Source organism: Thalassotalea sp. Y01 (assembly GCF_012932945.1).
Taxonomy (GTDB): domain Bacteria; phylum Pseudomonadota; class Gammaproteobacteria; order Enterobacterales; family Alteromonadaceae; genus Thalassotalea_A.
The window spans coordinates 314425-369157 of record NZ_JABBXG010000005.1 but is presented as its reverse complement, the minus strand read 5'-3'; the positions used below and the strand labels follow the sequence as shown (position 1 = coordinate 369157).

The window sequence follows — 54733 nt, the reverse complement described above, 5'->3', positions numbered from 1 at the left end:
CCCAGCGCCACGCTAATTCGAATCTAGTCACACCCACCATTCTCATTCAACTAAGAATGAGAATACTTCAATCAGCCTTGAGCTGATTTTTTTGTGCCTTATTTTTGGAATACTAAGACGTTTTAAATTAGCTAGACAGCCAAAGAAAAAACACTACCTACTCTCGATCACTCCAGCGCCACGCTAGTTCGAATCTAGTCACACCCACCATTCTCATTAAACTAAGAATGATAATACATCAATCAGCCTTGAGCTGATTTTTTTGTGCGTATTCTTGGGTGGCTCGAACAACATTCCCCCCTAATAAAGCCATCGATTAATATCTCAGCAATCCAAACATATTTTTAATTCGTACTCGTTAATACTGTTCTGTTTTCGTCTGCTATTACCTTTTTAAACCGCAAAAAAGCGTCTAAAGTGAAAGTAGAGGAACAAAAAAAAGAAGCCCGTATGAGTGATAAACTTCCCACTGTTGTAGTTGGTGCCGGTGTTATAGGCATTGCCATAGCCCGCGAGTTGGCCATGGCAGGCAAACAGGTAATTATTTTAGAGCAAACGGAAAGTTTTGGCACTCAAGTATCCAGTCGCAATTCAGGTGTAATTCACGCCGGGCTTTATTATTCGACCAACAGTCTAAAAGCACAACTATGCGTTAGAGGTAAGCAGTTATTATATGACTACTGCCAACAACGCCACATCCAGCATAAACGTATTGGCAAATTAGTGGTTGCCACGAATCAACAAGACATGGTTAAACTCGATAGATTAACCAGTCAAGGTATGGTCAATGGCGTGAGCGATCTAAACATCATTCGCTCTGAGCAGATCAAAGAGCTCGAACCTAACATCAGCGCCATCGCCGCTTTGCATTCTCCGTCGACCGGCATTATCGATGTGCATGATTTATTGGTTAATTTGTTGTCTGATGTTGAACGTCACGATGGCATTATTGCCTACCATAGTCGAGTCGATAGCGTAGAAAAAACCAAGCAAGGTTTTCTCATGCACATTTCAGTGAAAGATGAGTTATCTGATACCTATGAGGATTACCCATTAGAATGCCAACAACTGGTCAATGCGGCAGGTCTAGGGGCGCAATCGTTAGCTCGAACAATAACCGACTTCCCACAAGCCTTGATCCCCAATCAATTTTTAGCCAAAGGTAACTATTTTGCCTTAGAAGGTAAATCTCCTTTCAATCACCTTATCTATCCACTGCCTAACAGCGCAGGTTTAGGCGCTCACTCATTAGTCGACTTTCAAGGACGAGTACGGTTTGGACCTGATGTTGAATGGGTAGACCATATAAACTACGACGTCAGTGAAGAAAGGAAAGCGATGTTTATCGACCAGATTCAGCGCTACTATCCAGCCCTTGACCCCAGTAAATTACACTCTGACTTTGCTGGTATTCGTCCGAAAATTGTTGGCCCCGATACCGGCACCACCGATTTTATGATCCAATCCAAGACTGAGCATGGCTTTGCTGGACTGGTTAATTTATTTGGCATAGAAAGCCCTGGGCTCACCTCATCTTTAGCCATCGCTGAATATTGTAAAAATCTATTATTATCAGCTAATTAAATGCATTTGTTAGTTAGCAAAGTTAGCAAACTCGTTCTATTATTAATTTATTCAACAAGCGTTGTAATCTAAAGCCGTGTTTACATCAAAATTAAATACTCAATTGTCGAACAAAAATAATCGATAACAAGGGAGTCAAACATGACCTTTAACTACTCGTTATTGGCTGCGTCGCTGTTTTTATGTCTATCACAAAGTGTGCAGGCCGCTAACAAAGATGAAAACGCCAAGTCGTTCTCTCCTCCTGCCAATTCAGATATGCCACGCAATGTGTACTGGGGTGATTCCCATTTGCATACGGGTTTATCGCTCGATGCCGGTTTATTCGGTAATACCGTGGGATTAGACGAAGCATACCGCTTAGCCAAAGGCGAGGAAATTACCTCATCTACAGGCTTACCGGTAAAACTCGCGCGACCTTTAGATTGGTTGATTGTTACTGACCACACCGATTTGATGGGTATTGCCACCGATATAAAATCCGGTACCGATAACATCCTTGCGGATCCAAAGGGCAAAGAGTGGCACGAAGGCTTTAAAAAAGGTGGCCGCGAAGCAGGTAAAGCGGCGTTCGATTTGATCACTAACTTTGCTCAAATGACCTTACCTGAACAAATCCTTGAAGATTACAGCCCTGGCTCTGAAGTATTTGATGGTGTATGGAAAGATATCGTTGAAGCCGCCGACAGACACAACGAACCGGGTCTATTCACAGCGTTTATAGGTTTTGAGTGGACATCAGTGCCTAAAGGTTTCAATTTGCACCGCAATGTCATTATTAGAGACAATGCCGACAAAGCATTGCAAGTGGTTCCTGCGGTGACGCAAAAACCCAAAGGTAGCACCGACCCTAAATCATTATACAAGTGGCTCGAAGACTACCAAAACACCACAGGCGGTAAAGCATTCGCTTTCGCCCACAACGGTAACCTATCAAATGGTTGGATGTTTCCAACAGAGAAAACCTATCATGGCGGCGAAGTTGATATGGAATACGTCAGCGCTCGAGCTAAATGGGAACCACATTATGAAATAACCCAAATTAAAGGTGACGGTGAGACTCACCCTTATTTGTCACCAGATGACGAATTTGCTGATTATGAAACCTGGGATGTCGGTAATTTAGATATTACTGAGTTGAAAAAACCAGAAATGTTAAAAGGCGAATATGGCAGAGAAGCCTTAAAACAAGGCTTGTTGTTAGAGAAAAAATTTGGTGTTAATCCATACAAGTTTGGTATTGGTGGTGCAACGGACAGCCACACATCATTAGCAACCGCTGACGAAGATAACTTTTTCAGCAAATCGGTTAGCGTAGAGCCAAGCAAAGAGCGTATTAACCACCCATTTATTGAATCAAAATTAGGTGCCATTGAAGGCTACATGATTACCGCTTCAGGTTATACCGGAGTATGGGCATCAGATAACACCCGAGAAGCCATATACGATGCCATTGAGCGAAAAGAAACCTACGCTACAACCGGTCCTCGTATGACAGTAAGATTTTTCGGTGGTTGGCAATATGCACAAGACGATGCCTATGCCAGTAATGTTGCTGAAATAGGCTATGCCAAAGGTGTGCCTATGGGCGGCGATTTACTCGGTGCTGCTGGTAAAGCACCAAACTTCATCATCTCCGCATTAAAAGATCCGATGAGCGGCAACCTTGACCGTATACAGGTCATTAAAGGTTGGGTAGACAAAGACGGTAAAGCACATGAACGCATCTTTGATGTTGCCGTATCAGATGGTCGCAAGATTGACAGCAATGGTCGTTGTAAAACGCCGGTAGGTAATACCGTTGATGCCGACACCGCGACTTACAGCAACAGCATTGGTGATACCCAATTGGCAACAGTGTGGACAGATCCTGATTTTGATGCCTCAGAATCGGCGTTTTATTATGTCCGTGTTCTGGAAATCCCAACACCGCGTTGGGTGCTATATGACAAAGTTCGCCTGGGCGCTGAAATCCCTGATGAGTCAGAAGTATTTACCCAAGAGCGTGCGTACACATCACCTATTTGGTATTCACCAAAATAATAACAAAATAACACCATGACCAGCTTAAAATCTGGTCATGGTGATACGTGGTAGCTATATGTTAAAAAGAATAATTCGCGATCCCCTGCTCCATTTCCTCCTTCTTTCAGCAACAATACTGCTGGTTTATCAGTGGCGTAATCAGCAACAAAACGATGACTACATGATTGTGGTAAGCGAAGGCCGTGTCCAACAACTTAAAAATGACATTGTTGATCGCAAGCAACGCCAACCTGTCGCACAAGAACTCGATATCGCCATTCAAAGCTATGCGCTGAACGAAATATACCTTAAAGAAGCGCGAGAACTTGGTTTGAATAAAGGCGATAGAGTCATTGACCGTCGATTAAGACAAAAGATGGAGTACTTGCTCGAAGAAATGGCGTTAGTGCAATCACCGTCAGAGCAAGAATTAAAAGCATATTATCAGGAGCATAGTGACCGATATCTCGCAGAAGAAACCTACAGTTTTAGCCAAGTCTATATCTCCATAGATCGCAGCGAGCAAGAGCTTAATAACGCATTAAAACAACAGCAACAACGAATTGCCCAAGGACTGTTGCCGCAAGGTGATGCAAGTATGCTAACCAAGCAATTTGAACAACGCTCTAGTGCTCAAATACAACGCCAATTTGGTGCACAATTTAGCGATAAGCTAAAACAGCTGCCACTCAACACGTGGAGTCAGGCGATAGATTCTGGCTACGGTAAGCATTTTGTTATGGTTCGTGAACACACACCGGCGGCGCCGCGCGACTATGAAACAGTAAAAGAAACTGTCTTGTACGATTGGCAATATGATATGGCACAAAGCTTCAAACAAGCCTACGAAAGTGAATTGCTCGAGCGATATCAAATCAATATTGAGAAACCACAGGGCGATTCATAATGCTGCGTTATCTAATAGCAAGTTTGTGTTTATTGGCAAGCTTTGTCAGTGTTGCTGATGATTTTCGCCCTGCATCATTGACCATACAAGCCATTGACCAATCTCAATATGAAGTACTTTGGAAAGTGCCTATTAAAAATAACAAGGCGCCAGCGTTTGCGATAATCTTCGATGATCAAACAATACAAAAGTCACCGATTCGTACTCGCAGTCTCGGCTCTGCGTACATCCAGTCTTGGAAAATTAGCAGAGCGCATGGCATTGGCGGATTAACCCTAACCATTGAAGGATTAAAAGGCTCTAGCTACGAGGCTATCTTGCGCATCATCACCCCTGACGGTAACTTATTGTCGACGGTATTGAACACCGAAAATGATCAGTATGCCGTGCCGACAACCTTGACCATGGCCAAATTCGATGTGTTTAGCAATTACACCATACTTGGCTTTGAACACATATTAATTGGTTTGGATCATTTGCTGTTTGTATTAGCTCTGATTTTGTTGGTTGTAGGTTGGAAGAAACTTATTTGGACCATTACCTTCTTCACTCTAGCTCACAGTATTACCCTCGCCTCGGTGACTCTTAATTGGTTTACCTTACCTGGTCCGCCAGTTGAGGCGATCATCGCCCTGTCTATCGTCTTTCTTGCCAGAGAATTAATTTATGTTTATCGCGGCAATGACAGCATTACCGCGCGCTACCCATGGATCGTTGCATTCACCTTTGGTTTATTACACGGCATGGGCTTTGCGGGTGCTCTGGGGGATATCGGTTTACCACAAAATGAAGTCTTACTGGCGCTATTGTCCTTTAATATTGGCGTAGAGCTTGGTCAATTGACCTTCGTATGTGCGATGCTGGTGGTCATTACGGCAGCTAAAAAATGGTTGTCGTTATTGCCCAAATGGAGTCAGCAAGTACCTGCGTATGGCATTGGTACTCTGGCGAGTTTTTGGTTAATTGAACGGTTAATGCTATTTTAACCCGGGCTTAATTAGATTGGACACAAAAAAAAGGCCAGCCCAAAGGCCGGCACTCAAAGTTTACTCTCCCCTAAGAGTTCTTTGCTAATTGCCAATAAATGGCAATTACAGCTTGTGGCAACGATATAGTTAATAGAGCTGTGCACAGGCTTACACTGGTTTAGCTAAAGCAGTGCGCTGTGTATCGTGTTCAGTGTTCTATATGTTGGGATTTACGATCTATAACCGACAACTGACATACCTAACTCAACTCTAACAATGCAGGGCGTTTTCAATCATCCCCGAAATCAATACTGCTATCCATTTCTGCAGCTTTTAATAGATGCCGCGGTGTCAACAAGACGTTCAATTCAAATTATGCGGCGAATAGTAAGGATTTTGTTAAGTTTTCGCTAATGAATAACATACATATGCATTATGTAAAAAAGGCATAGGTTTGTAACAACAATGACTTAATCGAACATTGTTGCTCAATTGATAAGATATATTTGTGAAAAATTTGAATAAAGTTGTTAACTTAGGCGAAAATAATTGAATAAATTTGTCATTTTGGGCACTATACATATCCTAAATTTTTGAACATAGGTCTAATTATTCTGCGTAAGGGTTTACAAACATGATTGAGCTTGAGAATAAGCAATACAAACTTGGTCATTTTACCGTGGATTGCCAGTCTAATGCGATCTCCTACGACGGTGAAACCGTTGTCCTACCGGTCAAGGTATTTCAGTTACTTAAACTATTTATATCGGAGCCATCACATCAAGTTGATGTCGATAAAGCGATAGAACGCATATGGCAAGGGAATGTTGGTGTTGGTAAGCGAGGCTTTACCAATGCAATGTGGCATCTAAGAAAGTCTTTTTCTGATCTAGATAATGGCCAATTAGAAGTTTTTCGTACCATACGTAAAGTGGGTTACGTATTGCTTATAGAGCCAGAATCGGAAAGTGTAAAACATACTCCTGTACAAGCCGCACCAATACTAAAAGTCAATAATAATCAGGCGATTAATACTCCTAAATTTCTGTTGATAGGTATTTGCATTGCGCTATTACTACCGATTACATTGATCATTCACTACCTCACTAAAGGTGAATCAAAAACGCAACTATCGCAATTAGAAACACCGAAAGAAATCACCATCTTTCAAGGTATCGAAAATCACCCTGCGATAGACAGTAAAGGCGAAAAACTGGCATTTAGCTGGCGCCAATTTAATCGCCCAGGACAAATTTATATTAAAAATCTCGCCGATCGAGATACGCCTATCCGCTTGCTGTCGAACTCAAACAACGATCAGATAGCACCGGCATGGTCACCTGACAATGAGCGTATCGCGTTTATTGAGAAAACCGCGAATAACGGCTGTCAAATTGTCATTCAAGACTTAGCGTCGATGCGCCCCGACATCATCACAGATGACTGTGTTTATTCTGGCAATCGCAGTAACCTTGACTGGAGTAAAGACGGTCGTTATCTGCTATTTGGCAAAGTGATGGCTGAAGCACAAGCACTGTTTCGTTTCGATCTGCAAAGCAAACACATGCAACAAATGAGTTTCCCTGAAAACTCAGAAAAAGATGTACTTGCGCGTTTCGCAAAAAATAGTGACGAAATTGTGTTTATTCGACAAGGCTACCAGCAGGCACAAATCATTCATGTGGCCATGAATACGCCTGAGCGAATCGTTGTCGATAATAAAGATTCTATTATTGGCCTTACATGGGACGCAAAAGGCGAACGTATTTATACCAACATTCTTGAGAAAGGCAGTTATCACTTATATAAACTGAACGTCGATAGTCTAGAACATACGGTGTTAAAGCAAATACAGTCGCCTGCTAATTTGAGCTTTGATAGTAAGAATAACCGTCTGTTCTATGCCCAGTACAATACTAAGGAACACATCAGTCAGCGTACAATCAGCGATGGTCAAGAAATTAACCGTGTATCGTCGTCTTATCGAGATATGTACGGTTCATACTCGGTAGCCAGTTCCGACATCATTTTTATGTCAAATCGCGATAAGAACTGGGACGTTTGGCGAAGATCAGGTAATAAGTCAATGAACTTGACCAAAGGTCTCGGCACCACATTACAGCCTAAGATATCACCATCTGGTGACCGATTTATCGCGACGATAAAGCCAAAGCATGAAAGTATCTATTCGCTATATATAGGCGATGTTGAAGGTAAGACCCTCAACCCTATTGTGCTACCTGGTATGGAGCCAACAGCCCTTACCTGGGGACAGACAGATAATGACATTTATTTTGCCAATGTTACTGGTAATAGCCCAGGAATTTATCATTTGCAACTTAGTACAGGCACCTTAACCAAAGTCAGTGACCAACAAGTTAAGAGCCTGTTTTTTGAAAATCAATCCTTGTACGTCAGTAAAGAAACTGCTGTTGGTGTTTGGAAAATTGATCTAAAAAGCCAAACAGAAAGCCAAGTAAATGATACCTTGGCGCAAGCTGATTATGGCAGCTATTTCATCTTGGATGACAATTTGTATTATCTAAAGCGAGATAACGAATACGACTACGTGATAAGGCAAAATCAAGATGCGACGGAGTCGATTATTAATCGCTTCCCACGGGGCAGCGTGCGTAAATACTTTGGCTTATCGCCAGCAGATGAGCACAGTTACTTATTAACCTTAAATAATATTCCTGATGCGGATATTAATATGATCCAATTTAGCGGCTAACAATCTATAGCCGCTCAGTTATTTCCGGTCATTATATATAAGCTATTGATAACGCCCATAATGTAACATTTTGACGATAACGCTTGCTGCTTAATTGGAAATAGCCCTTTTTGCCGTCCATACTCTATACTCAAAATATTAAATCAAAATTAATAGGGTGAAATATGGACCTAAATCAAAAAGATCATGGCGTCATTGCGGTACTTCTAAAACGTTTTGAAACCGAGCGCTACCCTAAAATGCAAGCACTGCAAAAAAAAGTAGATGACGGTGGTGTGCTTGATGAGCGCGATCTCGAGTATTTAGAACAAATTCTTCACGACAGCCATCAAGTCATGGCTTTGGTCAAACGTCACCCTGAATACGGTGCTTTAGCGAAAAAAGTTTTGGAGTCTTATCAAGATATTATGACCAAGTCACAAGAAAACAATAAATAATAGACAACAGCGCTCACTGCGGTACAACGACATGCTAGGTTGGTGTTGCTTTCGAAAAAACAGGCACCGCCGGCGATAGTAATGTTGCAATCGGTGCTTAAATCGATAGTGTGACAACTGTGTATTTTTCGGTGCCAAGCTATGGTTAGAGCATCACCGCTAACCACAAGGAGTCAGAGAACCCGAGTAACCTCAAACTAATTAATCACTTCCTTATAGTTTTCTGTCTTTGTTAATTGTACTTGATAGCCTTTCTCTCGCACCACACAAATAGAACGTTATTTAACCATTTTAGTGATATCTCATTGCGTTGTGCGTTTTTCACAGCATGTGAGGCATGTCGAAATGCGATATGCGATATGCGATGCAAAATCGAAAATTGAAAATTGAAAATGCAGAAAAGTTCAGCAAAATAGTACAAGACAATATAGAAATTGGTAATAAGGTTCGTATAGCAACAATGGATGGTGATGTGGTTGAGATGTGGGTACGAGAATAAACCAGCAATTTATCTCTAATATTGACTCTTCGTATACAGCCAATTACAAAGAGGTAAACATCAAGCTGAGCGAAATTGCAAAAATCGATATAGTACAGTCATCCGCTGTCGACTTGCAGATAACAGGTCTAGATATGTTTTTACAAGCGTCTATCACCCCCCTTAATTACATTTTTACTCTTTCTTCTCATCATTTAATTACGCTAATTGATAGACATAAAAAAAACACCTGTGACATAGTCAACAGGTGCTTTTTAGTTTGCTTAACGATATATCATTATGATTATTTGCGTTTCGCTAGTTTGCGGCCTAAACCAAGCATACCTAGTAACAACATAACCATTGATGTACTACCACCATCACCAGGCTTTTCTTCAACATCAACTGAGAAGTTAACAGGTTGACTGTCTTTCTCACCATTTGATGCCACCATAGCAAATTCAAGGGTAGTCAACTCATCTACTTTAGGTGCTTCAAAACTCATGCCGTTATCTACAGTCGTGATTTGTGCTGTAGGACCTGAGATTTGCGTCCATCGGTAGCTGATTTGTGGGTTTTCAATAACCGCATCAACCATATTGGCTTGAACAGACACGATTTCGCCCTCTTCAATCAATGCAACAGTGCTAACCACTTCAGCCGTTGGACGACCAGCGATAAATACTGGACCTTCGGTTGTTTCAACAACGTCTAGTTGCTCTTGTGTTGCTGATGCAACCATTGAGTGAACAACCGGTGTTGCATCTTGCATACCGATAACTTCGCTAGCGTTTAATACAACGTTAAATACCGTTGTTGGTGCGCCAGCTGGGTGAACGTAGTCAAAGCTCATTTCATTGGCTTCAAATTTGTAAGCCAAATCTTTGGTTGACTGAGTTTGACCAACGCCATCGATAACCTGATCAACAACCAGTAAATCAATACCAACGTTGTCAGCTAAATCAACTGAGAAGTCATAGTGACGATCTTCACCGCTATTGTTTGCAGCTAAATGCATAGCGAAAGAGATAACATCACCAGATACTGATGCAGGCTTCACTTTAAGCTCATCTGCACCGCGACTCATGTTTACACGCACGGAACCAATGTTTCTTGGAACTTCAGCATCTGTACCTAACCAGAATACACCGTGGTATTTGTCGCCTTCATTCATCATTTGATCCCACTCAACACGCGCATCAAGTTCTTCACGAGGAGCCGCTTCTGAAGGTACATGAACTAGCATGTTGTCTTCATCATAAAGGATGTTGTTAACAGTTAGCTTAACGTTATCCATGATAGGTGCATCCGCACACTCCATGCCTTCGTCTGCTTCCTGGCCTTCTTCACACACCATTTGGTTTTCTTCTAATGGTGCAGGACCTTCTGCCCAGTTATGGATAAGAATCCAGTAGGTATCTTGGATAGGATCAAGAATATCGATTACTTCGTTTGAATCAGGACTCGCACTCATATAGCGAATCAAGCCCATTTCAATGGCTGATAACTTACCGTCAAGGTCGGCATCGATACCGATAAAGACATCCATATCCGGAGACGTCGTTTCATCAATACTAACCAATAAGCGCTTAGTACCAGCCTGAACGTTTAATGGAATGGTTTTGATGGTCGGGTTGTTTTCATCACGATAATCGAAAATCTCGTTGTTGGTCGCATCGCGCATCAATTCAAAATCGTATTGGTCCGCTTTAACGATACCTGATTTTTCAAGTTGTAGATCGTTAGTACCTGCTGTAATGATACCTTCAACTTTAACAGAGTCGTTAGTACGATGAACATCGATATCAATTTGCTCAGGAACAATACCAGCAATAAAGTTAACCGTTACCGGCATGGTCAATGTTGGCAGAGATGCATCAGATGGAGTTAATACAACGCGTGCGTTTACCCACTCATCTTTCAGGCCTTCACCCGCATTAGCCATGAACTTAACAACAGTCTCTTCACCTTCTACAGCGCTGAATGTCATCTTATCCGCTGACAATTCAAAACCTTCGTGATAGTACATGAAACTTACTGTGTAATCAGTCGTCGCGGTTGCTTTAAAGGTACGAGTCCAATCACAATCAATCAAACATTTGCCTTTTGACAAGCTTGGCATGTTCATTTGATGTGGTTCACCATGCCAGCCAGCAATTTCATCTTGCTGACCATACTCTTCGGCATATGGGTTAGCTGCTTCATAGCCTGCACGAGTTTCGTCCAAAACAAGACCGGCATTAATGGCAACGTCGACACGGGCACTACCAGCACCAGTGCGGTGGAAGTCAGCACGATTCATTTCGCCATCAAAGTCATCGTCTTCTTTAACGTCGGTGAATGCGGTCATCATCAGAGCCGATTGCGCTTCCGCCGGTGTCCAGTCTGGACGCGCCGCTTTCATAAGCAAGTACATACCAGCAATATGAGGCGATGACATAGAAGTACCGCTCATAAAGCGCCAGTCACCATCGATTTGCGCATACACAGGGTTTGCACGGCTGTGCATACGACGACCTAAACCGCCAGCAAGAATATCAACACCTGGAGCACCAATATCTGGTAATAGATAATCACCTGTGAAGTAATCAGGACCACGTGACGTAAAGCTTGCCGTGATATCAGCTTTGTCTTCATTAAGCTCTAGCTCAGAATCAGTGAAGCTCACACTGTGGCCTTCGCCAGTTTCTAACCAGGTTAATAGTACATCACCGTCTTCTTTAGTAAGGTGAATTGCAGGTAATACGTGCAAATCATTGACAACATTATCAAATTCATCGTCAGAATTGATAAAGATCATGCCAGCCGCACCTGCTCTTAATGCTTCCGCGCCTTTTGACAAGCGAGATAAAGGTTGACCATCGGCATCCACACCGCCGCGACGACAGACGACAACTTTACCTGCAACATTGCCTTCAGCCCAAGAAGATGGTAAGGCTCTGTCACCACATGCGCCAACCATACCGGCGGTCTCTGCGCGAGCTTCGTCTTCAACATTCCCGGCATATACCACTTCAAGAGCGCCATCAAGACCAACACCTGATGTTGCGCCTTTACCAAATAGCTCGCCTAAATCAGTGTCACCACCAGTGAAAGTGGCTACTTTTTCTTCAGTAAAGTCACGAGAATGAGTAAATGCTGCAACAGTGGTTACCCAAGGTGAGTTACCTGGAGAGCCTACGGTTTTCTCACCACGAGCACCTGAGTTACCTGCAGATACAGCGGTATGAATACCGGCTTCACGAGCCGACAAGAACGCTAATGAATCCGCAGAGTACCAAGGAGAACGGGCGCCACCACCAACAGAGTAGTTCAATACATCAACGTTATTGGCAATCGCGTGCTCGATTGATTCAACCGCAGCATGGTCCCAACAACCACCAACACCACACGTTTGATATGACATGATGTTAGCGTGTGGTGCAACACCACTGATGCTAGTAGTCATTTCAGAATTGTAGTACTTATGTTTCCAGGTTTGTTCCATGTGTGGATAAACCGTTGGGTATTGCACACCATGTACGACGTTACCGGCAATGGTTGAAGCAACATGGGTACCATGACCATGACCATCCTGACCAGTTAGATAACGCATATCAGATGTTGACCATGCGTGCGTAAAGCTGATGTTGTCATAGCCGATAACACCGACTACCTTATCGTTACACCAAAATGGTTGATCAACACAATCACCAAAGTACACGCCTTCGCCGTATGGGTTGGTGTGATCATAACCGTCACCGCCAATGTCAGCAAATGCCGGATGATGAGGTACACCATCAAACGCTGCGTCACCGCGCCAACTCCAGCCTTGTTTCAAGAAAGAAGCGATACCAGTATCCATAACACCGATAACTAAACCTTCACCTTTTGAGCCTTCGATTTCAGCGTTATCCCAAATCGTTGGCGCACCAACATGCTGTGGACCCACATCGGTCATCAGTTGCTTAAGCTCGTCTTTTTGTACCGCTAAAACGCCAGGCATTTTGCGCAGTGATAATACTTCGTGTTCTTCAAGTTCCATTAACATACCGTTAAGGGCTACTTGATAACGACCTAGCATATTAACGCTGCGATTTAATTTACCTTGTACATTAGCAAACACTTCATTTTGCTTTATTGACAAATAATTACGGTAAACAACAGACGCTGAGCTATTCAGATCAAGCTTACCACTAGCATTAGTGTTTACACCGTTAGATGCCGCTACGTTTGTTGCCTGAAAGCCTTTGATGCCACCTTGATAAAGTGCTACAGGCTCGTCTTCAAGTAACACGAAATAACGGGCTTTTTGATTTTGTACCGTTGCTTTTGCTTGCGCATTCACATCGGCAATATTGGCTTGCACGTTCGGAATATCATCCGGGTATTGCTGCGCGGCGATTGCGCCAAGCGTCATCATACCCAATGGCAAAGCCATTGCTATTTTGTTTAATTTAAACTTCACAATTTTTTCCTCATATGAGAGGCACGAGGCCTCTCATTTTCATTATTTATACACGCGGCGTGAGATAAGGCCGAACAGGGTTAACAGGGCAAACACAAAACTTGTGCTACCTGCAGATGAGTCGTCAGATTCTTCTGCGATTTCTTCCTGATTTTGCTCTTGTTTTTTATCAGAGCCCTGAGCACTTTGTGCAACTTCAACAGTTACCTGTGCTGTAGCTTCGTTAGCACCATCCGTCGCAACAATGGTTGCGTCGTAGTTGCCAGCGATTTCAGCAGAGCCTGAGATAACGCCAGAGGCAGAAATCGTTAAACCTTGAGGAAGATTATCTGAGTAGTAAGCAACACCGTCACCTTCTACATCTACAAAGGTACCGTTCAAGTCAACATTCACAGTGTCGCCAACGCGAGTGATGATGCTGTCTGTTAACTTCACTTGCATAGGGGCAACATCGTTAACGTTGTTAACGATAACGGTTACTTCTACTAGCTTAGAATCACGGTTTACATAGTCCGCTTGCAGTTTAAGAGTAAAAGATGTGTTATCTTCGTAGTTAATAGCATCAGCATTAGCAACAGAAATAGTACCGTCGATTGCTACACTAAAAGGTGTACCTGGGATGGCATTAACCAAGTAAATTTCACCATCCGCCGTTTCCGGTTGGAAGAAGTTACGGCTATTCATGTCAACTTTGCCAACAACGGCACCATTTTCAGCGTTTTCATAGACAATGAATGATTGGCCTTCAATAACGGTTGCGTCATAACCAAAGGTTGCGCCCGACATGTAGAACTGGTCGTTACCGGTTTCAAAAATCATTACACCTTCCGGACAATCTTCATGGGTCACCCAGATACCGGTTGAAACAACGTTCGGGTTACACTGTAAGCTTGCGCCAGCAGATACACGTACGGTTTCGCCAGGAGCGATTTCCTTACGGTTTGACCAACTTAGTGCTTCACCTTCGTCATCTAACGTAGCAATCTTACCTGTGGTAGCTAACAACGTAGATTTATTCTCGATACAGTAATCAGGATCCCAGCTTTTTGCTGCACAAGGCGTCCAGGTATCCCACCAATTTGGATAACCAGTTTCACCAGTGTGGTCGACAATTTCTTCGAAATATTGACCATTGATCATTGGGTTATAACGAATTACGTTGCCGCTAACTGGAGATTGAGCATCGCGGTCAGATGCAAATTGCCAGCCTAAATTGCCATCGAACGCATCAACAGACTGATAGTCGTGGTGATATAGATCTTCAACACAGATATGGCCTACCGCAGTATCGTCGCCTATAGATACATCTACCGGGAATTCGCTGTATTTCACGCGATAAAGAGGATCCCACCAACGGAATTCCAATGAATAATCAATGTATTTCAGTTTCGGTAAGCCACTATCAACAGTGATAATTTCAAAATATGCCAGTTTGTCAGCATCTGTCGCGCTTCGATCTAGGGCAAATGGGTCATCTGCGTATTGCTCTGTAATCGCCTCTGAATAGATACTAAAGTACGACAATACGTGTCCTGCTTTATCAAAGTGCTCTGCTACAGGCACATCGAACTTATCGAACATTTGCACTGCCATAGATAACATGGCATTTGATTCACAGCGATCATCCGCTGAAATCGTTGCACCCATGCGCTTATACAAATGACCTTGACCACCCGCTTTGCTTGGTTCTTTGACTGGAATAGTAACAATCGATGGTAAGGTATGAAGAACACGCGTTTGTGCGGTGTTGTTAGTAACATCAACCAATGAGCTTTCGATCCACTCACCAGAACTATTGCTCAACTCAACCATCTTACCGCCATCATATGGAAGGCGAGTTGTGATCCCAAAGTTGTCTTTTGATAGTTCAGCAGAGCTTTTTGGGAATACCTGCCAAGCCATGGCCAAATCGGCAGCGTTGTGCTTGGTGCTAGTGAAAGTTAAGTAACCGTTTACAGACGCTTTTGACCAGTTTTCAATGGTGAAGTCTTCTGTCGACATTAGCGGATCAGTTGCTAGCTTGCTCGCATCCAAGGTCATAGTAACCGGGAACGAAACTGAACGGTTACCAGGAACGTTAACCACTTCAGGGTATACAAAACTTACTGCAGCATTGTTTGTCTTTTCACCATTGACCATTTGGCTAATAGTGTAAGACTGAACTTTATGAGTTAAGTTTTTCAAGGTTACATAACGAGTTACGCTTGTTTTGGTTGCTGTTTCAACAAAACCGAACGCAAGACCAGGCTGATAGCTTGATGATTCAAACGCAACCGCGTTAGCAGTTACTGCATTTTCGCCATCAACCATACCGGTACCCATAAATGGTACTTCAGCCAGTTTGTGTGTGTGTACATCAAATTCTTCGATGTAGGCGGTGTTGCCAACAATTCCTTCGGCATTTGCGGTATTTGCTACCAAAGCTTTCGCTTCAATTGGGCTTAATTGTGGGTATTGCGCTAAAATGCGAGCGGCCGTACCGGCTGCATAACCAGCGGCATAACTTGAGTGTGGTGATACCATTAGGTTATCTGCACCAGAACCGGCTAGAGGACCTTCAATGTTTTCACCAGGGCCTACAACTTCTGGTTTTAACAGGTGACCACCACGAACTGGACCTGCAGGTGTAAAATCACTTAGTTGCATGGTTTCACCGTCAACAGATACGGTACCAACGGTTAGTGCTTCAGGAACAGCACCACGCCAAGCAAGATTAAAGTATTGGTCATAATAGGTTTGACCTGCACCAACAACCAATAATGAACCTGTCGCGCTTAATCGACGCACCAAGCCAATATCACGAGTTGGTTGAGAACCTTGAGTGTCACCTTCTACGTAGAATGCGTTGTTACCCCATGCGTTCATAACGATAACGTCTGGACGGTCGCTAATATCACCATCTTGGTTAGGATCGACAATAACGTCTAGTACAGGATAGAAATAGGCGTGTGACCAATCGTAAGTTTTGTACGACAAGATTTTTGCATCAGGTGCTTGTTCTAGAATTTGAGACGCGATCACGGTACCTGATGGTAGAGCACCACTTTCAACATTCGGATCACCAGCCATTTCTAGCGGGTTGTAGTCGATATAGTGGTAACCTTCTGCACCGAAGTCCAGACCACCGATAACGGTATCAGTTGGGAAACCATCCCAAGCATTGTGGCGGTTTGCCCAAGCTTGCTCATACGCTTCAACAGTACCTTCTCCACCTAATGCTGCGTGGGTGTAGTCAATACCGTTAGCGATAATAGCAACGGTAACGGCATCACCTGCATCTTTGACATTTAAGAAAGGAAAACGAGCAAACTCATCTTCAGCAGTGTAGTTTGGCTCTTCGTTTAACAGTTCAGCAAGAATAACACGAGAGTCTTCGCGAATAGTTTTTGCTGCTTCGTGCGTCATTTGCACATAAAGAGCATTCTCGGTTAAACGTGCTTTACGAGTAAGCACAGCATTAGCATCCAGGTTGCGGATAGCTGCCATAATATCTTGTTGTTGTTGTTCGATTACGGCAACGACCTCTGAGCGATCACTTCCTTGAGCGCTATAGGTACTGTCTAGTGCACTTTTTTCTGACAAAATGAAAAGATACACACCTGTTGTTTCGTGTGCTTTTGCAAAACTTGATTGTTGATCAGTTTGCGCTTGTGTTGAACCGTGCTGATAGGTAGATAGCTTATTATTTGTATCTTGTGCTTGCTCGGCGTGTGCAGTATTTGCTAGCGCCGCTCCTATCAACATAGCCAAAGTCGATGATTTAAAAATCATGCCACTCCCCTACTATGCTATTAAGCGTTTTTATAAATCCGATCTCTTGTCGATGTAATACCAACAAACATCGGGGTTGCATGATTAATAAATAAGCTAGGCTAAAGACACAACAGACAGCTCCTCAAATCAGTGTCAATTTAACCTCAAGTAAATATCAATTACATTTAATTACAAATAGTTACATCAATATTCAAGGGTGTAAAAAAACGCTCATCAGACCACAGTTGATACAAATAATTTACATAAAACATTCAACAATATGAGCTTAAAGATTCAAGAAATGTATATAAGAAGGGAGGTTGCCCCCAGACTGGATTCCAGATGACAACCGGGTGTTAAAAAATAACGGCTCACAGGAGCGTTATCCAGTATAAATAGCTACAGTGGTTTGTTGACTAATTGCTGTTGTTTTTGCTGTATTTGTGACGTTAGCGTAAACGTTAACAAGGTTAATAATAGTAACGACAGCATCGATGCCAGAGACAGATAAACTAGAGTATTTAATGGCAAAAACAACCCACCTGTCACTATCATTACATCATTAAACATTAGCGAGGTCATTAAAATACTGACGATTGGCTTGGCTAATTCCTGACCGCGTAATCGGCACAAATGACGCATTAACTTTGTCGCCAATAGCCAGAACCAAGTTTGCGCCACAACGCACAAAAACAAACCTAAATAGACATCGCTAAGCAGTAGCAGGCGTGATAATGCCCACAACCAAACCAAGGTAACCACACTCGAAAATTGCTTTTTTACATCCTGCTTTACCACAAGTCTTTGTAAGCAAAACACCAATATTAATGGCGCGCTAAAAGCAAATATTAACTCGTGCAATAAAACAGCGTCAAAACTCAGGTGTACTGGTGACAGCACAAAAGCAACCAGTAATGGTTTAAACATCAGCATGGCAATTAAGCACAACAAAATAAGCGTCACGGTGATCGAATAAGCTTTGCTTTTAAAAAATGACCATAACGTCATTGATTGTGAAAGTTGCGTTTTGTTCATATAAGCATGCTGGCCGTGTTTCGCGACCAATAACCGGTAACCATAAAAGATGCCGCTACTATACGGATCAGCAATGCAACGCCCTAATGACTTTATTGCAACAACACTATGCACTAAACGCATAAATCAATTTGCTAGGTATCTCCTAAAACAATTAAAGCTAAACCCCAATAAGCGACTGTTCGCTTGCTACTCGTTATTAGCTACGAGTTAATGGCTACTCGTTACTTGTTGCGAATTTACAGAAACAACTGCCTATATTGGCTAAGGGCACGACTAGCGTTCCCTTGCCATACATTGCTGAGCATCGTTACTTGCGCAGTGATACAAGCGCAACATTAAAAGCTATAGCGGGCACCTAAACTTAACGTATCTGCATCTTCTAGGTCACTGCCATCGTGATTTTTTGATTCATCAAGCTTGTACTCAGAGAAAACCACAAACTGATTACTCATATGATACGCAGCACCGGCGACGTAATAAGCTCGCTCGTAATCATTGTCGGCATCATCACTGCTCATACTGTTGTAGGCAGCCAAAAGCTCAACATCATTATCAAAACGATAAGAGGCCATCAATTCAATACCACTGGCTTCTTCAAGTAAGTCACCACGGTTATCAAATTCATGGTTTTCTGTCTCAACGGCGACCGCTGCTGCGTATAATCCGGTTTTGCCTAAAGTGCCATAGGTCACACTAACTGCCGATAAGGTGTCATCTAATTCACGCACTAAGGTATCGTCGATTGCACTAAACTCTACCGATGCTTGGTTGTAAGCCGCACCGACTTTTAATTGCCACGGCAATTGATAGGTCAGAGCCACACCATATGAATTGTCATAGGTGATTTCCGCATCATTTAATACGTCAAAAGGTGGCGGCAACTCTTCACTCAACACCGCAGTATCCTCGGTACCTTGAAACTGAGCGCTAAGACCTAAATTACCAAATTGATTATTGTATTGAATCGCTTGTTCTGCTCGTCCGGTACCAACATATCCACCATCACCTAGGGCGTAGGCACCTGCGGCGTCACCACCAAAGACATTAAGATTATCGGTCACACCGATAACTTGGTATACAGAACCCCATTGCTTACCGACGCTGACACTACCCCATTTATCATGGCGAGCACCAACGAAACCAAGACGATTAGACAAGGTATCTGAAGATTCTCCTTGCGCCAATCTGGCATCACCACCAAGAGTTAAATCAGAATCATTACTTACCAAGCGTACTGCCCACTCTGCGGTGGCAAAAGCAGTCCAACCGTGTTTTAACTGGTGAGTAAAATTAAGATTGATACGAGAGCCACCGTCAACAACCTCGTCTGTGCCATCGGCAAACACCATATTTGGCTCAAAGTAACCACCAATATTAAAGGTGTTTTTACCATCATCGTATACCTCTACTGCGGATGAGGATAACGGCACGGTCGCCAATGCTGTTAGTACCGAAGTTGTCGCAAGTTTTGTTTTCATCTTAATTGCCTAAATCTAAGTTGTTTTGTCATTCACTAATGTTTGGAGTGACGTTATAACAACCAACGGCAATCAAGAGAATAGTAAAAAACCCTTTAAAACAATCAATTACAACTCAAGAATAGGTATTACTGAAACGTTAAAAGCGTAAATGAAAACTTTCACACAAGTTAACCAAAAGGTGGCCATTTCACCGTGCCACCTGTATTTGAAACAGGATTAATCGCGCTACAGGCTATGTGTGGCGGCGAGAAAGGTATTTTCTAACAAGCAGGCAATGGTCATCGGACCAACACCGCCTGGAACCGGAGTAATAGCGCCAGCGACTTTCACTACTTCAGCAAAATCAACATCGCCCACCAGCGTATATTTATCCTGTTGTTCATCAAAAATGCGATTAATACCGACGTCGATAACGGTTGCGCCGGGCTTGATCCAATCACCTTTAACAAAGTTAGCAATGCCAACTGCAGCGATAACAATATCTGCACCACGTACCACTTGTGCGATGTTTTCGGTACGAGAATGAGCGATAGTAACAGTACAGTTTTGCTGTAATAACAGCATCGCGACAGGTTTACCAACAATATTCGAACGGCCTAAAACCACCGCATGTTTACCGCTTAAATTATCCCCTAAGGCTTTTTTTGCAAGAATGACACAACCTTGAGGCGTACACGGGACAAGCCCTCCAGGCAAACCACTGAACAATTTCCCTGAGTTTAACGCATGAAAACCATCGACGTCTTTGTGCGGCTCGATTGCTTCTAATATGGCATGTTCATCAATATGCTTGGGTAATGGCAACTGCACCAAAATACCGTGTACATTGTGATCGGCGTTTAGGCGAGCAATATGAGCAAGAATCTCTGTTTGGCTTACATTATCAGCGAGTTTAATTTCATTTGAAATCATACCGACTTGTTGTGTTTGGCGAATTTTATTTCGCACATACACCTGACTTGCGGGATTGTCGCCAACCAATATAACGGTTAAATTTGGGGTAATGCCATTGACGTCAACGAAGGCATCGACTTTAGCGCTTAATTGCTCGCGTATCTGTTGAGCCGCAAGTTTTCCATCTATTATGTTTGTCATAGGTTTTATTTTCGTTTTAGTTGTAAGTAGCGTTAAGTTATTGTTTATCTTTCGTTTTTTATTCTGCTGCGTAAATCTGATGCATTACTTTGATGTAATACGTCGAAGTATTAAGTTGATGCATTGAAATCTTTCATATTAGCGATCAATTTTATCACTGATTGACCTGTTTGAATGCAGGTTGATACGCATACTATTGATATATAGCACTGGTAAGACCGCGGCTTTTTGTCCACAATTGCGCACAACTTACAATATATTAAAAAGGCTCCAGCAGTTATCACTGTGGAGCCTTTTTATATCACGGTTTATTTAGGGCTACTTTTTTTGCCCAGCTTGAATCGCCGTGAGCGCTATGGTGTAAACAATATCGTCAACTAACGCCCCACGAGATAAATCATTTACCGGTTTATTCAAACCTTGTAGCATTGGACCAATACTGATCAAGTCAGCAGAACGTTGTACGGCTTTGTATGTTGTATTACCGGTGTTTAAGTCAGGGAAAATAAACACCGTCGCCTGCCCTGCCACTTTGGAGTCAGGGGCTTTTTTACGAGCCACATTTTCCATTACTGCTGCGTCATACTGTAAAGGACCATCAACCAATAAATCCGGTCGCTTTTGTTGTGCTATACGCGTCGCTTCAGCCACTTTTTCTACATCAGCACCAAAACCTGAACTGCCGGTTGAGTAACTGATCATTGCTACTCTAGGTTCAATACCAAATTGTTGCGCCGACTCAGCGGACTGAATGGCGATATCAGCCAATTGTTCGGCATTAGGATCTGGATTAATCGCACAATCACCATAAACAAACACCTGATCCGGTAACAGCATAAAAAATACCGAACTGACTAACGAGTTACCCGGAGCGGTTTTGATCAATTGCAGCGCCGGTCTGATGGTATTGGCGGTGGTATTGACTGCGCCAGATACCAAACCATCGACTTGCCCGAGTTGCAACATCATAGTCGCTAACATGGTATTGTCTTTCAACTCTTCTTTAGCCACGACTTCGGTCATGCCTTTATGCTTACGTAATTCCAGCAACGGATTGACATAGTTTTCTCGAATTAGTTTCGGCTCGGTAATGATCACCCCTGGCGGCAAGGTAATACCTTGTTGCTCTGCCAACATAATGATCTCGTCTTTTTTACCTAATAACTGACAACGAGCAATGCCGCGCTCGGCACAAATAGCCGCGGCTTTTATGGTGCGAACTTCGTTACCTTCAGGCAAGACGATAAGCTTATTGGCCGATTGAGCTAATGAGGTAAGCTTGTGACGAAACGCGGGCGGTGATAACAATTGTCCGGTGACTTTACTGCCAATATATTTTTCCAACCAGGTCTGGTTTAATCTGTCGGCGATAAACTGTTTCACTCTATCTTGGCGCTGAATGTCTTCTTCTGGGATCTCAGGGTTAAAGCCCATTAAGTTGCGTGAGGTTTCCCACGTATCCGATTCTACCGACAACACCGGCAGTCCGGTTTTAAATGCTTGTTGGCATAAATCAAGTACCGAATCATTTGGCAAATAGCCGTTGGTGAGCAGCAAGGCGCCCATCTTGGTACCATTGAGCGCCGATAAACAGGTAGCGATGATAATATCCGTCCTATCGCCCGGGGTGACGATTAATCGACCGGGCTCAAGATGGCTCATTAAATTTGCCACACTTCGCGCACAAAAGCTGATGCTGCGAATACGGCGATGCTCCATATCACCACGATTTAATATCGTTGCGTCTAAATACTTGCCAACCTCTTCGACTCGTGGCGCAACCAAGTCCATATCCCAAGGTAGCGCACCAATTAGCTTGATCTCTTTATCAGCAAATATTTTTAAATTTTCCCATTCACTGATGTCACTGTTTTGAGTGAACTCACCTTCTCTTGGCAGCAAACCAATCACATCTTTGTCAGGTGCATTAATTTTATTAATGATCATGCCTTTAATGCGAGAATTTTTCAGACCACCAAATGTTTTTGCACTGACCTCGACACGATCTTGAAATCGTTCTGGCGTGTCGTTATCTGGGGTTGCGACAAAGATAATATCAGCAGACAAAGCACTGGCAACCTCGGCATTAATCTTAGCCGCATAGGTATGCTTGGTGGTTTGGATCATGCCTTCTATTATCACGATATCTTTGTCGATGCTTTCAAAGTTACCAACAATCTCTTCCAACACCACATCGAGCTGATCATTACCGACCTTTTCTTCCACCGTACTGATTGGAATAGAGTTTTCAATAATGCTGTTAAATTCTGGCGGCGAGCTTATTGCACTTTGTAGGATGTTTCGTGATGGCTGACTAATGGGTTTAAAATAACCGACATCCACACCAAGTTGTTGTAATTTGTGGTATAAACCAAAGGCGGCGCTGGTAAGTCCGACCCCAAAGCCAATTGGTGTTAGCATAATTCGTCTAGGCATTACTGTCTCCTATTCCTGCGCTTGTTCAGCGATAACCTGCGCACTTTGCATCGCGATCACCAGCTCTTCATTAGTTGGTATTACCAAACATTTGACACTGTCATCGGTAGAAATAAGCCCTTGCTTGCCAAATCGCACGTCGCTATTTCGTTGCGGGTCGATGGTCAAACCTAACAAAGCTAATGAACGCACCACTCTTGAACGCACCAAGTTCGAATTTTCGCCGATACCACCGGTAAAGATCAAGGCATCAAAATGGCTTAATGCAGCCATAAACGAGGCAATCGACTTGGCAATGCGATAGCAAAAAATGTCCATGGTCAGATCCGCATGTTGGTCATTGTCGTTAACGATTGCTTCTTCAATGGTGCGACAGTCATTGGACATTTGCGAAATCCCCAATAAACCACTTTCTTTGTTCAACAAACTATTCACTTTATCTGGGGTGTAATTGAGCTGTTCAATTAAGTGAAACACAATACCGGGATCGATATCGCCGGATCGGGTGCCCATAACTACGCCTTCTAATGGCGTTAAGCCCATTGAGGTGTCAACGCTTTTGCCGTTTTCAATGGCACTAATGGAACAACCGTTGCCAAGATGAGCGGTAATAACACTGGTCTCATTTATAGGCTGTTGCAAAGCTTTTGCCGCTTGATTGGCGACAAAGAAATGACTGGTACCATGAAAGCCATAGCGTCTGATGCCATGTTGTTTGTATAAATGATATGGCAAACCATAAATAAAGGCTTTTTCTGGCATGGTTTGATGAAATGCGGTATCAAACACCGCCACTTGCGGCGTGTCTTCAAATGCTTGTTCTGCCGCTTCAACGCCAACTAAGTTAACCGGGTTATGCAAAGGCGCTAATTTACCGAGTTCGGCAATAGAGGCTTTTACTTCGTCGGTGATCATGGTTGGTTGCGAGTATGACTCACCACCGTGCACGACCCGATGCCCTACGGCACTGACCTTGTCTGCTAACCCGACCTGCTCTAACACACCGACAATAAAGTTAACCGCGATTTGATGGTCAAAAGGTTCTGATAACGCAGTTTGCTGTTTTTTGCCTTGATGAGAGATTTTGATAAACGCCTGCTCCGTCATTAATCGCTCAGCAACGCCAGAAACAAATTCTTCGCCGCTGTCGGGATCGATTAGTGAAAATTTCAGACTGGAACTGCCGCAATTTATTACCAGAACGGTTTGCTCAGACATAGATTACCTTACTAAGTGTTATGTTGATGCTTGAAGTATAGATAATAATATCGAGATTTTATTGATTTGGAATAATTTTAACAGGCAAATTTACAACTTTTTAACAACCGTCATATTTATTATAAGTGATTGTAAAATTTTGATTTTCTCATTTGTTAATTGCCTATAATCGAAATATGGACAAACAATAATTGATCGACTCTCACATATAGCGATATCCGCTGTTGGCCAAAAACAGCGCTGTAAAAACCCTTCTCCTAGTAAATTTGTTGCGTAGGCTTTGCCCATAACAATATGCAATCGTTGCCGAACGTCGAGTTGCTCGGCTTGTTGCGCAAACAACAAGGCACTATTACTGCCTTGTTGCAATAACCTGTGGTCACGATAATCTTGCCAGCGTTGTTCCTTTATACTTGCGTTACTTGTGTTGTTTATTGTCGACAAATCAAAGCCAAGCTTGGCATAAACATTAAAGATTTTGCGCCAATGGTTTGAGGTGTGTTTGCCGATATAATGGATATCACCGGATTGCAGCGGCACAATCCCCTCAGGCGCATCAAATGGGGCCAGCGGCGGTCTATTTTGACAATAAACCCGCATTGTTGCGTCGTCATCGCCAAAGCCTGTCAGTGTCTTTATGCTATTGTCCATGGTAATTCCATTAATAATGGGTTGGAATGTTGCCGTTATAAATCGCTTTGTTTGACTAAAGCAATGAGTTCGCTTTTGCTACCTATATTGAGCTTTTTATAGACTCGATATAGGTGATTCGACACCGTAGATGGTGACAATTGCAATGACTTTGCCGCTTGTTTAAAGGTTTGCCCTTGGACAATACAGGTCACCACCTGCTGCTCTCTTTCTGACAAACTGGCCAAGGGCCCTGTTGCCCTTATTTGCACCAAATAACGGTCATCAAATGGTGCCACCGACATCGATAAGCCTTCAATGTCGGCAAGATTTTGCGGCAAAAAAGGTAAGCGCCCGGCAGGCAAATTATCGGCAAATTGTGCCAGTAATGGCAAAAACTCACTCTGCACTTGGTGTAAGTAGCCCTTGTCGTCACAGATTGCAGAAAATCCAGGTTGATTTTTGTCATCCGGTAACGCCATAAACAAGGCGTGATTGGCGGCGGTAAGTAAATGATATAAGGCTATTTGCTGTATTTTCTTATCTTGCTCAGAGAACGGTCGTTGGCGATCAAAACGATACAAACTTAACAAGGTAAATAAGCCGCTTTGCTCATCTAAATGAATGCTCGATAAAATCCGCTCAATGCCGTGTTGACTAAAACATTTTTGATATATCTGCGACTGGTAAAACTCGCTATCGGGGCACAAATCACGCATATCAATTGGTTGCCCTAACTGCTGCAACAGCACGTCCGCTAACGGATTTATGTCAAGGTATTGCAGCAAATCATGAGATAACTGCTGAGCTACATTAAACAGTGTTTGATTGTGAAAGGTTAACGTTTTCTGATGCCCATTACTCCATATAGCACCATCAAAATCAATAACTTGCTGTAATCGGCCAAGCGCATATTGGCGGTATTCTGCCAAGTCTATCTTGCCAATATCGGTATAAATTTCACTGATAAAGCGTTGTAAAGCCATCTGCTGTTGTTCAGCATTTGCGTGAACGTTCGACATCACCATTAGGTATTTTTTACCATAGCGTTTTATTTTTTCTCCATTATGCTAAGCATACACACTCTGGTAAAGATTAATTTTTCTATGCGCAACAATGAAACATCCCAACAGGTTGAATCTTGCGACGTACTGATCGTCGGTGCTGGCATTGCTGGCTTAACCGCGGCGTTGGAATTATGTCAGCAAGGGAAACGTGTTGTCATACTAGAGCGACAGGGCCAAGAAATGGTCGGCGGCCTGGCACGTTGTGCATTTGGCGGCATGGCATTGGTTGGTACCGAAGAACAAAAACGTAACGGGATAGATGATAATGCCGATATTGCCTTACAAGACTGGTACAATTTTGCCGACTTTAATGATGACGATGATTACCCAAAACAGTGGGCGCAGCTCTATTGTCAACGCAGTTATCAAGATGTTTACCTACACGTAAAACAATTAGGTATTAAATTTTTACCTGCCGTTAATTGGGTTGAACGTGGCATGTACGGCGATGGTAACTCATTACCCCGCTATCATGTGATGTGGGGCACATCATTGGAACTGGTTAATAAAACCTTAGATGCGTTATCAGCATTTAAAGCACCGCAATTAACGATTAAATTTGAGCATTCTGTAGACCGTTTAACCACAAACGAGCTTGACCATATTAACGGTTGTATTGCCACGACAAATGAAGGCGTTGATGTCACCTTTGAAGCCTGCAACGTAATTATAGCCAGCGGCGGATTTACCGGCAATCTTGATATGGTAAAAGCACATTGGCCTGTGCATTGGCAAAAACCGACGCGATTGTTAAATGGCACCAGTCCGAGTTGTGATGGTAAAATGCACGATGAAGTCGCCCGTCATCACGGACGGTTAACCCATTTAGATAAAATGTGGAATTATGCTGCAGGCATTCCCCACCCTGAACCACTCTTTGAACAACATGGCTTGAGTTTGATACCGTGTAAATCCGCTTTATGGCTCGATGCCAATGGCGAGCGTATTGGCCCGCAACCATTAGTGACAGGCTTTGATACCCGAGATTTATGCAAACAAATGGCAAAACAACAACATGGTTACGCATGGCAGGTGTTAAATTGGAAAATAGCCAGTAAAGAGTTCGCCATTTCTGGCGCCGAGCACAACCAAATGATCCGCGATAAAAAGTTTGTTACCTTTATAAAAGAAACACTGCTTGGTAATCATCGTTTGGTTAAACAAATGCAACAGCAAAGCGATCATTTCATTGTCGCCGATACGGTCTCGGAGCTGGTCAGCAAAATGAATCAATTAGCCGATACAATTGACATGGATGAAACGATACTAAGTCAGACATTAACGGATTATGACGCCAACTTGGCTCGGCCAAGTGCGCAATTTAACGATGATCAAATCCGCCGTATTGAACACGCCAGAAAATGGAAAGCCGATCGATTACGAACCTGTAAACCTCATCCAATTCAGGACAGTAAACATGGCCCATTGATTGCGATAAAAGTCAGTCTGATCAGTCGCAAAAGCTTAGGTGGTATTCAAACCAATATCTACTCACAAGTCATTAGCAATGGCGGTGAACCTTTAGCTAACCTTTATGCAATCGGCGAAGCAGCCGGCTTTGGCGGTGGCGGTGCCAGTGGCAAACGCTCGTTAGAAGGCACCTTCTTATCCGGGTGTATTCTTACCGCAAAACAAGCGGCGAAACATATCTGCCAATCGAACATTAACGAATAACTAGAATAATATAGACGACGAGATCACTAAGATGAAGAAAACAGCAGCATGGCTAGCTCGATACGCACTGGAGCAAATTGGCGTAAAATACACGTTTGGCATCCCGGGAGTCCATAATACCGAACTTTATGATGAGTTAAACAACTCAGACAGCATACACCCGTATTTGGTTATGCATGAAGGCCATGGTGGCTTTATGGCAGACGCTATTTCTCGCACCACCGATAGTGTTGGCGCCATGGTCATTGTTCCCGCTGCTGGCGTCACCCACGCCGCCAGTGGCATTGCAGAAGCATATCTTGACGGTATTCCAATGTTGGTTATCTCTGGTGGTATCCGTAATGATTCTAAATTTAACTATCAATTACACCAACTTGATCAAATCAAACTGGTTGAAGGTTTCACCAAAGCAGCCTTTAAAGTAGAGACACATGATCAAGTCATCGATACCATATACAAAGCATACGAGGTTGCCACATCCGGCGAACCTGGTCCGGTATTTGTTGAGATCCCGGTCAATTTGCAACTTAATAAAGGTGACGTCAGTGAGTTTTCAGAGTATAAAGCGAAAGCCAATCCTGCCCTATCAGATCAAACCTTAGCGCAAGTATCCGCTGCGGCATCGTTATTAAAGAGCAGTAAATCACCGGCAATCTTTGCTGGCTGGGGCGCTGTGCATGCTAATGCAGAAATGACCCAATTGGCCGATATCATGCAAACGCCAGTAGCGACCACGTTACAAGGTATCAGCGCATTTGCCGCAAACCATCCACTGCATGCAGGTTTTTGTTTTGGCCCAGCAGCAGCACCTGCGGCGCAGCAAGCCATCAATGATGCGGATTGTGTTATTGCCATTGGCACTCGATTTGGTGAAATTGCCACTGGCAGTTTTGGTGGCAACATGCCAGTAAATTTGATTCATATTGATATCAATCCCGAGGTGTTCGATTGTAACTTTGCCACTAAGGTCGCTATTGAAGGTGATAGCAAACAAATATTGACCGCCTTAGTCGCCGAGTTAGCCGCTCACAAATCATCTGTTGATGGCGATAAAGTAAAAGCTACTATTGCTGCAAACAAGCAAGCTTATCGCCAAGCTTGGTATCAGCACGACAGTAAAGATAAAGTAAACCCTGCCCGCTATTTCGACGAACTGCGGGCGCAATTAGACGATGACGCGTTTATCGTCGTTGATGATGGCAACCATACGTTTTTAAGTGCTGAACTTATGCCAGTGCATAAACCATTTGGTTTCATCTCTCCGACAGATTTTAATTGTATGGGTTACGCGACGCCTGCTGCTATTGCGACAAAACTGGCGAATCCGCAACACGAAGTAGTAAGTGTGGTTGGTGATGGTGCCTTTATGATGACCTGTATGGAACTCGCCACCGCTGTAGAACACCAAATTGGCTGTATCATTGGCGTATTTAATGACGGTGAGTTGTCGCAAATTTCGCAAGCTCAGCAAATCCCTTATAACCGAAAAACGTGTACCGTATTGCCAAAAACGAAAATCCAAGGCATCGCCAGTGCCACAGGCGCAGCTTATGTGCGCATCGAAAATGACAGCGAGATCAGCAATGGTATCCGTCAAGCCCGAGAAATTGCCGCTAAAAAGAAACCTGTGATTTTAGACATCAATATCGATTACTCAAAAGCAACGGCATTTACTGAAGGCATTGTGAAAACCAATTTAAAACGTATGCCGTTGCCGACTAAAATGCGTATGATAGGACGGGCTATCTATCGAAAAATTACCGATTAGTTAAAACGTTCAATTGGTAAAATCTATGCAAGCGCAACCGCAAGGTTGCGTTTTTTTATGCTAATCGTTTATTTATTAACGCCCTTTGCAAGCCATCAAGTTCGCTGACTGTCAAGTACAGTATACTGTAGAGCCCGATAGTCTATTTAGATTGTAGGCTACCCAACCAACACTGTATAAATAAACAGTTAAAGTTCTTGACCCAGTTTTAAAAAACATATACTGTTTATTCATACAGTATAGATATAAACGACTGGAGACCAGCAAATGAATCAACAATTATTAAACAAAGACGCAATATTAAATGGCCATAACAATCGTTGGTTGACCATAACATCACCTGAAAATGCTCAGGCGATGACGCAAGACTTAGCATTGTTATGTCAACATAACCAACAACAAAAGCGTTGGATTTTATGTGTCGATAGTGATGATTTAGATATCCAGCCATTGGCTGAAAAAATTGATTGTTCAAAATTATTGCGCGTCAATGGTCAACACCAACCTCTCGCGTTTGAGAAAATCGCGACGACCTTATTGCGTGGTAACTGTTCTACAGTGATCATCTGGGACCAGACATTTAGCGAAAGTCAGTTGCAAATGCTGCAAAGTTGCGCAAAACACGGCAATACCGAGTGTATTATCGTAAATTCAGCAAAAAGCGTATTGCACTAACGGTTTTGTTTTTCTAACTTCGTTTTTCTTTACATGTTTTTTCTTGGTAGGTCTTTGCTTTGTCAGTCTTTTCTTTGAAGGTCTTTTCTTTGTGGATATTGATTACCGGTATTGAGTGCACACAACAAGTTTTAGGTGAGGTATTAGCCCCTCCAGTTCAGTAGTTCCATTAGCTAATACCTTGCCGCCCAATTCCCTTTAGCTTTAGCCAATACCAATAAGCCGACAAGGCAAATTTTATTATATTTTGTTATAGTAGCTTGATGACCATTCTATATAACTAAGTCCTGCGTCACTGATCATGCAAAACCATTTATGCCCATGCGGTTCACAACAAGAATTAGGCCAATGTTGCCAAGCCATTATTAACGGTGCTAAGCAAGCTAATACGGCTGAGCAGCTTATGCGCTCGCGTTTCACCGCCTACGCCCTAGGCGATTCTAAATACGTCGCTAATACCTATGCAGCTGCCAAACAAGCAGAAAATAGCGAAGCGGATATCAAAGCATGGATGGATGAGACAGTATGGTTATCATTAAACGTCGAACAAACCGATTACACGGACAACACCTACCACTATGTGCAATTTGTCGTGCGTTATTTACATGGTGAACAACTCTGTGAGATGCGCGAGAATTCACGTTTTTTGCAAGAAAATGGCAATTGGCGATATTTAGACGGTGATATTATCAACCATGATGTCGTCAAAACCATTGGACGCAATGAACCTTGCCCATGCCTAAGTGGCAAAAAATTTAAACGCTGTCACGGCAAATAAAACCAGTTAAGTCTTTTAGCTCGGGCAATAACTGTATCGCTAGAAAACGCTTTTACCTTTCATGTAATGCAAACAAACAAGCAAATAAAAACGGCGAGCCGTAGCTCTCCGTTAATCTTTACAAGAGAGCTATTATTGCGTTGGCCACTTAATACTGAATTTAGCCCCGCCCAGCTCACTGTCTGAGACACTGGCCTCGCCATTGTGCCAAAGCATGATCTTACTGACGATAGCCAAGCCTAAGCCAAAACCACCGGTGTCTTTACCACGACTTTCATCGAACCGTGAAAAGGCGTCAAAGATAATACTTTTAAACGAATCTTCGACTCCATCGCCGTCATCTTCTACATCGATACAACACTGACCTTGTTGTTCATACATTCGGATCAACACCTTACCATTACCATATTTTATGGCGTTTGCGAGTAAGTTACTCAGCGCACGATTAATAAAGTGAGGGTCACATTTAATCAATTGTTGATCTAGCTGCGCGTCAACATTTATGTTTGCACACGAATGAGAAAAGCTATGCACCTGATAATTTACCAATGCAGTGATATCGGTTTGTTCCATGGTCATGTTCGGTTGTTCACTTTCGAACGACGCGTAAACCAATAGCTCATTTACTAACGACTCAAGTTCGCAGATATCGGTATTGATTGAATCTGTATAACGTTCTCTGGTCTCGTCATCTTTTGCACCACGCAAAACCTGCAAGGCAAATTTGCTGCGTGCTAATGGTGTTCTTAACTCATGAGACACGGCATTGGTGAGCTCTTTGTGAGCCTCAATCAGATTATTAATGCGCGTAGCCATCATATTGAAGGTTTTCACCATAGGTTGAACCAGCGCAGAATCTGCTTTTTCAACTTTTGCGTCAAATTGACCATCACCAAATGCGGTAACGGTTGCGGCTAACCTATCGAGGTCGCGAGACACAGGCCAAATCCAGAAAAACACCACAAGCCCCAGTAAGACCATAATAGCGACTCGCACCATGGCTTCAGTTTTTGGACGGGTTGGCGATCGAACGGGCCCTAACACTAAGACTTGTTCCGATTCGGCCATAGGCAGGAATAAGGTCACATGATCATCGTCATAATAGACGGTGACATCTTCACCTTGTACATAACTCATGTCAGGAACGAGCGTTTCAACTTCCGTTTCAGAGACAATGACAATTGGCATCTCAAAGCGCCCATTTGCACTGTCAATAAAATCATTCCATAGAGTTTTATCTAATACTAACAATCGTTCATTGATTGCAAGCATTACCGTTTTATAGCCTGTATACGACTCAACATCCTGCTCAACACTACGGCTCCAGATATGATCTAGAGCATAGCTGAGCACACCAAAACAGGCGATGATTAAGAAATACAGGCTAAAAAATGAGCGACCAAGTTTCATTTTTTAACCTCTGGTGGGTACTAATTATTCCCACGCATCCGGTACGAAAAGATACCCTTGACCCCAAATTGTTTTGATTCTAAATGGTGTTTCATTTGAATCATGCAGCTTTTTGCGCAAACGAGAAATACGTACATCGACGCTACGGTCCATACCATCGTATTCACGTCCAACAACCGCTTTATAGATATAATCACGGTTTTGCACTTCACCAGCTCGTGTCGCCAGTAACCACAATAAATCAAACTCTTGGCTGGTTAATTCAATGTTTTCAGTGTCTAAGGTAACTTGTCTAGAATTACGATTAACATGCAACTTACCGCAGCTAATTTCAGCTTTCTCACTGCCACCTTTAGGCAGTTGACCACGACGTAAAAGCGCATTAACACGAGCAAGTAATACTCGAGGCTCTACCGGCTTAGCGACATAGTCATCAGCGCCAATTTCAAGACCCAACACCTGATCGAAATCAGTGCTTTTCGCCGTTAACATTAGGATAGGATTGCTATACGACGGGCGTAAATCGCGACATACCGTGAAGCCATCTTTGCCTGGCAACATAACATCCAAGACAATTAAATCTGGTGAAAAGTTTTCCACGGTCTTTGCTACCGTGTCACCACGGAATTCTTGTTTAACGTGAAAGCCTTCGCTAACCAGAAAATCTTTGATCAAATCTGATAGTTGACGATCATCTTCAACCAGTAGTATTTTTTTTAAACTTGGTTTATTTTCTGCCATTTAAATCGCTCCAAAAGGTTCAACGAATCTACGTATGTTTTGTAAACACTTGGTAGAAAAGTAATTATTTTTTCAATATGTTCGTAGTTATAACAAATAAATTTGCCAGTTGATAATGTTAATTAACAAACCACTTTACATTTTTGCAACATTAAAAAACCATTATAAACAGTGACTTAAAGCTAATTCCTAACAAATAACCAACATTTTTTGATAACAAATCAACACCACAGTTTACACCTTGGTTACAAACTTAAGGTAGAAACAGCAAATATCGATGCCCTGTTCAAAAATTCGCCCTTGGTTACATTTTAGTTAATTGATTTATAAAGACTAAATTTATTGCTAAAAAAATATCAAATAATTTTGGTGACACTCTAACGAGGCCTGACATTACCTGTTAAAATGCCTGCACGCATCACTAAATAAACATCATTATGAAAGTTATTTCCTTCAATATTAATGGCCTTAGGGCTCGTCTTCATCAATTGCAAGCGGTGATAGACAAACACCAACCAGATATTATTGGCTTGCAAGAAATCAAAGTTCATGACGAAGCATTTCCGCTAGAAGATGTCGAACGTATGGGTTATCACGTTTATTTTCACGGTCAAAAAGCGCACTACGGTGTCGCTATGTTATGTAAAAATCAACCGTTGAAAGTTCAAAAAGGCTTTCCTAGTGATAACGATGACATGCAAAAACGTATGATCATGGTAACGACCACCGACGAGCAAGGCCGTGAAGTTACCGTCCTTAATGGTTACTTCCCGCAAGGTGACAACATTAATCATGAAACGAAGTTTCCATACAAGCGTCAGTTTTATAAAGATTTAATGGGCTATTTAAACGAGTACCATCAACCAACTGACCATGTCATTGTTATGGGCGATATTAATATCTCACCGGTTGATCTGGATATTGGCATAGGTGAACCTAACCGTAAGCGTTGGTTGAAGACCGGTAAATGTAGTTTCCAACCTGAAGAACGCCAATGGCTGCAAACACTGCTCAATTGGGGTTTTACCGATACATTTCGCGCTTTGCACCCAGACCTAGGCGACAAATACAGTTGGTTTGATTATCGCTCGCGAGGCTTTGATGATAACCGCGGGCTGCGTATTGACGTTGTTCTAGCAACCCGTGAACTTGCGTCATTATGTGTTGAGTCAGATATTGATTATGAATTACGTGGCATAGAGAAGCCGTCAGACCATGCGCCTATTTGGTCGGTCTTTAGCGGTTAATGTTGTTCACTTAGATACGGATACAGATCATGATCCAGCAGGCAAAATACAGCTGCCCTATTTGCGGCGAACCGTTAGCAAGGGTAAATAACAGCTATCAATGCGCGCAAAAACACAGCTTCGACATAGCCAAAGAAGGTTACGTTAATTTGTTGCCGGTGCAATTTAAGCACTCTAAAAACCCAGGCGATAATAAAGACATGGTCAATGCTCGCCGAGCCTTTTTAGACGCGGGTTATTATCAGCCATTGCGCGACACCATTGTTAGCATGCAACAACAATATATGCCTAATGCATGCGTTGTTGATGCCGGCTGCGGTGAAGGCTATTACACCGCGGCTCATGCGGCAACGGACACCACAGTGTACGGCATTGATATTGCAAAAAATGCCGTACGTATCGCCTCTAAAAAATATCCGCAGTGTCATTTTAGTGTTGCATCTATCGCCCAGTTACCTTTTGAGGATGGCTCGGTAGAATGGTTGTATTCCATATATGCGCCGATAAAAGCGAATGAGTTCAAGCGCTTACTAAGTGACAAGGGTTACTTATTGACGGTTACGCCAGCCGCTCGCCACCTATGGCAACTTAAGCAATCGATTTATAGAGAAGCCAAGCTCCATGATGAAAGTAAAAGTCAGATTGAGGGCTTTACCCTAGTGGATGAACAACGTTTACGTTATGACATGACCTTTGATGACGGTCAAATGGCGCTTAAATTATTGGCTATGACACCATTTGCCTTTAAAAGCTCAGCGCAATTGACCGAGCAATTATCATTATCGACTAATTTTGTTTGCGAAGCGGACTTCTTGATACGCTTGTATCAAAAACAGTGACATTAAAAAGCCATCATCTAAACGTAAAAACGCATCTTTCGATGCGTTTTTTTGTGTTCATAGTGTTGTTTGTACAGCAATATAATTACATACGTTGGTTATAAGAGTAATTTAGCAAGGTTGCCAAGTCATGATAGGTTGGCTTGTTCGCGGTGAGTTCTAGGTCTTCCATTTCTTGCTTTAATTTTTCAACACCCTGTCGATACCAGTTAGCCAACGAAGGTGGCAATAACTCTTTCGCTTGTTTGGCCATGTAAACCACAGCTTGAAAAGGCATTGATGCAATGAAAATACCATAGAATAACGCTTGCTTAAGCTGCTCTACGCCAAAAAACATCAGCGGCAATATAAATGCCAGTGCAGCCAAAGGTGGTGCGTAACGCAACACGAACCGGCTCGCTAATACCGCTCGATATTGAGGAAAGTAATTGATCAATTCTGGACGTTTAGGCCAAGTATCAATGTATTTGACGCCAGTTTTATATATATCGTATAGGTGCTGTTGCATAGTCAGAAATTTGTCCGATGTCCAACAAGAGTTGCAGTGTTCTAGCTTATATAAAGCGCGGCTTTAAAAATAAACTTATCAGTTAAAAGATAACATACTTATCGCAACTACGCGTAACAATTTTAATGGCGTGATTGTTACAAAACATATCCTTTAAGCCGATCACCTTTTGCCCTATTGGTCAAAGATTGATCTTATTTTACAACTATTTGCTCGTAAACGGATCGTTTAACTGTCAACTTTTAAGCACTTGATCACTTTTGCATACAAACACTTTAAAAGATCAATTTAGGTTGTTTTTATACACAACCACCATAACCGGACGTTTTTTAACCTATTAAAATAAACTAATATTTACATATACTTACGGATGTTGTCAGAGCTTATATACACAATTACCCACACCTTTTGTGGATAATAACAGGTTTATCCAATGTTTAAAAAAACGTCTTAACAGATAGAAAAAGTCGTTTAATATCACGCTTATATATAGTTTGTACGGGTTTCTACGGCGATTTAGTCGCAGTGTAACAAAAGAAAAAGCAATACCATTAAAATGGCCCCTGCGTTATAGTATGGATCAATAGGTAATTTAGGTAGCTAAAAGGGATCCGTATGGCAAAACAAACGTTAGAGGTGTTAGCAAACACGTTTACCATTCATAGCTTTACCCCTGAAACCAAAATTCCAGAACAGGTATTCACCGCAGGCGTGTTTTTTATCGGCAAAACCCATGATGAATTGTCCATCGTTTTGCCAACCAGTTTTGAGCTGCAAAGCTTAGAAGCAGAGTCTGACTGGCGAGCCTTGGAAGTGTTGGGGCCGCTAGGGTTTTCATTGACGGGTATTTTATCCGATATTTCAGGTGTGTTGGCAAAACAAGAGATCAGTATTTTTGCCATATCGACATTTGATACCGACTATATTTTGGTGAAGAACCATACCCTGGCAAATGCCATTTCAGCCTTAAGGCGTGCCGAGTACCTAGTCATTAATAACGATACAGAATAAACTCAAACGTAAGATAGACTCTATGACAACTATATATGGTATCCATAACTGCGATACGGTCAAAAAAGCATTAACGTGGCTAGACAGCGCCAACATCGAATACACTTTTCACGATTTACGTAAAGATGGTCTTAATGCCGACCTATTGGCCGACTTTAGCGGCAAAAGCGATTGGTCTTCACTGATCAATAAACGTAGCACCACCTATCGTAACCTCGAGCAAGACGTCAAAGACAACTTGCAAGGCGATGTTGCCGCCAACACAGTGTTAGAACATGTTACCTTGCTAAAACGTCCGCTATTAATGCACAACGGTGAATTGCACCTAGGTTTTAAAGCTGCTCAGTATCAAGAGTTATTTGGTCATGAGTAATAAATCCGAAGTTATAGAGTTAACCGAGGAACTGGTATCGCGTCCATCGATAACACCAGTAGACGAAGGTTGCCAAGAGTTAATGAAACAGCGTTTAGCGGCACTTGGCTTCAATAATGAAACCATGGTGTTTGAAGATACCACCAACTTATGGTCGCGACGCGGTGATAGCGACCCGGTATTTTGTTTTGCCGGACACACCGATGTTGTTCCTGTTGGTAACCTAGATAAATGGCATACCGATCCATTTACGCCAGTTATTAAAGATGGTTGGCTGTACGGTCGAGGTGCTGCCGACATGAAAGGTTCATTGGCGGCGATGATTGTCGCTACTGAACGCTTTGTCAAAGATTATCCATACCATAATGGTTCGATTGCGTTTTTAATAACCTCTGATGAAGAGGGACCATTCATTAACGGTACGACACGTGTCATAGATACCCTAGAAGCACGCAATGAAAAAATAGATTGGTGTATTGTTGGGGAACCATCGAGTACCAATAAATGTGGTGACATCGTTAAAAACGGTCGTCGAGGCTCTATTACCGCGGATGTGCAAGTGCATGGCATACAGGGTCATGTCGCCTACCCTCATTTGGTGAAAAACCCAATCCATATGGTTGCGCCAGCGTTAGCTGAGTTAGCGCAATATCAATGGGATGAAGGCAATGACTATTTCCCACCAACGAGTTTGCAAATATCAAATTTAAATTCAGGTACCGGTGCGACCAATGTGGTACCAGGTGAATTGCATACCATTTTTAACTTGCGCTACAGTACCGAGATAAACGATCAAATCATTGTCGATAAAGTTGTCGATATTCTTGATAGCCATGAGCTCGACTATGATGTTCACTGGACGTTTAATGGCAGACCGTTTTTAACCGAACCGGGGGCATTACTTGATGCGGTTATCTCAGCGGTTAAAGAAAGTAACGGTGTCGATGCCACCCCATCAACATCAGGTGGCACATCAGATGGTCGCTTTATAGCACCAACAGGTGCACAAGTGGTTGAATTGGGACCGACTAACGCGACCATTCATAAAGTAAATGAATGCGTGAACTGTCAGGATCTCGATGACTTGGTTGAAATGTATTATCTGGTTATGAAAAAATTGTTAGTTGATAACGATTAAAGATAATGAATTGATTAAACACTATGGCAACGGCACACAAGATTACAACAGAACAAGTATATGGCCTCACCGATGAACACATTCATTGGCTAGACAATGGTGCCGGTATTCATAAGAACATGCTAGCTGCGTTTAATCATATGCAACGAGCCGCAAAAGCAGCAGGTTTTAATCTGCAGGTTGCCAGTGGCTTTCGCAACTTTACTCGTCAGTTACACTTGGTCAATGCCAAGTTGACTGGCAAGCGTGCAATCAAGAACAGAGAGAATAAGGTGATTGATTGCAGCGTATTGAGCGAACTTGAACACGTGCAAGCCACGATGTTGTTCTCAGCCTTGCCTGGTGGCAGTCGCCATCATTGGGGCACCGATATCGACGTCTATGATCCCGACTTACAAAACCAGCAAGCATTGCAGTTAGAACCTTGGGAATATCAAGATAACGGACCACAAGCACCACTTAACCGTTGGCTTGATGCCAACATGCAGCGCTTTGGTTTTTATCGCCCCTATCAAGACTATCGCAATGGTGTCGCCGAAGAACCTTGGCACTTATCTTATGCACCATTAGCTAAGATCTATATGCAAGCCTTTGATGTTAGTGATTGGCATCAACTTATCGCCGCCAGTGAGCTGCACAACAAACAAACAGTGCTTGATAACCTCGACTTGCTATGCCAACAATTTGTCGTCAATGTGTGCCCGCCTTCACATCCAGACTTGGAGACTTCCCATGCCTAACTGGCTTATTATTCTAATTTGTTTACTGGCGCTAGCAGCCATAATTGGCAACTTATCATTGCTGCGACGAAGTAATAGCCCAATTCGTCGCAAAAGCCTAAACGATCTTGAAGAAACGTTGCCGCGAGCCGGTGATAAGCGTGAGCAAGACATTAAACAAAGTAAAAATAGAAAACGCCATTAACGGCGGTTTTTTATTACCGTCAATTATCCCCCTTTCTCTCGAACAAGCTAAATTTGCTTAGTTAAATCAGCATTTTAGTTTACTCAAAACGGCAATGAATTTGCCTTATCAGGGTCCACTGTTACACTTTATTTATGCTTAGCAGACAACGCTGCTATGCAAATATTTCTACGCGAAGGCTTTGTGCGAACGCTTCGGTATAGATGTTTCGGTGTAAATGTTTCGGTGTAATAAACAGCTGGATTGGTAAAAGGTAATGGTTGAGCAACAACTGGCACGTGTTGATTTGAATTTATTGGTATCATTATCAGTATTGTTAAAATACCGCAACGTTTCCCGCGCGGCGGATGCCTTGTTTCTCTCACAATCGGCGATGAGTCGCACCTTGAATAGACTACGAGATTTGTTCGATGACCCATTATTTCATCGCACCGCCACCGGTATCCTGCCAACGGATAAAGCCCTACAACTGGAAGCCATGCTGCCGGATCTACTTGAACATTTAAATCAATTTGTGCAAAAGGATGAATTTACCCCCGCATTATGCGAATCCCACTTTAGTATTTCTTTACCCGCCATCATGGGCTACACCAATATATTGCCACTATATCAAACCATCATGGAGCAGGCACCTAACGTCAGTTTTTCAGAATTGCCGGCAGAAGAGAATCCATTACCCATGTTAGAGTCTGGTCAGTTGGACTTTGCTTTATCAATAAAACGAGATCTGCCAAGTAGCTTTCTTGGTACACCATTAGGAACCGTAGATGTGGTCATTATTGCTCGCAAGGGTCACCCATTAGCAAAGCAAAGCCATGTGACTCTCGAACAGTGTGCGAAATACCCGTTTGCCGAACTTATGGTCGGTAATGAAAATACTCGAGATTTTAGAGGACCGAGTGAAGAATTAATGCAAAGGTTTAACGTCAAACGCCGAGTGCAATTTCGTTCAACTCAAGCCAGTAACCTGATCAAAGTATTACAAAACTCAAATGCGGTCATGCCTTGTGTCAAAGGCCTATTACAAGATCCATTAGTACACAATATATGCACCCCTCTCTTTCAATTTGACTTACCCAAAGACGTAAGAATTCAATTTATGTTGATTGAACATCGCCGCAGCGAGAATAGTCTAGATCATCAATGGTTTCGTGAGCATCTATTAAAACGCATCAGCACCTTCATTAATTTCCATTAATACTCAAGCTGTTAACAAAGAAGGTCGCCTAACGTCAGTGCACGGCGTGTCTTTAACGCATTATGCACATAGCGCATACTACCTATACATTTAAATCATTAGCCATCATAAATAGCCATCACTATAGTAGCGCCATATATTTGATAGGTTTTGACAGGCCCGATTGATGAACATGAAGCTAATTATTGCAGCGACACTTGCTTTTGCAACGACCTCCGCCTTGGCTGGTACCAGTACCACAAAAACTAAAAAAGATGAATGGCAGTTTGAGTTTACCCCCTTCGTATGGGGTGCCAAAAATGAGGGTGAATCAGGATCTTATCGCCAGGGCCCCGCAGGTCAAGAGCGCGGCAAACAATCAGAAGTCGATATAGATTTTCAAACCTTAATCGATCATACCGATGCCGCATTTATGGGTAATTTTAACGCCCGTAAAGACAACTGGTTATTGTATTCAGAGCTGATTTACTTAGATGTCAATGACAAGCAATCTCTTGCCAATTATGGCGCTCAAGATGGTAATGTCCATATTGACATCGAAGGCTACGTATTTGATATGGGGGTTGGCTATAAAGTCTATGAATCGAGTGACACCGAGTTATATAGCTACATCGGGGCTCGCGGTATGGAAGTCGACACTAATATCCAAATTGAAACCGCCAATGGCGCTAATCAAGCGCAAATAGGCAGTGACTGGGTTGACCCTTTAGTGGGTATCCACGTAATACATAAACTAAATAACACCTTCGCTGTGCAAGGCCGTTTGGAAACCGGTGGGTTTGGCGTCGGCTCGGATGAATCTTATCTGGTTAGTGCGGTTTTGGATCATAAGCTCAGCGAAAATTGGTCATTAAAGTACTTTTATCGCTATATGGAAGTCGATTACAAAGACCAAGGTTTTATCTATAACATGGAAATAAGCGGTCCAGGTATGGGGATATCCTATCGCTTCTAATAGCTTTTCAGCGTTTAGTATTTCTCAGCACAAGTGCAATCATCTCGACAGTGGCATGTGCTTTCGCCCTTCCCTGCATTTATTTACGCCTCTAGCCTAATTCGACACTAACTCGCTAGAGGTCAGATCTATTAGCATCGAATGGCGCTTTCTCTCGCAAGCAGATGCAAGCTGATGATTTTATCGCTATAATAGCCGCCTTTTTATTTACCCTAATTTGTCGAATTTATTGATGTCTGATTACTCATTACGTTTCGGTGGTATTGAACGCTTATACGGTGTACAAGCTGCGAGCGATATTAAAGATGCACATTTTTGTGTTATTGGCATTGGCGGCGTTGGCTCTTGGGCGGCAGAAGCATTGGCACGCAATGGTGTTGGCAACATCACCTTAATTGATTTGGATGATATTTGCATCACCAATACCAACCGTCAAATCCACGCATTGGCAGACACAATTGGCGAAAGCAAAGTTGATGTCATGGCACGACGCCTGCGTCAAATAAACCCCGACTGTCAGGTCAATGAAGTCGACGATTTTGTCACCGAAGACAATTTAGCCGAGTTATTGCAGCAAAGTTTTGACTATGTCATTGATGCCATTGACTCGGTAAAAGTCAAAACCGCCATTATTCAACATTGCAAGCGTAATAAGATTCCGATTATCACCATAGGTGGTGCCGGTGGGCAAACCGATCCCAGCAAAATAGCGATTTGCGATTTAAGCAAAACCTATCAAGATCCGTTATTGGCCAAGGTAAAGAATCAGTTACGTCGCCAATTTAACTACCCGCGCGAAGGCAAGCGTAAATTCGCTATAGATGCGGTATTTTCATCAGAGCAACTAAAGTACCCAGCGCAAGATGGCAGCGTTTGTCATGCGAAACAAAATAATGAGGGTGCAATGCGACTCGATTGCAGCGGTGGTTTTGGTGCGGCGACACATGTTACCGCCAGTTTTGCCTTCTTCGCCGTTGCTAAGTCGATGGAAAAATACCTCGCTCGCAAGCAGCGTCAACGAAAAGGCTAAAGCTCAGAGCTAAAGGCTAAGGGCTAAAACGAACAAGGGATTGACCTCATGTCGATCCCTTGTTCGTTTTAGCGCGATATCCGTTCGAGATAACGTTAAGAAAATGCCGAAATAACAGCATCACTTTTACAACTGATCGCCGTCACGTGTTGATAACCAAGGCGCATAATCGACTCGGCTGCTAACGACGCTCGTACTCCTGCTGCACAATGCAAATATATCGGCTGTGTTGCATCTTTAACCAACTCCAATAATTTTGCTTCAAGAATGCCTCGGGGAATATTCACCGCGTCACTGGCCATTCCTTTGGCACACTCTGCCGGTTCTCTGACATCAACAAGCAAGCCAGGTTTTTGTTGCAATTCAAGTTGAGCTTGCTCTGCACTAATGCGACGAATGTTTGGATATACACCGGCCATAAGTTCGGGCATGGTTTTTAACATGTTATCTACCTCATATACTGTCATATTCCCGTATTATATAAGAGCCCAATATATTAGCAACAACTAATATTAGTATTATCTAATGTAAGGTATATAATGAAATCAGCTTTATTTACCTAAAACACATGTCCTGATAAAGGTGGAATGATTGATGAATTATACCGAAGCAACACAAAATATTTCTAAGCAATTAAACAAATTCCGCAAGGAGCAAAACCCGGTTTTTGGCGGTTTTTCTGCCATGGCACGAGGCTGCTCGCAAGACGGTGCCCTATCGGCGAAAACCAAGGAATTCATAGCGACCGCAGTCGCTATCGCAAACCGTTGTGAAGGCTGTATTGGTTTTCATGTAAAAGCGTTGATCAATATGGGCACAAGCTACGCAGAATTTAAAGAAGTGTGTGAGGTAGCTATGTATATGGGCGGCGGCCCATCGGTTATGACGGTTGCCGAAGCGATGCAAGCGTGGGAAGAATTTGATGGTCCCCAAACATAACGCTCTTTGCCTGTAAATAAACGCAATTGATGGCATTTTTAATACCTTAGCACTTGCTTTAAGCACTCAAATCCGTACTCTACAACGCATATAATTAATTTTGGATATGATGATGACGAATAACGGAATTGGTGGCTCGACAGCAGAGTTGGAGTTAGCAAAATTAACCGACATGACCAGCGATGTTGAGGCGATTACTGAACAAGAATTCAGTCAACGGGTCAATAAAGCGCAAGCGATAATGCGCGAGCATAATATTGCCGCAACCTACGTAAACGCAGGTACCAATTTATACTATTTCACCGGTACTCGCTGGTACGCTTCCGAGCGCATGGTTGGCGCGATTATTCCAGCCAATGGCGATATTGAATATATTGCTCCACATTTTGAAATTGATACCCTTAAACAATTTATGGTGATCAAGGGCAAGGTCAATAGTTGGCACGAACATATTAGTCCATATCAAACATTCATTGATGCGTTAGCCAATATGGGCATTAAAGATGGCAATATCGCCATTGATGAGTCTACCGCATTTTTTATTGCCAATGGCATTCAGCAAACAGCAAGACAGCTTAAGTTAATTGACGCTAAAGTGGTTACCGCAGGTTGTCGTATGCAAAAATCTGCTGCCGAAATCGCCCTATTACAGCGTGCCAAAGATATGACATTAGAAGTGCACAAAGCAGCGGCGCGCATTCTACGCGAAGGTATAACAACAAAGGAAGTCGAGTCGTTTATTAACGAAGCACATAAACGCCTTGGCGCACCGGCAGGCTCTTATTTTTGTATTGTATTATTTGGCGAAGATTCTGCCTACCCGCATGGTGTCGCTAACCCTAAAGCGCTTGAGCACAATGACATTGTCTTGATCGATACAGGCTGCCAACTGCATGGTTATAATTCTGATATCACTCGCACTTATGTGTTTGGTGAAGCCAATCAACGTCAACGCCAAGTGTGGCAAGATGAAAAAGACGCGCAGCTTAAAGCATTTGCAGCGGCGCAAATTGGCCAGCCTTGCAGTGTCGCCGACAAAGCAGCCCGTGATTTCTTATGCGAACAAGGCTACGGTCCTGACTACAATTTACCCGGTCTGCCGCATCGTACAGGACACGGTATAGGGCTGGACATCCATGAATGGCCCTATTTAGTGCTAAGTGAGCAAACGCCACTGGCAAACGGTATGTGTTTCTCAAATGAACCAATGCTTTGTCTTCCAGGTGAATTTGGTGTGCGTTTGGAAGATCATTTTTATATGACCGAAAACGGCCCTAAATGGTTTACCGAGCCTGCCCATAGCATCGACGATCCGTTTGGTTATCACGCTGGCTAACCCCCATGAATGATGCTGCACCACAAATGAAGGGTAAAATCTTCATTATCGGCTTACCACGCACCGCAACCACCAGCGTCTGCGTGGCTATGCTCGATTTAGGTTTTAACGTCGCCCACACCTGCTATACCAAACGTTGCTTAGCAGAGGCTAATGTCATTGCAGACACACCAGTGTTTAGCGATTACCAAGGTTTAGACAAAGCGTTTCCTGGCAGTCGTTTTATTTATTTAGAACGAGATATGCAGCCATGGATTGCATCCATTAGGCGGCTATTGCAACGAATGCACGATAACCTAGTTCGTCAACATGGTGGCTTTAATCCCTACATCAAACACAGTTTTTTGCAGGTGTTTAGTCCATACAGCGCCGATATGCTGCAACAAGATTCGCTGCTAGCCAATTGCTATCGGCGCCATCAACAACAGGTATTCAATTACTTTCAAGGTCGAGAGCAGGATCTATTATCGATTAAGGTGAGCGATGCAGATGCTTTTGGTCGCTTATGTGCGTTTGTTGGTGTTGATGCACCTGCCGAGCACCCTGGCTTTAAACCGATAAACGTTGCGGGCAAAGTCATCGCCTGGAATAAAATCAGGCACCCGAATAAAGTCGATTCAAGCCATCGAGGGCGAATCGATGCTGATTTATTTTTGCATCTATCTAGCCTCGAATCCGCTAACTGATATACTAGGGTAAGTTGTCGATATTAAAGCCGCTTGTTAGACAAGAAAATCACCAATTATGTATCGACTGAAATTTTATTTTTTTACGACAATGACAATACTATGGCATTACTAGAATACATTCCCTTAATTATATTTTTCATCTTTTATAAAACTCACGATATTTTCGTCGCGACCGGTGCGTTGATTGTTGCTACCGTCATCCATATGGCATTTTTAAAGATTAAAAAGCACCCGATCCCAAATCGACAATGGGTCATATTCGCGCTTATTGTTGGCTTCGGTAGCCTAACGATTATCTTTAATGATGATACCTTCATTAAGTGGAAAGTATCGATTATTAATAGCCTATTCGCCGTGGCCTTGCTAGTTGGTAAATACGTTTTTAACAAGAACTTACTGCAAAGTTTTCTTGGTGAGCAATTTCAATTGCCTGAAAGCGTATGGACTAAATTCAACCTTGCATGGGTTGGTTTTTTCATTGTCTGCGCTGTTTCAAACTGGTACGTCGCGTTTAACTACGACCAACAAACTTGGGTCAATTTCAAGGTGTTTGGCCTAACCGCAATGACCTTTATCTTTGCCATTGTATCGGTGATATCAGTATTTAAATATTTACCAGAAGACGATGAAAGCAGCCCGCAAAAGGACAAAGAATAATGTGGTACATGATTTACAGTGAAGATGTTGATAATTCGCTGCAAAAACGTTTGTCCGTGCGCGATAAACATCTCGCACGTTTGCAACAATTGCAAGATCAAGGTCGGCTTCTAATTGCTGGGCCGTTGCCAGCCATAGACAGTGACGACCCAGGTCAGTCAGGTTTTACCGGTTCGCTTTTGGTCATCGACTTTGATTCATTAGACGCAGCTAAAGCTTGGGCTGATGCCGATCCGTACATTGCTGCCGGCGTATACAAAAACGTCACCGTAAAACCCTTCAAAAAAGTGTTGGGTGTGTAGCTCATCAGATAGTTCGTTAGGAGCCAGATATGCAATATAAGTTACTGTCTGGCGCCTGCATTATTTGCCTATTATGTGCCGTGGGCTTGTTGCCCTACTCGCCTCAATCGATTGCCAAACCCGCTTTAAATAACCACGAGTGTGACGCTCACAGTAACAGCCAAGTTGCCTTGTCTGAATGCCTCGATGTGTACATCAAAACGTTAGATAACCAGTATCAAGATTTACTCATCACCTTAGAGAAACAAGTCAAAGAACTTGCCAGTATCACCGGTCGCGACGATGCCGTTATAGCCATGCATCAAGCTAATCAGGCGTTTAGCGGATACCGGCTAAAACAATGTCAATTGCACTATCAGTTAATGGCACCAGGCAGTGGTGCAGGCATTGAATATAAACGTTGTTATATTCGGCTTACTCAGGCACGGATGAGTACCTTACAAACGCAGCTATCAAACTAATAAAATATGATTGTAGAATGGCCAAAGCGAGCTAGTCTCTCGCTTTGCGTTTACTTTATATGTTGTTTTACCTATTGCTTTGTAACCTACATTTTAGCTCGGTTCATTGTCAGGTTTTAGCTCATTTTCAGGCTTTAACTTATCTTCAACTTCATCTTCGTCACCAAGCATCACCGCTAACCATTTGCCCTCTTCTGAGCTTTCCAAGGCAATTTTAATGATCATGGTTAAGGGCACGGACAACAACATACCGACGGTGCCAAGTAACCAGCCCCAAAATATCAATGACAAGAACACCACAAGGGTCGATAAACCCAGGCCTTTACCTAAAAACCTAGGTTCAACCATGTTGCCTATCACCGTATTGATTACCATGTAGCCTGCACCTATGGCTAATGCCACACTTGGGTCAAACTGAACAAATGCTAATAACACCGCCGGAACCGCCGCAATAATAGAACCAATATTTGGAATATAGTTAAACAGGAAAGCCAAGACTCCCCAAAGAATAAAGAAATCTAATCCGATAACCCAAAGCATCACCGAAACCAATGTTCCGGTTAATAAACTGACCCAGGTTTTTATCGCCACGTATTGATTTACTGACGTAAGAAAACGGTCAATTCGCTCTATTTTCATCTCTGGGTCTTTCAACGCCAAATGCAATTTCCCAGAGATACTTGATGCTTCAAATAACATAAACACCACAGTCAGTAAGATCAAAAACACATTGGCCATGATGCCACCAAAGCCAGATAGCATATCGGCAGCAAAGCCCATCGCCGCACTGGGATCAAGATACTGTACCAACAACTTTGATGAGACATTGATATTGTAGTCTGCGAGTTTGTCTATTAAGCCAGCGAATTTTTGTGTAATTTGAGCTTTGTATTCAGGCATTAATAACGACAATTCATTTAATGAATTGCCAATCAAGCCGGCCAAAGTCATACCTATACCAACGAATAAGGCGATGATCAGCACAATAGCCAAAGCCTTGGGCACCTTATATTGCTCAGCCTTGGTGACCAGTGGGTTGCACATAATGGCAATAAATACAGAGAGTAAAAACGGGATAAGGATATTACTGGCGGTTTTAATGCCTGCCATGATGACAACAAGGCAGGTTAATATTAACAGTACGCGCACCGCACCAGTATGCTTTATAGTAGTCATGTTGATAACTTAACTAGTTATTTTTTAGTATGTTTTTACCTTAACAAAGTTCGCTTAAAAGGTATATGAGCGGTGCTAAAAATGTTCCTATCGTCTACACTTAAAGCAATACAGATTTTCTTTGAGTGAAAACAACGATTCAGTGAAACGCATACTACTAACAGGTGGTACCGGCTTGATCGGATCCGCATTTATCAAGAAATATCAGCACAAATATCAATTTGATGTGCTGACCCGGCAGCGTGTCTCGGTTAACTGCCTATTTAAAAAAGATGAGAACATTCAACTACTGCATGGCATACGTGGTCTCGATGATCTCAATGATTACGACGCGGTTATAAACCTAGCTGGTGAACCCATCGCCGAAAAGCGCTGGAGCTTGCAACAAAAACGTAATATCTGCCATAGTCGCTGGAATTTAACCCATCGCTTATCAAAACGCTTAAACAATTCATCGTCTCCTCCAAGGGTCTTTATCTCAGGCTCGGCGATTGGTTATTATGGACGACAAAATTCGGTCGAGATTGATGAAAGCTTCGATGAATGCTATCAAGAATTTACCCATCGTGTTTGCAAAGTTTGGGAACAAAAAGCCCTACTAAGCCATGCAAAAACTCGGGTTTGTTTATTGCGAACCGGCATTGTTTTGGATAAAAACCATGGCGCTTTGAAAAAAATGTTATTGCCTTACAAGATGGGCTTAGGCGGTCGTTTCGCCACCGGCCATCAATATATGTCTTGGATCCATATTGATGATATGGTGCGTGCCATCGAGTTTGTACTCAATCATCCCCACTGCCAAGGCAGCTACAACTTAACTGCGCCAAACCCAGTAACCAATGCCGAATTCAGTGCCACACTCGCGAAAATTTTGAATCGACCTAATGTGGCTACAATGCCAGGTTTTGTTTTACGTTTACTGTTTGGAGAGATGGCAGATTTATTTTTATTTGGGCAAAAAGTTATTCCCAAAAAATTAACGGATGCTGAATTTATGTTTCAGCATCCGCAATTAGAAGAAGCGCTTAACGACTTGTTAGCACCTTAGCCACTATAAAAGCTGGCTAAAAAAATCACTATAAAGTACGACGAATTAGCGTCACGCTCGATAAGTTCATTAACCGGTAACAACTGATCAACCCCATCAAGCCAACAAACGCCGCGCCACTGACAATACCAAGCAACCAGTATTCGAAATGCCAATTAGGTTGCATATCAAATACTCGCTGTTGCACCACATGCACGGCAACTTCCATGCCCCAGCTCGCGAGCAATCCGGCAATCGCACCTAACACGACAAACTCCAATAGTGTTGCCGCCTTTAATAAACTTCCTCGCGCGCCTAAGGTACGCAATATAGCCAGTTCACGTTCGCGTTCTTCCATGCTCGCTTGTACTTGTGCAATCAACACTAGCCCCCCTGCGACAAGCACCAAGATCAAAATAAACTCGACCGCCAAAGAGACTTGTTCAATCACATCGCGTAATTGCGTTAGCATCGCCTCAACATCAATCACACTGATGGTTGGGTATTGACTTAAAAAACGCTGCATTTCGCGTTTTTTATCATGAGGAACATGGATCGAGGCAATATACGTTGCTGGGAATTGATCCAACACAGCATCCGAAAAAATCATATAGAAGTTCGGCTGCATGGTTTGCCAATTCACTTCACGAATACTGGTGACCGGTACGGTGACGTTTTGTGCACCAATTTGAAAGCTAATGGTATCACCAATGTTTAGCTTTAAGCGCTCAGCAACACGGGATTCAACCGACACCTGTGCCTTTTTTTCAGCGTCGACAAACCAGTCACCTTCGATGATCTTATTTTCTTTGGGTAATTGATTATGCCAGGTCAAATTCAATTCACGGCCAATGCCTTGGCGACCACGATCAGAACCATCTTGCTCTTCTTTTGACGCTTCTTTACTGACGGTTTCTTCATTAATCGCCGTGAGCCGACCTCTAACGATTGGGTACAGGTTGCTGGCACTCATATTATGCTCAGCCAAAAACTGTTCAACATTGCCGACTTGTTGCTTATTGATATTCACCAAAAATTGATTTGGCGTATCGACAGGCAATTGACCTTGCCACTCATCAAGCAAATCGTTGCGAACAACCAGCATCAACAGCAATAACTTGATGGCTACGGTAAAGCTGATCAGTTGCACATTGTTTTGTTTGCCTCTGCGTTTCAAGTTAGCCATAGCCAAGTGCATGCCTTGACCTGCCTGAGAGCCAATTTTTCGACCAACACTAACCAACATGCTACCGAGTAACAACACAATAGCAATGGCGATAGCGCCGCCAACCATCAAGGCTAAGGTAAGCACCACATCTCGACTAAACAGCCACAACAACAAGAATACCGCGACCAATGGCGGAATATTACCGAGCCAGCCGCGGCGTTTATCAAAACTGGTAAAGCCACGAATAACCGATAATACAGGTGTCGAAATTAACGACTGCATTGGTGTAATAGCAAACGCAAACGCACAGATAACACCGGTAAATACGGCAACCGCAAATGGGTATATGCCTAGTTCACTGCTGCCATAAGGCAAATAATCACCGATAAAAAACAAACCGATGCCAAGTATCAATGCTCCAAGTAACAGGCCGCTGATAATAGAGAACAGCGCTAAAGAGCTCCAATGCAACAAATACAATTTGCGAATATGAGACAGTGATGCGCCCATGGCTTTAAACACTGCCACCATAGGTTGGTGACGTTGCCCGTAACGTCGCGCGGCAACACTGACGGCAACGCTTGCCAAGATGATGCCCAACATGCTGCCTAAGGCCAAATATTTTTCGGCTCGGTTCAAGGCTCTCGCAAGAGGAGATTGTTGAGATTTAATGTCATACCAACGCTGGGTTTCTAATACCTGCGGTTTCACCCACTCTTCAAATGACTCAATGACCGAGTCTTCACCGGCAAATAAATAACGATAGGTTAAGCGGGAGCCGGGTTGCACGACTTGTGTTTGTTCAACGTCGGTAAAACTCATCAATACCCTTGGACCTTGGGTAAAGACAGAAAATGAGGTATCAGGCTCCTGAAAGATGGTGGCGCTAATGGTAAATGTTGCGACGCCGATTTCCAGGCTATCCCCCACATTTAAGCTCATTTTTTCCAATAAGCTTGGCGCAACCCATACGGTGCCTGATTGCGGTTGGTTGCCAACTATACGTTGATGGTTGTTATCAATTAATAGCTCCCCACGCAATGGGTATTGTTCAGTCACCGCTTTCACTGATGCCAGTAACATTTCATCATCAGAGAACACCATAGATGAGAACAACAACACACTGGCCTGTCCTAATCCTTGCTGCTGCGCTTCGTTTAATATGGCTTGGTCAACAGGACGACTAGATTGCAACACCCTGTCCGAGGCGATAAAGCTGTTGCTCTTGCTAATCAACGCTGAACGAATTTGATCACTAAACCCTGAAAGGGAAAATACCGTAGCAACCGCCAAAATGATCGCAAAACAGATAATGGTCAGTTCGCCACGTCTCAGTTCGTGCTTAAATAAGCGCAATGAATGCCGCATCCACATAGGCATCGTCATTATACCACCTCAGCGATTGCCGCTTGCTGACTGACAAATTCACCGGCGTGCATGGTGAGTTGTCGCTGGCAACGTTGCGCTAAATCGGTGTCATGGGTAACTAGCACTAATGTTGTGCCCTGTTGTTTGTTTAGTTCAAACAATAACTGATTAATGGTTTCACCAGTATTAGCATCTAGGTTACCGGTTGGCTCATCAGCAAACAAAATATCAGGTTTGCTGATAAAGGCACGGGCAATGGCGACACGCTGCTGCTCACCGCCGGATAATTGACTTGGATAATGTTCAAAACGGTCACCAAGACCTACACGAGTAAGCATCGCTTCTGCTTTTTCTCGTGCTTGAGTATCGCCAGCCAGCTCTGCTGGCAGCATGACATTTTCTAACGCGGTTAAACTGGAGATCAATAAGAACGATTGGAAAATAAAGCCCACATGTTGGGCACGAACTTGACTGCGTTGCTCTTCATCGTATTGATGCAACGGTAAGCCTTTTAAATAAATTTCACCGTCGCTTGGCACATCAAGACCGGCCATCAATGATAGCAAAGTCGTTTTACCTGAGCCGGATGCGCCGATAATTGCTAAGCTTTCACCAGACTTGACTTGCAGGTCAATTGTTCGCAAGATGGTCAGCACATTATCTTGACCCTTGGTCGCGGCTGTTGTCACTTTTTTACTGACTGCGCGGCATTCTAGAATAATTTCGGAATCTTTATTCATGCTTAAAAAATTGTCCCTGTTTCTTGTCATATTACTTACTGTTACGTTAAGCCAAAAGGTTTTGGCTCACAATACTATTTTACTACTAGGTGATAGCCTAAGTGCAAGTTACGGCATGGAAGAAAAACAGGGGTGGGTTTATCTTCTCAATCAACAACTCGAAAGCGAAAAAGCCACTTATCGTATTAAAAACGCCAGCATCAGTGGTGAGACTACAGAAGGCGGTCTATCTAGGATTGACGCTATTTTAGAGCAAAATAAAGTTGATATATTGTTAATTGAGTTGGGCGGCAATGATGGCCTACGAGGCTTCCCACCAAAGCTCATAAAAAACAACTTGTTACAAATAATATCAAAAGCTAAGGCTAAAAATGTACAGGTTTTATTATCGAAAGTAAAAATTCCACCTAATTATGGCCCGCGCTATAACCAAATGTTTGAACAAGTGTTTATCGATGTCGCCAAGCAATCTGAGGTCACTTTACTGGAATTTTTTATCGAAAAAGTCGCCACCGATCCAAGTATGATGCAAGCCGATGGCATTCACCCAAACTCAAAAGCGCAGCCAATATTGGCCGATGAAATGAAAAGTATGTTGGACGCGAATATATAATTTTATATTAACTAAGGGCTAAGGGCTTGTGTATTAGCGGGTAACAAAAAAGCACAACAACTTAGCTTAGTTTTACATCCTTGCCTTAACTTTGCTCAAACGTCCAAAATAATAGTCAAAATGATAACAAGTCATGTCATCAACGGCGATATTATGGCAATATTAATGAAAAACAAACCCGTGATAATTTAAGCCCTAATGTCAGATCCTCATCACATTTTTGATATCATCAGTAAACATATTGATGCGTTTAGTTTTCAGCACCAAATTGAAGGCAGCCATGATCACCTATTTATGTCGGTGCTCGATGCGATCGACTCAATCATTTTTGTAAAAGATGTTGATGGTAAACATTTGTTTGTTAATCGCGCCTACGAAGTAGAGACCGGTATAAATCGCCAACAAGTTATAGGCAAAACCGATGCGGACATTTTCAGTTTTGATGAGAAAACCCGTGATCATATTATCAATACCGATAAAAAACTAATTAAAAACGCTGAAACCATTAAAATTGAAGAAGAAATACGTGTCAAAGATGGCAGTCTGTCTTGGTTTTTAACCACCAAGGCAGCGATCACCGATCGAGATAATAAAGTTATCGCCCTAGCCGGCTCGGCGACCAATATCTCCAAGCAAAAGCGATTAGAGCAAGAACTTCTCAAAGCGAACCGAGAAAAGACCGAATTTTTAGCGCAGCTAAGTCATGAAATACGCACACCGTTAAATGCCATTTCAGGGCTTGCCGAGATCACCCAAAATGAATTTCAGCAAGTACAAGCGTCGATTGAATCATCAGACAATGCTAACTCGACACTTGCCAGTCAGGGATACCACGGAGTATTCCGTTACATTGATGACATTGCCGAAACAACAGAGCATTTATCGACGGTCATTGAAGATATCCTTGATGCCACTAACTTTGAAATTAACGCACTAACCTTAAATGAAAAGGTATTTAATTTAGGTTATACCTTCGAGCAATTGCAAAAAGTAGTCGCAACCATCAATCGAAAAAATGATGTAAACGTAAAATTTACCTCGTTAACCCCTATCGATTACTATTTATTGGGTGACGAAAGTAAACTATTCCAAGTCATTATAAATCTGATCAACAACGCCATTAAATTTACCGAACAAGGTGAAATCAACATTACCTTCAGTTGCGAAGGTGAAAAAGATAACGTTCAACTTAATGTGTGTGTGACCGATACTGGTGTCGGTATCGCCAAGTCAGAGCAAGATAAAATCTTCGACGCATTTTATCAATCAGATCAAAGCGAACGCCACTTTGGCTCAGGTATAGGCTTATCGGTTGCCAGTCGTATTATCGACAAAATGGGCGGAAAGCTGAGTGTTGATAGCGACATTGGTCAGGGCAGTCGCTTTAGTTTCAAGCTAAGTTTTGCTCAGAAAAACGCGCCAAGCTCAGCGCACAGAATCTGTGAACGTCAGCGTTTTCAAGGTAAGAAAGCCTTAGTCGTTGATGATTTAGAAATGAATATCGTGGTACCTAGTTACTTTCTTAACAACCTTAATTTTGATGTTATGAGTGCACAAAGCGGTGAACAAGCGATAAAGCTTTGTCATCAACATCAATTCGATATCATTCTTACGGATCTGCGCATGCCAGGCATGAATGGTCTGGAAACCGCCAAGAAAATAAAGGCCGACAATCGCAATTCCAGCACAC

The 54733-nt window shown here is 42.8% G+C and carries 46 protein-coding genes (1 of these 46 cut by a window edge); 30 read left to right on the top strand and 16 right to left on the bottom strand.

Translation table 11 applies throughout. The features are described 5' to 3' along the window. The first annotated feature begins 450 nt into the window (after positions 1–450). The 7 genes from HII16_RS09940 (at position 451) to HII16_RS09910 (ending at position 9154) form a co-directional block, all read left to right on the top strand. Positions 451–1584: an NAD(P)/FAD-dependent oxidoreductase gene (locus HII16_RS09940; RefSeq protein WP_169129744.1), complete on the top strand. Its 1134-nt coding sequence runs from the start codon at positions 451–453 to the stop codon at positions 1582–1584. A gap of 141 nt (positions 1585–1725) precedes the next feature. Then, positions 1726–3627, top strand: coding sequence for a DUF3604 domain-containing protein (locus HII16_RS09935; RefSeq protein WP_169129742.1), 1902 nt, complete (start codon positions 1726–1728; stop codon positions 3625–3627). A gap of 58 nt (positions 3628–3685) precedes the next feature. Next, entirely contained in the window at positions 3686–4516 is an 831-nt protein-coding gene (locus HII16_RS09930; protein WP_169129740.1) for a peptidylprolyl isomerase, read from the top strand. After that, positions 4516–5502, top strand: a complete 987-nt coding sequence (locus tag HII16_RS09925) for a HupE/UreJ family protein (RefSeq protein WP_169129738.1) — start codon at positions 4516–4518, stop codon at positions 5500–5502. Before HII16_RS09930 ends, HII16_RS09925 begins: the two co-directional genes overlap by 1 nt. 616 nt (positions 5503–6118) lie before the next feature. After that, positions 6119–8218 (top strand): winged helix-turn-helix domain-containing protein, encoded by a 2100-nt coding sequence (locus tag HII16_RS09920; protein ID WP_169129736.1) that lies wholly within the window; start codon positions 6119–6121, stop codon positions 8216–8218. Positions 8219–8382: 164 nt separating this feature from the next. Then, the gene (locus HII16_RS09915) at positions 8383–8655 is read left to right on the top strand and encodes a hypothetical protein (RefSeq protein ID WP_169129734.1); all 273 of its coding nucleotides are present in this window, start codon (positions 8383–8385) and stop codon (positions 8653–8655) included. Positions 8656–8992: 337 nt separating this feature from the next. Then, the gene (locus HII16_RS09910; protein WP_211183473.1) at positions 8993–9154 is read left to right on the top strand and encodes a hypothetical protein; all 162 of its coding nucleotides are present in this window, start codon (positions 8993–8995) and stop codon (positions 9152–9154) included. 283 nt (positions 9155–9437) lie between these two features. Here the strand turns inward: HII16_RS09910 and HII16_RS09905 are convergent, their stop codons facing one another. The 9 genes from HII16_RS09905 to HII16_RS09865 all read right to left on the bottom strand — a co-directional run bounded on the left by HII16_RS09905 (position 9438) and on the right by HII16_RS09865 (position 26253). Further along, the gene (locus HII16_RS09905; protein ID WP_169129730.1) at positions 9438–13580 is read right to left on the bottom strand and encodes a S8 family serine peptidase; all 4143 of its coding nucleotides are present in this window, start codon (positions 13578–13580) and stop codon (positions 9438–9440) included. A gap of 42 nt (positions 13581–13622) precedes the next feature. After that, positions 13623–17351: a S8 family serine peptidase gene (locus HII16_RS09900; protein ID WP_169129728.1), complete on the bottom strand. Its 3729-nt coding sequence runs from the start codon at positions 17349–17351 to the stop codon at positions 13623–13625. Between the two features lie 381 nt (positions 17352–17732). Then, a complete protein-coding gene (locus HII16_RS09895) occupies positions 17733–18491 on the bottom strand; it encodes a hypothetical protein (protein WP_169129726.1) in 759 nt (252 codons plus the stop codon). Positions 18492–18706: 215 nt separating this feature from the next. Next, positions 18707–19849 carry a porin gene (locus HII16_RS09890; protein WP_169129724.1) on the bottom strand — a complete coding sequence of 381 codons (1143 nt, stop codon included), beginning with the start codon at positions 19847–19849 and terminating at the stop codon, positions 18707–18709. A gap of 228 nt (positions 19850–20077) precedes the next feature. After that, positions 20078–20947: a bifunctional methylenetetrahydrofolate dehydrogenase/methenyltetrahydrofolate cyclohydrolase FolD gene (gene folD / locus HII16_RS09885; protein ID WP_169129722.1), complete on the bottom strand. Its 870-nt coding sequence runs from the start codon at positions 20945–20947 to the stop codon at positions 20078–20080. 318 nt (positions 20948–21265) lie between these two features. Further along, complete coding sequence (pta, locus tag HII16_RS09880; protein ID WP_169129721.1) at positions 21266–23383, bottom strand: phosphate acetyltransferase; 2118 nt, start codon at positions 23381–23383, stop codon at positions 21266–21268. 9 nt (positions 23384–23392) lie between these two features. Further along, positions 23393–24601, bottom strand: a complete 1209-nt coding sequence (locus tag HII16_RS09875) for an acetate kinase (protein ID WP_169129720.1) — start codon at positions 24599–24601, stop codon at positions 23393–23395. A 90-nt stretch (positions 24602–24691) separates the two neighbouring features. Next, on the bottom strand, positions 24692–25252 hold the full coding sequence (locus HII16_RS09870; protein ID WP_169129719.1) for a hypothetical protein: 561 nt from the start codon (positions 25250–25252) through the stop codon (positions 24692–24694). A 35-nt stretch (positions 25253–25287) separates the two neighbouring features. Next, on the bottom strand, positions 25288–26253 hold the full coding sequence (locus HII16_RS09865; RefSeq protein WP_211183472.1) for a helix-turn-helix transcriptional regulator: 966 nt from the start codon (positions 26251–26253) through the stop codon (positions 25288–25290). Positions 26254–26337: 84 nt separating this feature from the next. Between HII16_RS09865 and HII16_RS09860 the strand changes: the two genes are divergently transcribed. From HII16_RS09860 to HII16_RS09845, 4 genes are all read left to right on the top strand, one after another. After that, complete coding sequence (locus tag HII16_RS09860) at positions 26338–27972, top strand: FAD-binding dehydrogenase (protein WP_169129717.1); 1635 nt, start codon at positions 26338–26340, stop codon at positions 27970–27972. Between the two features lie 31 nt (positions 27973–28003). Continuing rightward, complete coding sequence (locus tag HII16_RS09855) at positions 28004–29740, top strand: thiamine pyrophosphate-binding protein (protein WP_169129716.1); 1737 nt, start codon at positions 28004–28006, stop codon at positions 29738–29740. Positions 29741–30007: 267 nt separating this feature from the next. Further along, positions 30008–30415 (top strand): hypothetical protein, encoded by a 408-nt coding sequence (locus HII16_RS09850; RefSeq protein WP_169129715.1) that lies wholly within the window; start codon positions 30008–30010, stop codon positions 30413–30415. A gap of 301 nt (positions 30416–30716) precedes the next feature. Then, positions 30717–31193 (top strand): YchJ family protein, encoded by a 477-nt coding sequence (locus HII16_RS09845; RefSeq protein WP_169129713.1) that lies wholly within the window; start codon positions 30717–30719, stop codon positions 31191–31193. A 132-nt stretch (positions 31194–31325) separates the two neighbouring features. Here the strand turns inward: HII16_RS09845 and HII16_RS09840 are convergent, their stop codons facing one another. Together HII16_RS09840 and HII16_RS09835 are read right to left on the bottom strand one after the other, a co-directional pair. After that, a complete protein-coding gene (locus HII16_RS09840) occupies positions 31326–32603 on the bottom strand; it encodes an ATP-binding protein (RefSeq protein ID WP_169129711.1) in 1278 nt (425 codons plus the stop codon). 24 nt (positions 32604–32627) lie between these two features. Next, positions 32628–33344 carry a response regulator gene (locus tag HII16_RS09835; protein WP_135437281.1) on the bottom strand — a complete coding sequence of 239 codons (717 nt, stop codon included), beginning with the start codon at positions 33342–33344 and terminating at the stop codon, positions 32628–32630. A 437-nt stretch (positions 33345–33781) separates the two neighbouring features. Between HII16_RS09835 and xthA the strand changes: the two genes are divergently transcribed. Together xthA and rlmA are read left to right on the top strand one after the other, a co-directional pair. Further along, the gene (gene xthA, locus HII16_RS09830; protein ID WP_169129709.1) at positions 33782–34591 is read left to right on the top strand and encodes an exodeoxyribonuclease III; all 810 of its coding nucleotides are present in this window, start codon (positions 33782–33784) and stop codon (positions 34589–34591) included. Between the two features lie 29 nt (positions 34592–34620). Next, on the top strand, positions 34621–35430 hold the full coding sequence (rlmA, locus tag HII16_RS09825; protein ID WP_169129707.1) for a 23S rRNA (guanine(745)-N(1))-methyltransferase: 810 nt from the start codon (positions 34621–34623) through the stop codon (positions 35428–35430). 85 nt (positions 35431–35515) lie between these two features. Here rlmA and yfbV read toward each other — a convergent pair whose 3' ends face one another. Further along, a complete protein-coding gene (gene yfbV / locus HII16_RS09820; RefSeq protein WP_135437284.1) occupies positions 35516–35938 on the bottom strand; it encodes a terminus macrodomain insulation protein YfbV in 423 nt (140 codons plus the stop codon). Positions 35939–36553: 615 nt separating this feature from the next. Here yfbV and HII16_RS09815 point away from each other — a divergent pair. The 8 genes from HII16_RS09815 (at position 36554) to tcdA (ending at position 42567) form a co-directional block, all read left to right on the top strand. Continuing rightward, the gene (locus HII16_RS09815) at positions 36554–36949 is read left to right on the top strand and encodes an ACT domain-containing protein (protein ID WP_169129705.1); all 396 of its coding nucleotides are present in this window, start codon (positions 36554–36556) and stop codon (positions 36947–36949) included. A 22-nt stretch (positions 36950–36971) separates the two neighbouring features. Next, positions 36972–37322: a Spx/MgsR family RNA polymerase-binding regulatory protein gene (locus HII16_RS09810; RefSeq protein ID WP_169129703.1), complete on the top strand. Its 351-nt coding sequence runs from the start codon at positions 36972–36974 to the stop codon at positions 37320–37322. Then, complete coding sequence (gene dapE / locus HII16_RS09805) at positions 37315–38460, top strand: succinyl-diaminopimelate desuccinylase (RefSeq protein ID WP_169129701.1); 1146 nt, start codon at positions 37315–37317, stop codon at positions 38458–38460. The genes HII16_RS09810 and dapE overlap by 8 nt, the downstream gene beginning before the upstream one ends. A gap of 23 nt (positions 38461–38483) precedes the next feature. Then, the gene (locus HII16_RS09800; protein WP_169129699.1) at positions 38484–39200 is read left to right on the top strand and encodes a M15 family metallopeptidase; all 717 of its coding nucleotides are present in this window, start codon (positions 38484–38486) and stop codon (positions 39198–39200) included. Then, entirely contained in the window at positions 39193–39384 is a 192-nt protein-coding gene (locus HII16_RS09795) for a hypothetical protein (RefSeq protein ID WP_169129697.1), read from the top strand. Before HII16_RS09800 ends, HII16_RS09795 begins: the two co-directional genes overlap by 8 nt. Before the next feature lie 256 nt (positions 39385–39640). After that, on the top strand, positions 39641–40582 hold the full coding sequence (locus HII16_RS09790; protein WP_169129695.1) for a LysR family transcriptional regulator: 942 nt from the start codon (positions 39641–39643) through the stop codon (positions 40580–40582). Between the two features lie 166 nt (positions 40583–40748). Further along, complete coding sequence (locus HII16_RS09785) at positions 40749–41537, top strand: hypothetical protein (protein ID WP_169129693.1); 789 nt, start codon at positions 40749–40751, stop codon at positions 41535–41537. Between the two features lie 232 nt (positions 41538–41769). After that, positions 41770–42567, top strand: a complete 798-nt coding sequence (gene tcdA / locus HII16_RS09780; RefSeq protein ID WP_169129691.1) for a tRNA cyclic N6-threonylcarbamoyladenosine(37) synthase TcdA — start codon at positions 41770–41772, stop codon at positions 42565–42567. A 95-nt stretch (positions 42568–42662) separates the two neighbouring features. Here the strand turns inward: tcdA and HII16_RS09775 are convergent, their stop codons facing one another. Next, a complete protein-coding gene (locus HII16_RS09775) occupies positions 42663–43010 on the bottom strand; it encodes a rhodanese-like domain-containing protein (RefSeq protein ID WP_169129689.1) in 348 nt (115 codons plus the stop codon). 151 nt (positions 43011–43161) lie between these two features. On the opposite strand from HII16_RS09775, the gene HII16_RS09770 reads away from it, so the two are divergent. The 6 genes from HII16_RS09770 to HII16_RS09745 all read left to right on the top strand — a co-directional run bounded on the left by HII16_RS09770 (position 43162) and on the right by HII16_RS09745 (position 46951). Next, entirely contained in the window at positions 43162–43506 is a 345-nt protein-coding gene (locus tag HII16_RS09770) for a carboxymuconolactone decarboxylase family protein (protein ID WP_135437294.1), read from the top strand. 112 nt (positions 43507–43618) lie between these two features. Further along, complete coding sequence (locus tag HII16_RS09765) at positions 43619–44842, top strand: Xaa-Pro peptidase family protein (RefSeq protein ID WP_169129687.1); 1224 nt, start codon at positions 43619–43621, stop codon at positions 44840–44842. A gap of 5 nt (positions 44843–44847) precedes the next feature. Next, positions 44848–45528: a sulfotransferase gene (locus tag HII16_RS09760; RefSeq protein WP_248289573.1), complete on the top strand. Its 681-nt coding sequence runs from the start codon at positions 44848–44850 to the stop codon at positions 45526–45528. Positions 45529–45630: 102 nt separating this feature from the next. Then, complete coding sequence (locus HII16_RS09755; protein ID WP_169129685.1) at positions 45631–46188, top strand: septation protein A; 558 nt, start codon at positions 45631–45633, stop codon at positions 46186–46188. Continuing rightward, positions 46188–46490 (top strand): YciI family protein, encoded by a 303-nt coding sequence (locus HII16_RS09750; protein WP_135437297.1) that lies wholly within the window; start codon positions 46188–46190, stop codon positions 46488–46490. The genes HII16_RS09755 and HII16_RS09750 overlap by 1 nt, the downstream gene beginning before the upstream one ends. 29 nt (positions 46491–46519) lie before the next feature. Continuing rightward, positions 46520–46951, top strand: coding sequence for a lysozyme inhibitor LprI family protein (locus tag HII16_RS09745; protein ID WP_169129683.1), 432 nt, complete (start codon positions 46520–46522; stop codon positions 46949–46951). Between the two features lie 93 nt (positions 46952–47044). On the opposite strand, the gene HII16_RS09740 is transcribed toward HII16_RS09745, so the two are convergent. Further along, positions 47045–48127 (bottom strand): AI-2E family transporter, encoded by a 1083-nt coding sequence (locus tag HII16_RS09740; RefSeq protein WP_169129681.1) that lies wholly within the window; start codon positions 48125–48127, stop codon positions 47045–47047. Positions 48128–48248: 121 nt separating this feature from the next. Here HII16_RS09740 and HII16_RS09735 point away from each other — a divergent pair, with 121 nt between their 5' ends. Next, complete coding sequence (locus tag HII16_RS09735; protein ID WP_211183471.1) at positions 48249–49175, top strand: TIGR01777 family oxidoreductase; 927 nt, start codon at positions 48249–48251, stop codon at positions 49173–49175. A gap of 28 nt (positions 49176–49203) precedes the next feature. On the opposite strand, the gene HII16_RS09730 is transcribed toward HII16_RS09735, so the two are convergent. Together HII16_RS09730 and HII16_RS09725 are read right to left on the bottom strand one after the other, a co-directional pair. Continuing rightward, entirely contained in the window at positions 49204–51708 is a 2505-nt protein-coding gene (locus HII16_RS09730) for an FtsX-like permease family protein (protein ID WP_248289572.1), read from the bottom strand. Beyond that, complete coding sequence (locus HII16_RS09725; protein ID WP_169129679.1) at positions 51708–52430, bottom strand: ABC transporter ATP-binding protein; 723 nt, start codon at positions 52428–52430, stop codon at positions 51708–51710. The genes HII16_RS09730 and HII16_RS09725 overlap by 1 nt, the downstream gene beginning before the upstream one ends. A 61-nt stretch (positions 52431–52491) precedes the next feature. Here HII16_RS09725 and HII16_RS09720 point away from each other — a divergent pair, with 61 nt between their 5' ends. Both HII16_RS09720 and HII16_RS09715 read left to right on the top strand, forming a co-directional pair. Then, the gene (locus HII16_RS09720) at positions 52492–53043 is read left to right on the top strand and encodes an arylesterase (protein ID WP_248289571.1); all 552 of its coding nucleotides are present in this window, start codon (positions 52492–52494) and stop codon (positions 53041–53043) included. 198 nt (positions 53044–53241) lie between these two features. Continuing rightward, positions 53242–54733, top strand: partial view of an ATP-binding protein gene (locus HII16_RS09715; RefSeq protein WP_169129675.1) — the 5' portion only. It continues 140 nt past the right edge of the window; only the first 1492 of its 1632 coding nucleotides appear in the window; it begins with the start codon at positions 53242–53244; its stop codon lies beyond the right edge, outside the window.

What these genes read in the sequence shown, in the direction of transcription:
- HII16_RS09900 (WP_169129728.1), bottom strand. Translation starts at nt 17,351, where the DNA reads ATGATTTTTAAATCATCGACTTTGGCTATGTTGATAGGAGCGGCGCTA.
- HII16_RS09915 (WP_169129734.1), top strand. Translation starts at nt 8,383, where the DNA reads ATGGACCTAAATCAAAAAGATCATGGCGTCATTGCGGTACTTCTAAAA.
- HII16_RS09745 (WP_169129683.1), top strand. Translation starts at nt 46,520, where the DNA reads ATGCAATATAAGTTACTGTCTGGCGCCTGCATTATTTGCCTATTATGT.
- HII16_RS09750 (WP_135437297.1), top strand. Translation starts at nt 46,188, where the DNA reads ATGTGGTACATGATTTACAGTGAAGATGTTGATAATTCGCTGCAAAAA.
- HII16_RS09760 (WP_248289573.1), top strand. Translation starts at nt 44,848, where the DNA reads ATGAATGATGCTGCACCACAAATGAAGGGTAAAATCTTCATTATCGGC.
- HII16_RS09770 (WP_135437294.1), top strand. Translation starts at nt 43,162, where the DNA reads ATGAATTATACCGAAGCAACACAAAATATTTCTAAGCAATTAAACAAA.
- HII16_RS09790 (WP_169129695.1), top strand. Translation starts at nt 39,641, where the DNA reads ATGGTTGAGCAACAACTGGCACGTGTTGATTTGAATTTATTGGTATCA.
- HII16_RS09875 (WP_169129720.1), bottom strand. Translation starts at nt 24,601, where the DNA reads ATGTCTGAGCAAACCGTTCTGGTAATAAATTGCGGCAGTTCCAGTCTG.
- yfbV (WP_135437284.1), bottom strand. Translation starts at nt 35,938, where the DNA reads ATGCAACAGCACCTATACGATATATATAAAACTGGCGTCAAATACATT.
- HII16_RS09855 (WP_169129716.1), top strand. Translation starts at nt 28,004, where the DNA reads ATGAAGAAAACAGCAGCATGGCTAGCTCGATACGCACTGGAGCAAATT.
- HII16_RS09930 (WP_169129740.1), top strand. Translation starts at nt 3,686, where the DNA reads ATGTTAAAAAGAATAATTCGCGATCCCCTGCTCCATTTCCTCCTTCTT.
- HII16_RS09755 (WP_169129685.1), top strand. Translation starts at nt 45,631, where the DNA reads ATGGCATTACTAGAATACATTCCCTTAATTATATTTTTCATCTTTTAT.
- HII16_RS09810 (WP_169129703.1), top strand. Translation starts at nt 36,972, where the DNA reads ATGACAACTATATATGGTATCCATAACTGCGATACGGTCAAAAAAGCA.
- HII16_RS09725 (WP_169129679.1), bottom strand. Translation starts at nt 52,430, where the DNA reads ATGAATAAAGATTCCGAAATTATTCTAGAATGCCGCGCAGTCAGTAAA.
- pta (WP_169129721.1), bottom strand. Translation starts at nt 23,383, where the DNA reads ATGCCTAGACGAATTATGCTAACACCAATTGGCTTTGGGGTCGGACTT.
- folD (WP_169129722.1), bottom strand. Translation starts at nt 20,947, where the DNA reads ATGACAAACATAATAGATGGAAAACTTGCGGCTCAACAGATACGCGAG.
- rlmA (WP_169129707.1), top strand. Translation starts at nt 34,621, where the DNA reads ATGATCCAGCAGGCAAAATACAGCTGCCCTATTTGCGGCGAACCGTTA.
- HII16_RS09865 (WP_211183472.1), bottom strand. Translation starts at nt 26,253, where the DNA reads ATGTCGAACGTTCACGCAAATGCTGAACAACAGCAGATGGCTTTACAA.
- HII16_RS09940 (WP_169129744.1), top strand. Translation starts at nt 451, where the DNA reads ATGAGTGATAAACTTCCCACTGTTGTAGTTGGTGCCGGTGTTATAGGC.
- tcdA (WP_169129691.1), top strand. Translation starts at nt 41,770, where the DNA reads ATGTCTGATTACTCATTACGTTTCGGTGGTATTGAACGCTTATACGGT.
- HII16_RS09785 (WP_169129693.1), top strand. Translation starts at nt 40,749, where the DNA reads ATGAACATGAAGCTAATTATTGCAGCGACACTTGCTTTTGCAACGACC.
- HII16_RS09730 (WP_248289572.1), bottom strand. Translation starts at nt 51,708, where the DNA reads ATGACGATGCCTATGTGGATGCGGCATTCATTGCGCTTATTTAAGCAC.
- HII16_RS09870 (WP_169129719.1), bottom strand. Translation starts at nt 25,252, where the DNA reads ATGGACAATAGCATAAAGACACTGACAGGCTTTGGCGATGACGACGCA.
- HII16_RS09795 (WP_169129697.1), top strand. Translation starts at nt 39,193, where the DNA reads ATGCCTAACTGGCTTATTATTCTAATTTGTTTACTGGCGCTAGCAGCC.
- HII16_RS09815 (WP_169129705.1), top strand. Translation starts at nt 36,554, where the DNA reads ATGGCAAAACAAACGTTAGAGGTGTTAGCAAACACGTTTACCATTCAT.
- HII16_RS09860 (WP_169129717.1), top strand. Translation starts at nt 26,338, where the DNA reads ATGCGCAACAATGAAACATCCCAACAGGTTGAATCTTGCGACGTACTG.
- HII16_RS09935 (WP_169129742.1), top strand. Translation starts at nt 1,726, where the DNA reads ATGACCTTTAACTACTCGTTATTGGCTGCGTCGCTGTTTTTATGTCTA.
- HII16_RS09925 (WP_169129738.1), top strand. Translation starts at nt 4,516, where the DNA reads ATGCTGCGTTATCTAATAGCAAGTTTGTGTTTATTGGCAAGCTTTGTC.
- HII16_RS09845 (WP_169129713.1), top strand. Translation starts at nt 30,717, where the DNA reads ATGCAAAACCATTTATGCCCATGCGGTTCACAACAAGAATTAGGCCAA.
- HII16_RS09895 (WP_169129726.1), bottom strand. Translation starts at nt 18,491, where the DNA reads ATGCGTTTAGTGCATAGTGTTGTTGCAATAAAGTCATTAGGGCGTTGC.
- HII16_RS09920 (WP_169129736.1), top strand. Translation starts at nt 6,119, where the DNA reads ATGATTGAGCTTGAGAATAAGCAATACAAACTTGGTCATTTTACCGTG.
- HII16_RS09775 (WP_169129689.1), bottom strand. Translation starts at nt 43,010, where the DNA reads ATGTTAAAAACCATGCCCGAACTTATGGCCGGTGTATATCCAAACATT.
- HII16_RS09765 (WP_169129687.1), top strand. Translation starts at nt 43,619, where the DNA reads ATGACGAATAACGGAATTGGTGGCTCGACAGCAGAGTTGGAGTTAGCA.
- HII16_RS09835 (WP_135437281.1), bottom strand. Translation starts at nt 33,344, where the DNA reads ATGGCAGAAAATAAACCAAGTTTAAAAAAAATACTACTGGTTGAAGAT.
- HII16_RS09740 (WP_169129681.1), bottom strand. Translation starts at nt 48,127, where the DNA reads ATGACTACTATAAAGCATACTGGTGCGGTGCGCGTACTGTTAATATTA.
- dapE (WP_169129701.1), top strand. Translation starts at nt 37,315, where the DNA reads ATGAGTAATAAATCCGAAGTTATAGAGTTAACCGAGGAACTGGTATCG.
- HII16_RS09850 (WP_169129715.1), top strand. Translation starts at nt 30,008, where the DNA reads ATGAATCAACAATTATTAAACAAAGACGCAATATTAAATGGCCATAAC.
- HII16_RS09800 (WP_169129699.1), top strand. Translation starts at nt 38,484, where the DNA reads ATGGCAACGGCACACAAGATTACAACAGAACAAGTATATGGCCTCACC.
- HII16_RS09840 (WP_169129711.1), bottom strand. Translation starts at nt 32,603, where the DNA reads ATGAAACTTGGTCGCTCATTTTTTAGCCTGTATTTCTTAATCATCGCC.
- HII16_RS09910 (WP_211183473.1), top strand. Translation starts at nt 8,993, where the DNA reads ATGTCGAAATGCGATATGCGATATGCGATGCAAAATCGAAAATTGAAA.
- HII16_RS09890 (WP_169129724.1), bottom strand. Translation starts at nt 19,849, where the DNA reads ATGAAAACAAAACTTGCGACAACTTCGGTACTAACAGCATTGGCGACC.
- xthA (WP_169129709.1), top strand. Translation starts at nt 33,782, where the DNA reads ATGAAAGTTATTTCCTTCAATATTAATGGCCTTAGGGCTCGTCTTCAT.